The sequence below is a fragment of the Paenibacillus sp. J22FR5 genome (genome assembly GCF_059691975.1).
In genome coordinates this window covers 1-57,671 of the sequence record NZ_JCAUAN010000028.1, presented here as the reverse complement: position 1 = coordinate 57,671, position 57,671 = coordinate 1, and the positions used below count along the sequence as shown (strand labels likewise).

Sequence of the window (57,671 nt, the reverse complement as noted above, 5' to 3'; positions counted from 1 at the left end):
CCTGCAGGATCGAATTATGGCCTGGAGCCAACCAGCCTTCGCTGCCTCTAAATGCATAGCTTCCCAGCAGCTTCGTACCCACATTGGTCTGCGGCGAGAAAGAACCATCCGTAAGTTGATGACCATTGAAATCTACATAGGGCCCCGTTATTGCATCCGATCTCCCTACCCGAACACTATAATCAGAAAAAAGAGAATCATAGGAAACGAATAAATAGTATTTCTTCAGTTCGGGCTGATACACGATATAGGGTGCTTCAACAGCGCCTGAAACGGTGTTTCGATCTCTGCGGGCCAACAGAACTGGCTTCTCACCTTGCAGCACCTTGCCCGTATGCTCGTCCAGCCTAACTAGATAAATACCGCCAAAAAATGATCCGTAGGCTAACCATGGCTTGCCATCTGCATCGAACCGTGGATTCGGATCAATGGCGTTAGCTTCGTCACCCGGCGCTGTCTTGATGACTGCTCCCCGATCGACCCAAGGCCCTGTGATACTCTCCGATGTAGCGAGCCCAATCATCGACTTATTACTCCCAAAAGTGGATGCCGCGTAATACAAATAGTAGGTGTTCCCCATTTTAAAGATGTCTGGCGCCCATAGGTTCGTTGCTTTGGTCCAAGCCTTGGCTTCAGCCGGAATACCATCCAGCGCATAGCCAAGCCAGTCCCAGCTAATGAGGTCCTTGGACTTCCTGACCATAATTCCCGGTCGTAACGGTTCACCACCAGCGCCAACCTTAATGTCGGTAGAGAACGTGTAATACGTGTCGCCATCTTTATAAATAGAGGGATCATGCGTGTTCATGGTGTGCCAATCCGATTCGGTATTCACACTGGCTGTGTCATACATCGAGTACTGGATAGGCTTCGCTGGAAAAATAAGCGGCGTCCCCGTCCTCAACCATCCTACCTGTATACAGATGATCGCTGCCGCCATTGCTGTAAACAGAAGACCTAGCACAATCATCAGCAGCAACTTCTTCCGCTGTGACCCTGCCATTACCCCTTCACACCGCCGACCGTAAGACCAGATACAAAGAATCGTTGGAAGAAAATGAATACAAGCAAGATCGGAACGATTGCCAGCACAGAGCCAGCAATGAGAATGTCGTAGTTATTCCCATAAGGTGTTACCAGACTGGATAATCCGATTGGCAGTGTCAGCTTCTCTCCTGTTTTAAGCACAATCAAAGGCCATACAAAGCTATTCCAGCTCGCCAACGCCTGTAAGATCGCCATCGCCCCGAAAGCAGGCGTCATTAATGGCACCATGATTTTGAAAAAGATGCCATACTCCGAGCAGCCGTCGATGCGTCCGGCATCCAGGAAATCCTTCGGCAGCCCTTCGGCATATTGCCTAAAGAAGAAAATCGGCAGCGGTGCGACAACGAATGGCAGAATCACGCCGCTATACGTATCAATCAAATGAAACGTGATCATTTGCTTATACAAGGGAAGCATAATAATCTCAACTGGCACCATCATGACCAACAGTACAAAGACAAAAATAATATTTCTCCCTACGAAACGGTACATCGCAATTCCATAGCCAACCATGGAGGACAGCAAGAGACAGAGGATCGTATAGACAATGGAGATAAGCACACTGTTCTTATACCAGAGCAAATACTTCTTGGCTGATGCCGAAAATAGAAAAGCATAATTATGCATGGATAGCAGCTCCGGTTGGAGCTTTACATTCAACCCGTATCGCAGCATCTCCTTCGAAGGCTTGAGCGAAGCCAAGGCGAGACTATAGAACGGGAAGAGCGCAATGGCTGCTAGGACTAGAAAAAGCACAAAGAGCAGGAAGGTAGGAAGCGGTCTTTTTCGTAGTGTGAGCATACTTAATCCTCCTTCCTAAATAAGCCAAAAAATCTCAGCTGAATCACATTAATCACCATCGTGATCGCTAATAGGGTAATCCCGATTGCCGAGCCGAAGCCTAAATTATTTTTCTCGATCCCTTCACGATAGAGAAGACCGATCATCGTTAAACCAATATCATTCGGTGAACGGTTACCATTCCAAAGGATGTAGCTTTCTGTAAACATCGAATATCCGCCGTAAATGGAAATGGTAATCACATAAATCGCCACTGGTTTCAGCAAAGGCAAGGTAATCCGCCAGAAGCGTTGCCAAGCATTGGCGCCATCAATCTCAGCTGATTCGTACACTTCATGCGGGATACTCTGCAGCGCGGACAAGAAGTAAATGATATTAACACCCGTAAAGCGCCATGTCGCCAATATAACCATAACAAACATCCCTGTGGCCGAATTCGCCAACCAGTTAATCGTCGGCATTCCTAAGACATGACGGAACGCGTTCATAACCGAATCATCCAAGCTTCCGAATACTAGCCTGAAGATGGTTCCCGCAACAACGACAGAGGTGAGTGATGGAATAAACAAGGCAGAACGGAAAAATGCGCTTGCCTTCGTTAGCTTCGAATTTAAGAAAACAGCAAGAATGAGCGGTAGCGGAATCAGTACCAGCAGCGTCCAGAACGTATAACGACTGCTATTTTTAAGCGCAGCAAAGAAGGTTTCACTCCTTAAATTCTTGTAATTAGCGAGCCCAATATAATGCGTTTGCCCTGGTAATACTTCTTGAAAGCTCATATTGATCGTTGTAAGCACTGGATAGGCAAAGAAAATTAGAAAAGATAAGATAAATGGCAAAACGAACACGTATGGGGCTATCCGAGAGGAATATAGAAATTTGTTCATACTGTTCGGTCGTCACTCCTTTCTTGAAGTACTGAAAGCTTTACCCGAGGGACATTGGGCCCTCGGGCACAGCCTGCAGCGGAACGCTTGGCGTTCGGCTTACTTAATATTTTTAACCGCATCAGCCAACACTTGTTTAGGATCCTTCATGTCATTAAGCGCTTGGAACATCGCTTTCGTCTTGATATAATCCGATACAGCCGGTGTTCTTTCTTTGACATTCGTTGGTGCGATTTCACTCTTCACACTAATCAATACGTCCCATAGATTTTTCCCGAAATAAGAAGTGAATTTGTTATCAGCTTTGAGTGCTGGATCAGTCCAAACATCGGAACGGATTGGATCGAAGCCAAGCTGAGACCAAATTTGGATATTGCCTTCTTTGGAAAGTTTCGCAAAGGAAAGGAATTTCTTCGCTACATCTTGGTTCTTGGATTGCTTCGTAATCACAGTACCTGTTCCGCCCATACCGGAAGAACGCATTTCACCTTGTTTAAATACCGGCATCTGTTTAATGATGATTTTGCCCTTCAGATCAGGCATGTAATCCGTGAAGCGCCCCATGTACCACATCGGCATCCAGACGGAAGCTGCGCCGCCTTTGTTCATGAAGCCATAATACTCTTCTGCATGGTGGAAGCCGCCAGGAGCTAGCACAGCTACTTTTTCTTTAACAAGCTTCTGTAAGAACGTAAGTACTTCTGTATTCGCTTGATCGCCCAGTGTTACATTGCCGCTCTTATCCAGAAAGTCGGAACCGTGCTGCACAACCATTGGCCAGTAGGACCATTGATCCGTCGTTTCTACGGTCGTCATCGGCTTGCCTGTTTTCTCAAGAACCTGTTTGCCTGCCTTTTCGTAGTCATCCCATGTCTTAATATCGTCGGCGTTCACGCCTGCTTTATCAAGAATATCTTTATTGTAGTAAATCACTTCCGCGCCGACGTGATAATCAATCCCATAATATTTGCCGTCCTTCGCATAATTGTCCAAACGGGACATGACAAGATTCGCCTTCTCCGGCTCTACGATATCATTCAAAGGGACCAGTTGTACGTCACCCTTTAAGAAGTTGCCGATTTTACTGATTTCGATATCCGCCATATCCGGCGCGCCTGTTCCAGATTGAAGGGCAACCAACAGTTTATTGTGATTGTCATCATAAGGGAACGTTGTTGCTTCTATTTGAACTGGCTGTTCAGGATGTGCTTTGTTCCAAGAAGTTGCCATACTTTCGAAGAATTTCTGATGCAGCTCATTGAAGGTCCAGAAGCTCAATTTCACGGGTGCAGCGCTTTTGGAGGCGCTATCACTTTTACTGGTAGTTGATGGGCTAGCCGATGTTTCACCAGCTGGTGTATTACTCGTTGAGCAAGCGGTCAATAGTACCATGGATGCTAGTATGATAGCCGATGACATTTGAAGTTTCTTCTTCATGTAAGGTATCCCCCTAAGGAAAATTGTTTTGAAAGCGTTTTAATAATTTGATTATATGACACGGATTTCCATATTGATATAATCAATTGGTCATAAAAATATAATTATTATATTTAACCTCTATTCCATGCCTTTTGAATCTCTAAACTAAATTTGGAAGCGCTTCATATCGTATTCTAACTTAGAATTTATATCTTTTATATAATTAATTGGTTATAAATTTCGTTATTTTTATAATAAACATATTTTTTATGATAAACATATTCCCTTTTCACCCATTACTCGTTACAATACAAGTGAAACTATAATGATGAATCGAGTGATGTGCGTTGAATAAGATTCCTCTCTACAAGCAAATTTATCAATCGATCAAGGGTAAAATTGAGTCAGGCGAGCTCCGCCCCAAAGATCGCGTTCCTTCTGAACAAGAGTTCATGGATGAATATTTGGTTAGTAAAATCACTGTAAAAAACGCGCTAGCTGCGCTTGTGGATGAAGGGCTCGTTACTCGCATTCAAGGTAAAGGGACATTCGTTGCCGCTATCCCCACCTTAACCATTCAAAGAAAAGTGTTGCCCCCCACATCAACAGCTAGCGGCTACATCGGACTCGTTATCCCTACAATGAAAACCAAGGTCATTCAAAAGCTTGTCGACTATATTGAGTTCTATATTAAAGCCGCAGGGTATCAGCTTATTCTTCACATCACACGAGAGTCCTCGCTTGAAGAATCGCGTTCTGTGCAAGAATTAACCAGTTCCCCGGGTATGCGCGGAATTATCGTTTTCCCGACGGAGGATGAAATTTATAATGAATCCTTGCTCCGCCTATCCTTAGACAAATTCCCGTTTGTCTTCATCGACCGGTTTTTACGAAACATCGATACGTACCGCATTATCTCCGATAATTGGGGCGGTGCTTATGAAACCGTGTCACGCTTGCTGCAAGAAGGGCATCAACACATCGCGCTTATCTCACCAGCGAATACGAATACAACGATTGAAGATCGTACCCACGGCTTTGAGAAAGCCTTTATTGATGGCAATATTCCCATTGATAAAAGCTTGTGGTGCCACGTTCCTATTGAAATTCTTAGAACCGGAGATACGTACGCACACCTAGTCCAATTCCTTCATCAGCATCCGAATTTAACAGCAGTTTTTGCTTTAACGGCCGAGATGGCCAGGCTTACGTATCAAGCGATTCATCAGGAGCAAGGATTGAATGCACAAGTCCGTCTTGTATCCTTCGATGATCCTGAAATCCCGAATCTACCCCATATTTTGCAGGACGAGGAGCGCATGGCGCGATCTGCCGTTGAGTTATTACTTGAACAATTTAACGGAAAGTACACGCCACAGCGGGTCGAGATTCCTGTTAAATGGATCAGCGGTTAGCAGCGCAATAGCCTACAATGCCAGCAACAGCAGTTTCTGGGGAGAGTCGAACCCAGCTTCGGCAGCAATCGAAAAAAAGGGGGCATAATGCCCCCTTTTCGCCTTTCCATCCCCGCTTCCCCTACATCAAGTTCCAAATCTGCTTACCCACCAACAGCACACATACCGTGATAAAAAGCGGCCGCACATACGCCGAACCCTTACGAATCGCCATGCGCGAGCCGAGAAATGCTCCGCATACCATAGCCAATCCCATCGGGATCCCGATCCAATAATCAATAGAGCCCAGTGCCATGAACGTAATTAAACTCGCAATGTTGCTGCCAAAATTGAGTATTTTGGCATTTCCAGCCGCTTTGACGAAGTCGAAGCCTACCATCAGAAAAACGAAGATAAGGAATGATCCTGTTCCAGGCCCGAAGAACCCGTCATAGAAACCTAAGACGAAAGCTGCGGATCCCATCAGAAAAGCTGTCTTCGCCGAGTACTGACTGAAGGTCGAGATTTCTCCCCAATTTTTGCGGAATATCGTGTAAATCGTAATTAAAATCAGCATAACCACGACCAGTGGTTTTAGAAAATCCGAAGGAATTTGACGCAGCACGAATACTCCGCATACCGCTCCGGCCAAGGATAGCACGAACAATCCTCGTACGGCTTTTAGATCAACATTACCTGTCCGCATAAACGAAATCGTGCTTGTCAGCGAAGACATGGTCCCCGCTAATTTATTCGTACCTAACGCCAGCGCCGGCGGTAATCCTGCCGCAAGTAGAACAGGCACCGAAATAAGCCCGCCTCCCCCAACAACCGAATCCACATACGCGGCCAAAAATCCACCAACAATAACGAAGATTATCATTTCCCAACTCAAGTGCAACATGATGTAAGTTAACTCCTCTTGTGTGTTAATAAGTATGGCTTGTCCAACACCTATTCTCGCACGATGCACCCGTTCAAGCAAGAATTTACCTATGGTAAAATTAGAGATGATTAACCTCAACGATCCCTATATCTTAATTGTCAGGATATCTCTACTGATTAGATCCTTGAGCGTCGGATTGTTTTTGATTATTTTCTTAACTTTCGCTATGGTTCGAGGTCCTTTGGGTGTGCCACCGTTTCTATTCAACAATATCCATCTGAGGCAAGCCAACGCTTCGAAACCGTCAAGTTCTTCCTGTTTCATGTCATTTCCCAATAGATACGCGGTACAAAACACATTGGCATATCGATCCGATATGTATATTTTCATTAGAATAAGCGCCCAAGCAAAATCATATCTGGGATCCCCTAATTGTCCATTCGTCCAATCGATTACCGTGAAACGCTCATTTGCCTCTACAAGGTTCGCTAGGTGGAAATCGCCATGAATAAATCGTTCTTGTTTAATTTGAGCCCTACTAACCAGTGGGAGTAATGCTTGATAAATATCTTGATGTTCTTTGGCCTGAGGAAAAAAGTAATCGATGAAATCATATTGTGGAATTTGTAGATTTCCTATATCTTCAACATCGGTTTGATGAATTTCTGATAATACATTCGCAATATCGATCAATTTCTTCTCATTTAATTTCGTAACCTGCGTTCCATTAAAAGTTGTTAACAAAACACCATCTGCGTTTGAATTTAGCCCCCAGCCCACTGGTTTAGAGACCGATAATCCACGTTCAGAAAGGGCATTCAATAAATGAAATTGAAACCGCACATCAGGTTTCGAGCTCTTACTCCAAACTTTTTTGAATGCATGTGTTTATGATCGCGCACCGTACCTATCACATCGCCCGCATCGCTGACAACAAAACCATTCATCCCCCATTCGCCCTTCACAATCTCGTTCACATCGGGATTCAGATTGCAGAGCGTGCCGTTGACAGCATTGTAAGCTGTCATCATCGATTGGGCCCCACCCTCTGTGAAGGCTGCCTCAAAAGCTTTCAGGTAATATTTCCGCATATTGCACGGATCTATGCTAACCGAACATTCGCCCATATCGTAAGTCCATTAATCGCAGGATTCCTCTGGAAATAGACCCTTGCTTCATCGCCGATTGCTGAGCCAATCTCACGAAGCAAATCCGGATTCCATGTACACGCAAGGCCGATATTTTGCGGGAATACCGTCACTTCGCCTAACCAAGCGATTCCATGTGCCCCTTCCGTCCCATGCTTATATGGCTTTACACCATGGCGGGGAATTTCTGTCTGATACTGGCACATTAGGTTTATTTTTTCTTCTAAAGTGAAACGTGAAACCAAATCAATAACACGCTCTTCGAGCGGTAATGCTGTGTTTAGGAACAGAAAATTCGTATTTACGTTCATAGCTAGCGCGCTCCTTTGTTTTGCGATCGCTTACATTCATTCTACTTTTATTGAAAAAGAGCCCGTGTGAGACACGGACCCTTTCACTGATTTATGCCATACGTCTATTCGTTCCAGAGCTTCACTCTGTCTTTCACCATCTGTGTGAACTGTTCACCCATTTTCTTCACGCCGACTTTCTCCAGGTCTGCCATGAAAGCATCCCATACTTTATCGAAGTCTTCCGGCTTCGCCAGAATCGCTTCTGGAACCCGTTTTTTCATGATATCTTCGGATTTTTGGAAGGTGACTTGAAGATCGGAGCCTGTTGGCATCGAAATTCCCCAAGCAGCGCCGTACTTTTTAACTGGGAATTCTCCATCTTTTGGCCACAGATCTTTATAAGTTGTAGCATTATAAGCTTTCAATGTTTCAAGGTCTGCTTTTGTATAGTTCTTTTGGATTTGTTCAGGGAAACTAGTCGTATAGTAGTTACCGGTAGGATCTTTAATTCCATCACCATAGCGTGCGGATAGGAAGTAGTTTCCGATTCCGTTTTCTTTCTTATAGCCGCTCGGGTTGTTGGTTTTCTTGTCCTGCGCTTCAGGTGTAAGTACACGCTTGCCATTTTCCACCTTGTAGTCGACGCCTTCAATGCCCCAGTTAACCAATACTTGGCCTTCATCCGACGCCAGCCAATCCAGAAACTTGATCGCACGAACGGGATCTTTCGCTTTCGTTGTAATACCGATTCCCCAGCCTGCTAAATAACCTGTATCCTGGAAGGAGTGATCTTGTATATTCTCATTCATGGTTACTGGGAAATGCGCATAGGTTTGATCCAACTTGCCGTCTTTCTTTAAGACGTTTTCACCGTCGCCGTAATCCCAATTTTGGTCAATCAGACCAAGCACTCGGCCGCTGGCTATTTTCGCTTTATATTGATCGTATTTTTGCACAAAGCTTTCCGGATCGAGCAGTCCGATACTGTTCATATGATTCAGCCATTTGAAATACTCTTTTTCTTCAGGACGCAGGAAATGGTACTTGGCATCATACGTATTTTGATCGATATTGAATTCCCCGTCATCTGTAGCTCCTGTTGTGGTGACCGCCGGGTTCGTCACAGAGATCAGAATACGCCAATCGTCTGCTAGCAAAGACAGTCCGACTGTTGGTTTTCCATCCATGGTTGGATGCTTTTCTTTGTATGCTTTTAAAGCGTTCTCATAATCCTGCACGGTCTTGATTTTCGGATAACCAAGCTCTTTGAGAACCTGATGCTGAAGTTCAAATCCACCTCCAGCATCAAAATACTTATTGTTCACTCCTGCGGATGGAAGCACATAAATAGCGTGATTATCATTGCTGTAACGGAGCCTTTTAAAATAATCGCCATACACTTTTTTGATGTTCGGACCGTATTTGTCGATTAGAGGCGCAAGATCCACCATAGCACCGGCATCGATCAGCTTTTGCACATCACCCTTCCCACTAATCAGGTCAGGGTATTCACCGCTGGAAGCCATTAGAGCAATTTTTTGATCTGCAGCGCCTACCGGGAATTCTTCTTTAAGCGTTACTCCGGTTTTTTCTTTAATTTTCTTGCCAACTCCGGATTGCATATCGTCCCAGTCTGCATTCGTATCAGCGCTAAACATTGTTAACGTGATAGGTGTTGTATCATTGGAACTCGCTTCTTTTGTACCGTTTGGCACTGCCGATGCAGAAGGTTGTGTCGTGTCTTTGGAGCAGCCCGTTGCTGTAACGATCGCTGCAGTAAGCAGGACTGCTGTTATTGTTGCTGTCTTTTTTTTCATGTGGTGATACCCTCCCTTTATCTCGTACATGCTATGCAAAAACAGGAAAAGCTGCAATTACCAAATTTGGTTAACTCTTCACAGCACCAAGCGTAATCCCTTTGACGAAATATTTTTGCAAAAACGGATAAACTAGCAAAATCGGTACGGTGACAACCATTGTAATCGCCATTTTGACGGATTCAGGTGATACTTTCGCTACATTTTGCACAAGATTGGGATCGTGCGCTTCGTTGCCGCTTTGCGTACTCTGCAGCACTTTCATTAATTCATATTGCAGCGTGGTCAATTGTACATTCGAGCTGTTATATAAAAAAGTATCAAACCAAGAGTTCCAATGCCCAACTGCAATAAACAAGGCAACGGTTGCCAATACTGGCTGGCAAAGCGGCAATACAATCTTCCAGTAAATTGTGAAATCATTAGCTCCATCAATCTTTGCCGATTCTTGCAAGGCATAAGGCAACCCGTCCATGAAAGAACGAATAATGAATACGTTCCAAACGCCAAGCATTCCTGGAATAATATAGACCCAGAACGTATTGATCATATGAAGATCGCGTATCAGAAAGTAACCAGGAATCAATCCTCCCGAAAAATATAAAGTAAGCGCGAACAACATGGCAATCGGTTTACGTGCTTGGAAATCTCTGCGGGCCAAGACAAACGCAACCATTGAAGCGCTAATGACTCCTAGAATAGAGCCAATTACTGTACGCAGAATCGAATTTTGGAAACCTTTGATCAGCCCGGGAAAGCGGAAGATAGACTCATAGTTTTGCAATGTGAAAACGCGAGGCCAAATGTGAATGCCGCCCCTTACCGTATCGACAGAATCATTGAAAGAAATGGCTAATGCGTTCAAAAAAGGATATAAAGTACATATCGCAGCGAAAATCATAACGATGTAGAGAACCAGGTCAAAAGCAATATCTGGAAAGCTTCTCTTGAGTTGTACCTGCATGCTCCCACCTCCTAAAAGTTTTTCGTAAGGAAAACTTGCATCGTAAGCATACGCTCTAGATAATGGTCTCTTTGGTGACTTTCTTATAGATGGTATTCGCAGTTATAACAAGAATAATGCTGACTACTGAGCTAAAAATTCCAACTGCCGTACCAAATGAATACCGGCCTAATTGAATTCCATATTTAAGCGCGTACAATTCAAGAACTTCCGAATAGTCAGTAACGAGCGAGTTTTGCAGTTGAAACTGCTTTTCAAAGCCGATGCTGATCAAACTGCCGATTGACAAAATGAATACGACCATGAACGTTGTCCGAATACCTGGCAGCGTGATGTGCCAAATTCGACGAAATCGGCCTGCTCCATCCACCGTAGCTGCTTCATACTGCTCCTGATCGATGCCCGCCATGGCAGCCAAGAAAATAATGGAGTTCCAACCTGTTTCCTTCCACATATCAGAAATCGTCACAATTCCCCAAAACCAACTGCCCTTGGCCATAAACTGCACAGGTTGATCGATAATATGCAGCTTTAGCAGGAGCTCATTAACGGCGCCTCCATCAATAGAAAGCATTTTAGTCACCAAGCTGGCTACAACTACCCAGGATACGAAGTGAGGCAAATAAGAAATCGTCTGAATGGATCTTTTGAACAACTGCCCCTTAAGCTCATTCATCAGAATTGCAAATACAACTGGAATTGTAAAACTAACGATAAGCCCCATGATACTCATAGCAAGCGTATTCCGCAATGCGAGGTAAAACCTTTCATCAGCGAACAATTCTTTGAAGTTATCGAGCCCCACCCACTGCTGCTGCAGTATGGATTTACCGGGTTTGAATTTTTGAAAAGCCATAAGCCAGCCCCACACAGGGACATAATTAAAGATGATCACATAGATGACAAAAGGGATCGACATCATATAAAGATAGCGCTGCTGAACCATCGTTTTCCAAAACTTCGAAGACTTCTTCCGCTCCGTAAGGGGGATGGTTTTCTCCGTAGATAGCGTTTTCATTGTATCCCTCCGTTTGTCTTATATCTCTATCATACTGGATGATTCCCATTCAAAAAACCACCCAAATTCAGCTTCAAATCATGTCAAAATAGCGCTTTCAAGATATCCGGGCGCATAAAGGTGAAATAAAAAGAGAGTGCCTTCTTATCCAGCTCTCATGCTAGATAACAGGCAATCTCTTCAATTCTTTTTCCCCTTATACGAGGAAGGCGATTCGCCTACATATTTTTTGAATTTGCTGTGGAAATAGTCTGCATTAGCGTATCCTACGCGCTGAGCAACTTGGTGCACCTTAAGCCCTTCACCCAGAAGCTCAATCGCTTTCTGGATGCGGATTTGATCCAGATAGGTATGAAAGTGTGCGCCGGTATAGTTCTTGAAGATTTTACCTAAGTACCCGCTCGTATAATTGAACAACTCTGCCAGCGTATCCAACTTTAAATTCTCAGCATAATGCCGCTCGACGAAATCCATAATCTGCTTTAACAACGGTTCATTACTTGAAACGCTAATCTGGTTCGTCAAATCACACAACTGATGACGGATGCGATTTTGGATCGCTGCCAAGTTCGGCTGCTCATAAATTTGCGCAATAATGGACATGGCATTCTGCACGATAGTATACGCTTTATCGTTCAGTCCAGCCAGCTTGTTCAATACCATGGAGATCAGCTGTGCATAGTTCGTTTTCAAGCCATGCTCGCTGCTATCATAGGCGATGAGCTCCGTTCCCGCAAGTTGGAGCCAGTGCTCCAAACTTTCTTTATTCCCCATATCCATTGCGTAGTAGATCTTCTCGGCTAAGGAGACAATGTCTAAAGTGGCCGGATGCTCGCTTGCACGAATGACATCATGCTGAGCAATAAGCTCATCGCCATAGAGGAAATGCTTCGTAAGCAGGTTCGCTGCTTCTCCGAAGGAAGTGCTAACTTCTTGAATCTGCTTGACAACACGACCTATGGCACCATAGAAGATATGATCAGGCAGAGCTGCCTTCATCTCACGGTAAACACGACTCCTTGTTCCTTCATCCACAATGGTCTCCGTTAGGAGAACACCGATATAGGGGTTCGCTGCAAAGACAATACCTCTTCGCTTATTGGTCTCAAACAAGTCAATTAAACACTGCTGGATCATGGCGTAGATGCGCGAATCAGTCCTTTGCGACTGGGCAAGCTGGAGCAGTATGACTTGATATCCCCCCACTGATGCGCCAATTATAGTTTCAACATCATGTGATATGGACAGCTGATCTCCATCCGCGGCAAGTAGGGCCTGTATGCATTCCTCTCTCCGCTGTGCCTCACTCTTTACACCTAATTGAGATAACTTCTCTTGCTTCTGAAGATACTTATTAATGCGTATTAATTCAGCCACAATCTCGTCTTCGTCTACAGGCTTGAGCACATAGCCATCCACCTGTCCGACAATCGCTCTTTTCGCGTATTCGAAATCCGCATATCCGCTGAGGATAAGAAAACGGCACAAAGTATCTGTTTTGCGAATTTCCTCAATAACCTGCAGTCCATCCATTACCGGCATGCGAATGTCAATGATAATTAAATGCGGCGCCAACTCAGCGTACTTGCTCATCGCTTCCCGGCCGTTCATCGCATCACCTACAACCTGGAAGCCATAACGCTCCCAATCGATCAATGTCTGCAAACCCGCGCGAATCATAGGCTCATCGTCAACAATTAACACTCTGTACATGTGCTCACCCCTGAATCGGTATCGAAAAGTAAATGCGTGTCCCCATGCCCTCATTGGAAATAATCGTCAAACCATAGGTGTCGCCATACATTAATTTAAGCCTTTGGTGTACGTTACGCAAACCAATGCGATGCTCTTGTTTATCCTCAATGTCGCTCATCGACTCCTTAATTTCCCTCAGTCTAGACTCGCTGAAACCAACTCCATTATCGCTCACTTCAATACGCAAATAATGATCTTCTATCGTTGCATGAACCTTCAAAATCCCGTTATCCTCCATATACTCCAGCCCATGAATGACCGCGTTTTCAACAAGTGGCTGTACGATCAGAGGCGTAATCATGATGTCGCTAGCCCCCTGATCCAAATGGATTTCATACATCAACCGATCCCCAAAACGGAACTGCTGGATATCTAAATAACAACGAATCATGTCAAGCTCATCCTTGAGTGGAATCAGACTCCCCATGATTTCGAGCTTTTTGCGCATCAGCTTGCCCAGCGTTCGGACGATGCCGGCAATTTCAGCTTCGCCTTTCAGGTGGGCTTTCATACGAATCGATTCCAGTGCGTTAAACAGAAAATGCGGATTGATTTGACTCGCCATCATCTTTAACTTAATCTCTTTTTGCCGCAGTTCTAACTGATTGTTCATTCGGTTAGACTCATGAACCTCATTCATTAACTCCCGAATGCTTCGGACCATGTTATTGAACTGCCTAGCGAGCATGCCAACCTCATCGTGACCATCAATTTCTGAAGTAACATGCAGATCTCCTAGCGCCACTTTATTGATCTGTTTGTTCAACTGAAGCATTCTGGATGTTAGCATATTGGAGAAGAAATAAATGAGGACAAAGGCTACAAATAAACTCGCTAACGTAATGTACAACCCCATATAGCTGATCTTGTTGGCTTTGCCAACGATACTCTCTACTGTGAATACGGATACAATTCGTAACCCCTTATCACTTAACGTCGGTATGAGGTCGTTGATGAGAACTTTAGAATCTCTTTCTTTGAACCTCGTCTGGTACGTACCTTCCGGCTTATTCAGAAACTCTTTGGCGAAATCCAATTCGCTTACGTTTTTGCCGACCCATTCCGTATTCTTGGCAGCAACGATATTTCCAATGCCATCCAAAATCATCGTATCAAATAACTCTTGACTAACGATCGCATTCATTTCGTCAGGATTAACTTCAATCACCAGCACACCACTGGTTCGGTAGTTCGGGAAATAAATCCTTTTTACCAAACTAAGCATTTTTCGATTATTTTTCGTTTCATCCTCGATGAAATACCAGCTGATCTTCTCTGTTTTTTTGCTCATTGCTTCCTTGTACCAAAAAGACTCCAGAATCGAGGGAGAAGGCTGTATGAAATTCCAGTTGTTTAACGTTGTTGGATTTGTTGTGTAGAACCGGATATTGTAGACTTCTTTATACAGCTTCACAAAATCGGTAAAATCCTGAAACTCTTTATAAGCGCTTACAACTTCATAAATGGATTGATATTGCGTGTTGACTACACGCTCCAATCGAGGATCAATCATCATCTTGTTCGAAATCTCAATCGGAATCCGGAGAATGTCAGATGCACGTTTGTTAATTTTTTCCACGTTATTGGAGGTCTGTCCAATCGCATCATTGAGCACTGATTGCCGAAATGCGTTCGTCAGGAACACACCCACGATCAGTACGGGAATGACCACGACCAAAATGAACGCGAGAATAATCTTATTTTTAATGCGAATATTGTTCGTCTTCTTCATGAAGTTTTGGAGCATCGTCATCACCACTCGGCGTGAGAATTTTGTCGTACTTTTTATTATAATATAGTTTCATGATAACGGACTACAGGAGAGATTAGCCAGATTATCATGTCAAAATTGAAATTTCTATACGTTGATTTTGTCCATCTTTTTGTTTAAAAACTTCATAGTAAGAGCGCCTCCTTGATGGTATTGGGTTTCGAACCCGTGCACAAACCCATCATACGGAGGCGCTCCTTTTTTGACAAAGACCAAATCTTAGTCCATTAATTGAACTTTTTTATAAAATTCTTTTGGTCCTTTGTAAACATATAGCCACGTCGTTCATAGAACCTGTGAGCATGTACTCGACTTGGGTGGGAGAGCAATTTAATCCCAGAAAATCCATTGTTCTTTCCCCACTGCTCAAGACGTTCAATCAACATGCTACCTAAACCTTGGTTTCTATACTTTTCTTTAACGACAAATCCTAGGACATTTACTAAAGAGTCAGAAAAAAGCAATTCATATGGACTTCCATGTATATATCCTATTACCTCGTTGTTTTGTTCACAAACAAAGATGATATCTTTTGTTTTCTTTGTAATGATTTCAATTTTCTCTTTTACTTTTTCTTCAGAAAATAAATATAGATTCGAGTTAAAGTCTTGGTTTAACAAATAAATATCATGATAATCAGTTACCCTAATTTCCCTAACATTGTTCTCTTTCATTTATGAACACCTCAATTCGCTATATCATCACGATCACCTGAAATAAATGTTAGACGTCTTTTCATATTTTGGCAAGAACCTACGCTTACACTATCCTGCCCTTTCGTTGAGAAAAAGCAGCCGAGAAGGTAGATTATTATCTTTTAATCTCTCAAGGACCATTAGAATATCTGGTGCATTCTTTTTGTCCTTTTGATAAGTCGATATATCAATTCAAACTGATTTTGCACATTAGGATTGGAACGAAGCACAAGTCCACCGCCATTAAAGTAAAGTTATATTATACCAAATTAACGCGGTTAATTAATAAATAATATAGAAAAGTAGCCTGTTGAAGTTTCTCAACAGGCTGACCGTGATATGTCATATTACGGTTATTTTGATTTCCTTAACATCCGCTACACGTGTACAGTATGTTCGGGCTGGACGATCCATTATGTATCATCGAACCGTTATTCCCAATTCCCTGCCCGTCACTTCATTGAAGATCAAAAAGGAGCCGTCCTCGCGGCAGCTCCCCACTTTCGTTTTTCGTTAGTGAATATGTTTTTCGTTTACTTGCTCTGCATAGCAAGCCAATCCATCAGAGATACTTCCTTCCCCTCCACCACGACCGGCTTCCCGTCATAATCCAGGTGACAGTCATCGTTCAGGGCATATATCCAGGAGAAATGCCCTATATAGTTAAACGGCTCTCCCTTTTCATTCGCAAACAAGCCATGGATGTCCACAACCTTATCAAAGAACGAGAAATGCACATTCTTCGCACCGGCCTTAATCAAGCGCTTATAAGTCGGTATTACAGTTTCCTCCGGTTTCACAATCAAATCATCCTTGGAATGGGTAAACCAAATCGGCACATGCTTAATCGCCTCGATATCCGCATTACTGATGACGTCATTGAACAGCGCTTCGCAAACAGGATATGCAGCAGCGAAGAAATCCGGATAGTCCAGCACCATACGCATGGTCATAAATCCCCCATTGGAGCAGCCACCGATATAGATACGGTTAGTGTCGATTGCCGCATCATTCCTGAAAATGAACTCATCAATCAGAGCCTTCAAGGCCTCCCCATACTTGGACTTACCTGTCCTACCGTACTGTCCGCTGCCGTCGTTCATCCAGAAGGTCGGTGTCTGCGGTACCAACATGTAAGCTCCGCCAAACTTGGCTTGGATTGCATCGCTGGCCATGTTCACCACCTTATTGCCCGTATAAGCGATGGTCGGATCCTGTCCGCCCTCTCCAGCTCCGTGCAACCAGATGATGAGTGGCCGCCTGCCGTTTCCAGTCTGCGGCACGAAGTAGCCATACTTTAGCGGCTCCTCTTCATAGGAGGAAATGCCGTGCAGGAACTTCTCCGCCTGTTTCATGGTTTTGCCTGCACACAGGTCGAATACCAATCCCGTCAGCCTCTCTTCCTCCGCCGGAATTTCCGCAATCTGGTTAATCCGATAATCGCTGAAGATAAACTCGTTGAAGTCGTTCGGACAGGCAATTGCAGCGGATAAGGAATCGAGCGGTCCATACTTCATTTCCAGGGTCACGAATTCCCCTTCCTCTCTCCGTACGCCATGGCTACAGGAAGGATAAGCGGCTTCCACCACGCAGTAGCCCTTGCTTAACTCCTTTTCCGTCTTCTCTAACCAGTTCCTCGAAAGCTTCAGGATCTCACCCTTCTTGTCCTTCCGCTCCACATATACACTAAAGCATTCCGGCTTCACCTCTTCTGCCTTCACGTTCACCGATATGGGCAGCACCAGTTTTGTAACGTAAGGACCATGATCCGTTATCTCGATAATGGCGTAGTAACTTCTTCCCATAGCAAAATCCTCCTTTTTCTCAGATGAAATATTTGACTCCCGCCAGAAATTGTCTTGCGTGGAAACATAGCGGGTCCGGGATTCCAATTCCGGCCCCCATCAAGGAATGAGAGCGTATTCATCAAACAAAAAGCGCCCGCTATACAGGACCGGAGATCCGAAATCGTTCTAATCGACGACCTGGATTAGATAAGCCTCCTGCCGTTTCACCCCCTTGTTTTCATTCTACCGGAAACATATGGAGGCTCACATCCAATATGACGACCTTTTTATTTCGTTTTTGCGATCATTTTATGTAACTATAAATCCTTGAATCCCATTATTCAGCCCAGCGATAAAGTCTGCGTCTACCTCTTGCAATCTATATGAACTATCAGGGGCTTTCTTAACCTTCGATTTCCAGATAACTTCTGAACTATCCATAATAAGCCAGTCTCTATATTGTGAAAGTAACTCACCAGAATGCCTGCGATAGTTATCATAATAAGCTAAAGCTGAAGCAAAAATTCTTGCATGTTAAAGCTTTACTCCGTTTATTTGAATTCATCGCCAGTAAAAGCTACGAAGTAAAAAATGTAATAAGCGTTCACCCAATAGAGTGAACGCCTACTTTAATGCACGAAACTTCCGGGATTATTGTAAAGCCAAACTTAGGAAGCTTCCATGTTCTACATAAATAAAATGATTAATTTGTGACTCTGTTTTGGAGAATTACCGCTGAGATGCTGAGCGGCTGAGCCAATCTTGGAAATGTGTCGTAGTGATGCGCACGGGTCTATCGCCATTTGGAACGAGAGATTGATCATTTACCTCTACGGATCCGTAGTAGAGCGCGTTGGCGTCGGTAACCAACTGACGTTTGTCTTGAGTTTCGCTAAAGTATTGTCGAACGAATTCGTCCATACGAATCTGATCTGGACCAGCCACATCGACAATGCCATTCACTGGTGCCCCAAGTGCGAAATCGGCCACAGCGGCTGCAACATCATCCGAAACGATAGGCTGCATAAGGGCGGAAGGCAAACGAACGGTTTCCCCTTCTGTAGCCACATCGGCGATGCCGCCGACGAATTCGAAGAACTGCGTTGCGCGGACGATCGTATAAGGATTCTTGGAATTCTGGATTAGCTCTTCTTGAGCCATTTTCGCACGGAAATAACCACTTTGGAGAAGGCGTTCGGTACCAACGACCGACAACGCAACATGATGACTTACTCCAGCGGTTGCTTCAGCAGCAAGGAGATTACGAGTAGACGTCTCAAAGAATTCCTTAACAGCCTGGTCCTCCCACGAAGGCGAGTTTGTCACGTCGACGACAACCTGTGCGCCGCTAAGCGCTTCAGCCAGTCCCTCACCAGTGATTGTGTTGATACCTAAGGAAGGTGATGCTGCCACTACCTCATGGCCAAGCTGACGAAGGTTGTTTACAAGTTTTTTTCCAATAAACCCACTGCCACCAATAACTACAATTTTCATATTAATCCTCCTAATTGTTGTAGCCCATAAAGAGCTAATAATGTCTAAACACATTTTCTAGATAGGTTCAAAAGTGCTTATAAGTTGAACTATGCTTTGCTTCTGTAACTGATTAGCTTAAGCCGGCTTTGCTCAAACCATATGCGGCGTCAGCTGATCCCGGTTCCGCTTTGAATGCTATGCTAATACGATTCCAAGCATTAATCGCCATAACGGAGAAAGTCAGATCCGAAATTTCTTTCTCAGTAAACTGACCACGAACGCGTTCATACAGCTCATCGGGCACTCCATGCTCAGAAAGCTTGGTCAGAATTTCGGTCCATGCCAGCGCAGCGCGTTCACGCGGATCAAACAGCGTCGATTCCCGCCAGATCGAGATGTGGTATAGGCGAAGCTCACGCTCGCCATGAATCTTGGCTTCCTTCATATGCATGTCCAGGCAGAACGCGCATCCATTCATTTGTGATGCCCTGATGTGAACAAGATCGAGGATCTTCTTTTCAATTGAGCTTTTATTCTCAGCCATGCTGAAATCCACCATTTTTTTGAAAAGCTCTGGAGATTGCTCCATATAATTTACACGTTGCGTCATAATTGTGTACCTCCTAATTTTTTTGACACTGATAAGACAAATGGCGACTTCAATGTGTGACATAAAAACTATTTATTTTTTTTACCTCATTAAGCGCTTAAGTGCTAACTATGCCAATACAACGATTAGCAGTTTTAAATGCTACATTTATTCAATTCCAAGTATTAATCGCAATGCATATTTGAGTGTATCTCGCAAATAATTAGCAATCGTCCAGTTTGTGGTTATGCAGAATTCGTATTATTCCAAAGAAAAAACTTACTCATTCAATACTGATTTCACACAATCTTTTACCGTGTTCTCTTTTCAAGCGATAGAATGAGCTCCTTCAATAAATTCTTGGCTGGGGTAAGGGATTCCGGAACTGCCCCCATATTTACATGCTGACATGATTTCCGACTACACATCCCAATGGTGATTGTTTCTTTCTTAGTCGGTGGAAATTGGCCCAGTTTGAATTCCAGTGGTCCCTCCTTTAATTCGACGTAACCAATTGGCTCAACAATACCTACTAGGCAAACAGGACAATTGCTCAAGATGTCTTCATCCCTTTCTTTTCTGATCAAATTTGTTTGATAATAATAAGGCAATTGGTGATATGAATATGTGACATCGTTCAGAGTATTAATTTCCAAAATATTCAATAAACCCTATATTAGGTAAATAATTCAGCCTATAATAACCGTTCTAAGTAAACAAATAAAGATTGCCTGCTATCCGGCCTCTCTGGCCAGGTGGTTGGCAATCTTTTTCATGTTCTGGGCAATGGCAATCATTCATTTGCGACGCCCTGATCTGAACGAGATCAAGGATCTTCTCTTAGATGGCGCGACAGTTGTTTAAACTCAAGGTGACTATATCCTTTCTCATTTGTCGCGTTATTCAAGAATTCTCAGTTTAAATGCTGCAATTTATCCGGATTTACAATGAGGTAAACCCGTTGAATGGCCAACGTCTGGATATCCCAATCAAAACAAATGACCCCCGTTGAAATCCCATCTTCGGTTATCAATATACCAGGCTGATGATTGACCTCGACAAGCTGCGCTTTAGATGCAGGAAATCGACTTGACGAAAGAGCGTTCAAAATGGTGAGCACACGTTTCTTATTGTAAATAGGATTAATCGCGGCAGACACTTTTCCTCCGCCATCAGCAATGAAAATGACATCCTCAGTTAACATGTTCACCAGGGATTGAATGTTATGAAACGGCTTACCCTTTCCTTTTCCTCGTGAAGATGCGATGAAAGCATTTCATCTTTTTCATTGGATGCGTCTACTTTTTTCTTGACACGGCTGTAAATCTTGCGACAATTGATTTCTGTGTTGTTGAACATTTCTCCAATTTCACGATGTTCATATGCGAACACTTCTCTTAAAATAAACACCGCTCTCTCCAAGGGTGTCAGTTTATCCATAAGAATAAGAAATGCGTAAGACATTGTATCCTGACGCTCAACACTATCTAATGGACTATACTCGATCAGCTGCACGGTTGGTTCTGGAAGCCAATTGCCTACATAGCTTATTCTTTTTTTTCGTGCTGATTTTAACTCGTTTAAACAACGATTGATCATCATTTTACTTAAGTACGATTTAAAATTTTGAATGTTGTCGTTTAAAAATCCATGCATGCTAATAAACAAATCTTGAACCATATCCTCTGCATCCGATCTAGAACCAAGCATGCGGTAAGCAATTGCAAATAAATGCGGTTTGTAGGTCCTATACAATTCTTCAATGGTATTCGATGATGATTCAAAAAAAGGGAACAGCTACCGGACGTGGCAATCTGCTCCCTGTTGTGTATTAAAAGATGCATTTGTTTGGAGTTTGTTTGGTTCCATGGGTAGTGTGCTTTTGGAGTATAAGGATCAAAGGCAATTCATGGTTGAGCTGCCGCGGCGGCAAACTGCTTCCTGGATCGCTGAACTAACGTTCGCCGTTATCTGAATATCATTTCAGAGAAAATGTTATTTGAGTGTTTTGGTCATTATAAAATCTATTTGTTCTTCATCACCCATATAGAAAGAGTGGGCTCCTGTTTGAACAAAGTCCATTTTTTTATAAAAGGTAATTGCGCTCTCATTTTTTTCCCAAACCCCTAACCAGATCTTCTCTTTATTTCGTTCTATCGCTATTTCTATAGCTTTATTTATTAGATATTTACCAAGCCCCTGTTTATGAAGTTTTTCCCTTATATAAATCCTCTCGATTTCAAGCGAATCATTGCCCATTATTTCAGTTTGAGCATCATTGTTGTTTAGCTTTAAATACCCGGCAATTTCCTCATTAGAGTAAATAAAATAGAATTCCGAAGAGATATTTGATAATTCTTTTTCTAATTGTTTTAAGTTAAATGCTTTTTCCAAGTAGGCTTTCATATTTTCAGGTGAATTTTGATTCTTAAATGTCTCATTAAATGTTTCAACACTAATTTCTTGAAGGAATCCTAGATCTTCAAATGTGCACTTTTTTATATTTATAGTCATATTATTTGTCCTCCTTTTACTAAATCAATATTTTCTCTTGTTTCCCTTTTTTACAAACTCCCAGTCTTTTTCTACATTTTTTCTGACTCTTTGCAGCAGGTTAAAAATCGTTTCTACTTCACTTTCGGAGAATCCAGATAGTGCGACCATATTGGAATAATCGTTTTCCCTTTTTATAAAAGGGTAAACAGTCTTCCCTTTCTCTGTAGGAAATAGTTTTTTAATTTTTTGGTTATATGGATCATCATTCTTTTCAATAAATCCATTAATCTCCAGTTTCTTTATAGCACGAGCAGCTGTTGTTCGGTCTACCTTTATCATTTCAGCTAACTTTTCTTGAATAATTCCTGGATTTTCACATATTCGCACGAGGTACAAGTACTGTCCTTTTGTAAGGTCATATTTTTTAAATTCTATATTACTTATAGAATCCAATGCCCTAGCAATCATTCCAACCTCACGTAGAATTTCCTTCATAATTGCAACTCCACTACTATTGTATTTTTCAAACGTCGTAAAAAAATAGTACAACATTTTTATTGTATTTACAACAAAAATTCCTGCAGGCTTTCCCATACTAACCTCCGTTACTTAATGAACAAAAAGAGGAGCTACCGGCGAGGTAAGCTCCTTCACTATCGTTTTCCGTTAATTCAATGTTTTATCTGGAACTTGCATACTATGTTCTTCTAATAAGCCATTTGCGTCTTTGTATTTGATAGTCCAAACATCTGAATTTTCATCATAACTCACTTCTTTAATCACAAGCACGTTTACACTTGAAATATCCTTATTTAATAAGGCTTTTCGGATTACTGCATCTTGAGTAATGTCTGCTTTTTCAGGTTTTTGTATTTTAGTTATGGTGACCTTCGATGCTTTTACTTGACCAGGGTATGACGCAGCTATGGCACCTTCAAACCTTACATTAACGTATTGTCCAACCTCTACCTTTTGGGTCATATTTGAAACCCACATTGCATCGTAGAACTCTTTTGTTGTTTGATTTATTTCTCTACTTATCGGACTAACTACTAAGGCTCTTTGATTTTCGAGCTTGGTAATATAACCCACAAGTTCCGCTGAACTGGATTTATTAGTTTCCGCTAATGGAGATTGCTTAGGTTCGACTTTGTTGGTACAAGCATTAAGAAAAAGTGATGTTATTAATAGGAATAATAAACAAAGTCTTTTCAATTGATAACCTCCTTTGCGTCTTACATAAAAGACGTTGTTATCATTTTAAAGGTTGCAAAGTTTTTTCGCTATCCTGCATAGTTTGTTGAGCAAATCTGCCCTTTAGCTCAATAAAAACAAGGAGCAACTGCCGTGGCAGATCTGCTCCTTGTTTTGTTCAACTATAGCTCTCCGCTAGTGCAAAGGATTAATTAACTGGAAAATGTGTTTTTCATAACGTACCAGAAGTCTGTTTCTGCTGGGTAAAGCATGTTTCTCGATAGCCCTTCCCCGAACTCAGTTATTAATATTTTTTGTGACTAAATGCTTCTTTAGCTCTCCATAAGTACATACAATTGGTCGAAATAATGGGTTATACAACGTAAAATCTAAAATGTCACGATTGGAGTACCACTCGTCTTTATGCTTTTCATGAACGGAGAGTGAACATATGAAAATGTGCTCAAAAGAAAGAGCAAACCCGTAAAGAGAGCGAAAAGTAAAAGAACACGGAGAGGCGTTTTACACACCTGACCGCGTCCGTAAAATGCAATATGCCCAGAGACTAGCCACCTGCTGTTTCACGGATGAACCACGAAGGACCCTATGCTAGTTACCTTGTTACCATACCAATATCGGGATTTCGTTTCTCCCAACCCACTAAACCTGCCATCAAAATATGGTTGGCCATAACGTATAGAGAAGTGCATAGTAGCATTCCCTCGACCGGTAGCATCCTCCCAAACTCCCGCAAAATTGTTATTGTCATCAATTCTCCCTACTATTCCTCCGCCGCTCCATTTGTAGCTGCCTGTAACATTTGATCCATCTTGCCGTAAGGTTAGAACCCCGTTAAAATCCTTATGGACTATGCTGTCTGGTCCTGTTTGCGTCTCGGGAATCGTAATTTTCCATTCTCCCGTAACATTCATCGGATCTCGATCGGCATTCATCTGTACTGGGTATTGTGATTATTCCAGAGGGTCCATTTTGTATACTTGTGAGTGAACTTCAGAATATGATTTCGAATGGAGGAAAATACTAAGCTATAATTTAATTAGGGAGTGAGAGTTTTTATCATGGAAACGATTAAACCCATTAAAATTAGTTCAACTAAATCGAATACCACTGAAAAACTAACATCAGTAGAAATGGGTAAACTTTGGGCAACACATGTGGGAAACAGCATGTCACAATGTATATTACGTTATTACCTTCAAAACGTTGTCGATAAAGATATTAAAACTTTATTAGAGAATGCATTAAAATTAAGCGTAGAGTTCATGAAAACAACGGAAGATATTTTCAAGAAAGAAAATTTCCCGATTCCTAAAGGTTTTTCAGAAGAAGACGTTAACCTTGGTGCTCCTCGTTTATTTGAAGATGAATACTATGTTCATTACTTGAAATATGTAGCTAAAGCAGGAATGAGTATTTATAACGTAGCCGTACCGCTTGTTTATAGGAAGGATGTTAAAGATTTTTTTACTCATTGTATGGTTTCCACTATGGCATTGATGGAACAAATCAACGATATATTGATGAATAAAGGATTAATCATTAAACCTCCTATTATTCCAGTTCCAGATAAAGTGGAATTTATTCATCAAGATTTTTTAAATGGTTTTTTTGGACATGTACGACCTCTACATGCATTAGAAATTGCCCATTTGTATGATAATATTGAAAACAATGTAACAAGCAAAGCATTGATCATGGCATTTAGCCAAGTAGTAAAATCGGAAAAGGTTCGAAAATTGTTTATAGAAGGTAAGGATATCACGCATAAACACATCGAACAATATATGGAAAAGCTACATAACGAAGATTTACCTTCACCATCGTTTCTTGACCATTTGGTTACAACATCAACATTTTCTCCATTTTCGGATAAATTAATGTTGTTTCATAAGATTGACATGTTTTCAATGAAAATTAGAGCGTTTGGAAATTCTGCGGCTGTAAACGGAAGACATGATATGGGAATCCTCTATGCAAGGTCATTAATGAAAATCTCATCATTTGTTGAAGATGCAGCAAAAATTTCGATTCAGAACGGTTGGATGGAGCAACCACCCTATGCGGTTAATAGAGATAAGATAGCGTTTGAAAAATAATCATTCAATGTTTTTCACAAATGTGAATAAAAAAGATTTCCCGTTAAACAATATCCAAATAAAAATACGATGTCGGGAGGAATAACAATGGTAGGCATATTGGACGCAGCAATTATAACAATTAAATCTTTGACAGATGAAGAAAAACCCCACCCTCTTCATGTTGGGGAAGTGATGGCTTGTTGGATTTATTTGGCGGGTCTTGAAATAGCCAAAGCAACTGTTCAAGCGGGTATAAACACCACGTATGATGAGGATCTGAAAGCCATGCTTAAAGAAGATTTAGAACTCAATCATGGGCAACGAGAACGCCTCTATAATTTCATGCTTAACGAAGGAATTACATTACCTCCTGCTCATGAAGATATGCCTAACTCGGATCCTAACAGTATTCCGCTTGGTGTTAAATTGACGGACGATGTGCTTGCCAACGAATTATCTTTTAAAATCGTTAGTTTGATTCTCCGTGCCGCAGGTGCAAATGCAGAATCGATTCGAACAGACTTCGGTTTAATGTTTTTACAGTTCCAAGCGGAAAAAGTAATGTTGGGGGCAAAATTAAAACAATTAATGATGAAACGCGGGTGGATTAAAATACCACCGTTTTTCATTCCACCTGGTTCCCAACCATCAGGAAATGCTTAGATAATCTCGAATCATTAGTAATTGGCACAAAGTGGCTGCTTATATTAATCCTTAGATGAGTACACTAATTATGTTTCCAATTCCTCAGATAGGTGGGCTAATGTCATGACAACACACGACCAACAACAAGAAAATCACGCTAAAGACCAAAAAGATAACAAACCAAATCATGGTAAAAGCAGAAAAAAGAAGAAGTAGAAATAATGGAATTGATGATGTAAACAACATAATTCAGGTGGTTAACAAAAGCACAAAAAAGCCCGGGGATTCTTTCCCTTAGGGCTTTAGTTTTATTTATCTCTAAAATATCTTATACAAGAGAAACTACCATTTGCCCTTGATTTATGCGATCGCTAGTTAGAATTCTTGACCCTTGTTCCGTTGGTGATGGAGAAGGAACAATACCATTAACAGAGCCTTTCTAATTAAAAAATAAAGGAAAAGTAAATGTAACGAAAGCTGCCCAAAGCCCATAGACCGGCAAATACTTCGTAACGGCATCTTGAATGGTTGAAGGTCCGGTTTTGTTTTGTAGAAAACGCATATAGGAGAGCATAATCCAAATGAGATTGGCCCAGATCAGTATGTTTACGCCTAGAACAGCCAATCTGTTGGGCGTAATCCCATAAGAAGAAAGCCTGAACACGATGGCGGATAAAGCCACACTGTCAATGATAAGAGCAAGAACAATGAGAGCAAAATTGATATAATCTGAAATGTTCTTTTTCTCATCTGTGCCGCTTTCGGTAATGGAAAATATGGTAACGGCCAATACAATAAGGAGAATTCCGTTGAAAGATAAGAGGAAATCGCGGTCCAAGAATGGATTTTTCCCGACCACAATAACCGTTATTAGATAGACCAACAAGGTTACCAGGACAAGAGGACTAAAAATTTTGGCAATATAGGGTGCTATATTTTTAGCAAGTTTAAGGTTCCTAGATACGAGGTATGTAGCCACAAGAGCGAGCGCGGCAGCACCAAATAAAACGACATTTTTAAAATAGAATTCAGATATATCCATGCCGACAAATCTAAATAACTGCATCGTTAATCCTGTTAGCAGCATTCCGCTAATTGCCATGCAGGCGTAGAGTATGCCAAGTTCTCCATTAAATTTAAGATAGGCTAATCTTGTGCTTCCTCTGCCATAGTCATTTCCTGTAAATGCAAGCCCTACTACTACCCATAAGAATATGGGGAGGTGTATATAAGCCAGGATAATACTGTCTGTTTGCTCTAGTGGCAGCATATTCAGAAAAAACCCGGAGATTAGGAATGACGATGCTAGGGTGTAAAGCACCTTTTTGCGAGGGAAATTATTGCATAAAAAATAGATGGCAATGAAGGGAAGTATACCAAACACAAGATTAATAGGGGCTATAGCTTCCTTTTCGACAAAATGAAAAAGGATCCTTGTGCTAATCCCGGCTAGAATCGCTAAAATGCCCATGGTTAAGAAATCTTTCTGAAGTAAGGAAGCTTTTTCTGTATGTATTGTCTCCTTGAAATGCAATCTTTCATACCAAACGGCAAGAACCTGCGAATCAGGGTTTTGTTCCCAAGCATAGGAGAATGACTTTTTAAAAGCTTCGGGTTCTTTTCTAAACATTCTCTCCAGCTCTTGGGGATTTGCCATATTTTCAATAATCAGATTGTTAATGTCCATGGTTATACTTCCCCCTAATAATTGTCATATGAAGACCTACTTTCCACCACAATGTTTATTAACTAAACGTTATTATGCTTGAGTGTCTTCGTCACTTTTGTATTCTAAAATATCGCCAGGCTGACATTCTAAAGCCTTACAAACCGCCTCTAACGTTGATAATCGAATCGCTTTTGCCTTTCCATTTTTCAATATAGAAAGGTTAGCCATTGTTATTCCAACCCTTTCCGTAAGTGTTGTTACGCTCATTTTTCTTTTAGCCAACATCACATCAATATTGATTATAATCGCCATGTTATTCACCTCAGACCGTCAAATCATTTTCTGATTTTATATCAATCGCCTCTTTTAAAAGCTTTTGGAGAACTGCAGCAAAAATGGCAATCACCATGGAAGCAAAAATCATGACCATTCCGATTACTATGATACCTGGGGCATCGTCTTTCTCCGCCACGAGATAGCAGAGTGGCATGCCTACCACATACAAGCTACTGATTGTGATTGCACAGAATTTTATATTCTTTAAAACGCGTACAGATAATTCCGAGAAAGCTTTATTCTTGTCAATATAGCTTAAAAGTTTAAAAGTTTGATACAGTGCAATGTAAAAAGGTATCGCCGTTGCATACAAATCGATGAAAACAAGATATTTGATATACGTAAGATCTGGATACAATTCAGCTGCATAATTCGCTATCTCTGGCACCAAAAATATGCACAAAGCAAGAACTGGGATTCCAATAAGAATAACAGCTACCTTTAAAAAGAGTGTTGATCCTCGTTCCATAAAAAGTCCCTCACTTATCATTAAATTTAATTTGACTTTAACATATGATTTATCGTCTTACAATAAAAAATTACCACAATTAAATATATTGTTATTGTTATGTATATTTCTTCTTTAAACAAAAAAAGCATTCCTCATTTAAAAGAAATGCTCATAACTTTAATATAGGTTCTCGTTTGTTGAATTATCCCAATGGCTTCCTTGTATTTTCTCTATAATTTCACTAACACAATGTTCTATTTCCTTGTTTGAGCAATCAAGAGTTTTATCACAATACTTGATGTATAGAGGAACTCTTTCCTCGTAAACCCTTAAGGCTATCTGTATCAACGTAATCCATTCCTAGAGTGGGCATCGGTATATTTATGTTCTTTATACGCAGAAACCTCTCCACGACTCACTCCTTCAGCGACAAATAATGCTTGATTGGAAAGTTCAAATTAGATAAAACACGAAAAAAGAGAATGAATCCGTTAGAGATATCGTTATGAATACATCACTATTTTCAAACAAAGTATTTTATTTGAAATACTACCTTGACAGTCACAGTAGTGTGTCGTATTATAAAAACACGGAGGTGATTAAATGAGCGAGAACAAAATTACATCCGACCTGCTGCGCGGACATACCGATACGATGATTTTACGGCTCTTATCCGAAGCTGACCGCTACGGGTACGAAATTGTCAAACTGATCGCCGAGCGCTCGGGCGGCGAATATGAATTAAAGGAAGCCACGATGTACTCCAGCGTCCGGCGGCTTGAGACAGACGGCGATATCGAGTGGTATTGGGGTGACGAATCTCAGGGCGGACGACGCAAGTATTTTAGGATTACCGAAAAGGGCAACGGTACTTACGCCCGCAACAAAAGCAATTGGGAGTATTCAAAGCGCGTACTAGAAAATTTATTATAAGGAGATGGATGTTATGAATCAGAAATTGACGAACTATTTGAACGGCGTTTTTACGCCATACGATGGGGTTAAAAGCGTCACCGAATTACAGGCGGACCTGCACTCCGATTTGCAGGAGCGATATCGTGAACTCAAAGCAGAGGGCAAAGACGATGAAACTGCGTTTCATCTGACCATTCAGAGCATCGGTGACATCGAACAAACGATACTGGAAGTCGCCAACCTCTCCCGCTCGCTCGAGCGGCAGTTGCTGACTAACTTTAGCGCAAGCAACCTGACCCAAAGCGACTTTGCAGGCGTTACTGCGCATAAAGGTCAATTTAATGCTAGCGCGTTACGCGGTTCCGACTTTGCGGGCGCAGACTTGACCGGAAGTTCGTTTAAGAGCAGTGATTTACGTGAAGCCAATTTTGACGGCGCAAATCTGACTGACTGTACCCTATCCACCGTTGACCTTACGAATGTAAGTTTCAATCGATCAATCCTTGTACGCACTGACTTCAGCATTTCTGGGCTGGAGGGAGCAAAATTCGCAGGTGTAAAACTGACCGACGTCACGCTAAACAAGATCGACCTTAGAAAAACAATCTTTGAGGGTTGTATCTTTGACGGCGTGGACTTCAAATATTCCGACCTGAGCGGGCTGCGTCTTGACGGGCAAACCTTTATCGGCGTTAAATTTGACAAGTCGGTATTAAACGATGTTTCCTTTAGGGGCGCAACGCTCAAGAATGTGTCTTTTCAGGCGTTTTTTTCACTGACCAATAAGTATTACCGTGCCTTCAAAACCATCTGCTTTGACGACGCAGTCATGGATAAACTGACTTATGCTGCGCTTAAAGGCATGGGGGCCGATTTGTCCAAGGTTACAGTCCGATAAGGAGGGAAAAATATGCAAACTACATCAATTAAAGTGACAGGATTGCAAAAGTCCTACAAGCAGCATCAAGTCCTAAAGGGCGTTGATTTCGAGGTAGAAAAGGGCAGTATTTTCGCCCTGCTCGGCTCCAACGGGGCCGGCAAGACAACGGTTGTCAAAATCCTCACCACCCTGCTCAAACAAGATAGCGGAACTGCCACCGTAAACGGATTCGATGTTGCGTCCAAACCCGAGAATGTGCGGCAGGCAATCAGCCTGACTGGGCAATTTGCCGCGGTGGACGAAATTTTGACCGGACGGGAAAATCTGATCATGATTGCCAAGCTGCGATATCTCAAAAATCCGCGTCAGGTTGCGGATGACTTGCTTAATCGCTTTGGCTTGACAGACGCCGCCGATCGCAGGGCATCTACTTATTCGGGTGGTATGCGCCGTAGGCTCGATATCGCCTTGAGCCTTGTGGGAAAACCGCAGATCATTTTCCTCGACGAGCCGACCACTGGGCTTGACCCTGAGGCACGCATCGAGGTTTGGAAGATTGTCAAGGAGCTTGCCGACGGCGGCACGACGGTACTCCTGACCACGCAGTATTTGGAAGAAGCTGAGCAGCTTGCCGACCGAATTGCCATTTTGCACGAGGGTAGAATTATTGCCAATGGCACGCTTTCGGATCTAAAAAAACTATTCCCATCCGCGAAGGTGGAGTATGTTGAAAAACAACCGACATTAGAGGAGATATTCCTCGCAATCGTCGGCAAAAAGGAGGCAAAGTAAATGGAGACAGCAAAGAATCATTTCTTCACCGATATTAGCGTTATGCTTGGACGTTCTATGCGCCATATTTTCCGCAGTATGGACACCATCATCACGGTCTGCATCACTCCAATTGCGATGATGCTGCTGTTCGTCTATGTGTTAGGCGGTGCCATTCAAACCGGAACGGATAACTATGTGAATTACCTGTTGCCAGGCATACTGCTTATGGCGATCGCAAGCGGAATAGCCTATACGGCATACCGCCTGTTTATGGATAAGCAGCGGGGCATATTCGAGCGGTTTCACACCATGCCGATTTCACGTTCCGCCTTACTTTGGGGGCATGTGCTGACCTCTCTGGTGTCCAACGCCATATCGTTGATCGTCATCATTCTCGTAGCGTTGATTATGGGTTTTCGTTCGTCCGCGGGAATACTGCCATGGCTTGCCGTAGCCGGCATACTCGCGTTGTTTACACTGGCCTTAACTTGGGTCGCGGCGATTTCCGGACTGTCCGCAAAAACGATTGAAGGTGCGAGCGCGTTTTCCTATCCACTTATCTTCCTGCCGTTTATTAGTTCGGCGTTTGTGCCGACTGAGTCGATGCCGTCGGTCGTTCGCGCCTTTGCCGAAAACCAGCCTGTGACCTCGATCGTGAACGCCATCCGTGCGCTGCTGGCAGATCAGCCGGTGGGCAATGATATATGGATCGCTCTTGCATGGTGCGTCGGAATTTTGTTCGTAGCATATTTCTTTGCAATGAGGGTGTATAAAAAGCGGGTGTAAAATATAAGGGCGCAACTTTCATACGACAGGAGCTATCCACTCTTAAGATAGTGCATTCAGCTGCGCATACCATGCGCGTTCACCTGATCGTATCTCGCTTAACTGCCTTCTCATGTTCTCATTGAACTCTGGTTCGCCGTTAGCTCAATGCCAACATCCAGCAATATTACTTCAGGTTGTTTGTATCCTGATAAACCTTAATAAGTGGCACTATTGTCTCATACGCTTGAAAAACATCAAGCACAATCAAATCGAACTCTTCTTGAATCTCTAAGTTTTCCTTCCAAAAATCTATATTAACCTTTAGTATCGAACACAATAGATCTCCCCTGTAATAATCACCAGAGTTCAACGGGTTATCAACTAGCTGCCACCTCATTCATTTTGGCACTTCCACAGAGAAGGCTTCCCTTTATAATCGTTTCTCTTACAATTAAATGAACAGAATTCGCGACGGAAACCTAACACACGATTAAAAATTATTTTGCCACCACATAAAATAAGTTGCCGTCCGGATCTCTGAACGTAAAATGTAATTGTCCTCCGGACTTAAGAAGCTGCGCGAGCTGAATACCTCCCTTGTTCAATCCGAGATAAGACCTATAGATGTCGAAAGGATTTCTTCGATGAAAAGCATCGACTAACGCGTCAAAATGTAACTTGAGCCACGCATCCTGGGTCAGATCGTCGGCATCCCATCGGTTTCCAGCTACATGCATGCTGTATTAACTTGTTTTCTCATACTAAGTGTTTTTGAATCGCATTATTCTTGGTGTAATCATTTTTCATTTCATAAGAAAGCATTTCCCAAGCATTGGAATAGTCTTTATTTTCTATTTCCTTAAAATGTGCCACGAGTAAATCATGAACTGCATTCTCATCGTTCTTTGTTATACTTTCTGCGTTCGCAATGGGGATTGGTGTAAGAATGGTTAGTTTGAAGATGTGGTGCTTTCGACATTCGAATACTTAGATGTTTCCGATTTGCATCCACCTAAAATTAGAATTCATCTATTCAACCCTTCACTGCAGAACTAACCGTCAAAGCCCTCTCCACTTGTTCAGTGAAAATCAGGTATAACACGACCATCGGCAAGCTCGCAATCGTCATAACTGCACCCATTCCTCCCCAGTCGGTCGCATGAAGCCCTTGGAAATATACGAGTCCAATCGGCAAGGTCATTAATTGTTCGTTTGTAATCAAGATCGATGCCAAAAAGAACTCATTCCACGTCCCCATAAACTGAAGAATAACAATAGTTGCGACGGCCGGAGTGAGGATCGGCAGAATGATACGAAAGAATGCAAGATAAATCGAGGCGCCATCCATACATGCTGATTCTTCCAGCTCTTGCGGAATCCCTCGCAGGAAGCCGTAAAATACCATTGAGGCAAAGGGTAGCCCGAACGCCACGTAGGGGATCAATAAAGCGCCGTACGTATTCGTTAAGTGAAAATCTTTCACGATAATAGCCAAGGGAATGATGATGACTTGAATTGGAATAAACATGCCGATAATCATGTAAATCCTTACCGATTCACGAAATTTCCAGCGAAGTCTGCCAATTGCGTAAGCAAACATAACGGCGAAAATGACAACACCGATCGTCGTAATTGTTGACACAATCACACTATTGGCAATATAGGTGGGGACATTGAATCTGCTCCATGCATTTACGTAATTCTCGATTCTGAAGTTCGTCGGTATTCCAAATGGATTGGTTACGAAAATTTCATCGTTATTTTTCAACGAATAAAAGACCATCCAAATTAACGGATATACGGAAATCACGAAGTAAATCCATAAAAAGGACTGCAGGACGATTCCTACGATTTTGTTCATTCCATGACTCTCCTTTATCCCTGTTCCAATCCAGTTTCTCTGCTATCAAAGGCTTTGTTGATAATAATAGTGACGATTAGGCTAATCACAATCAACAATACCGAAATGGCACAAGCATACCCATATTGATTGCCCGAAAAAGCGTTCCGGATGATCATGAATGTAATCGTATAGGTTGTCGTGCCTGGGCCGCCATTCGTCATAATCGCCATCTGCACATAAGCACCAATCCCTGCTGTAATGGCAATGATTGTGCAAAACTTGAACGTTTCCTTCATCAGTGGGAGCGTGATGTACCAATGCGCCTTCCATTTACCGGCTCCGTCGATTCTAGCTGCTTCCGCATAATGCTCAGGAACGGATTTCACGCCGGCATAGAGCAAAGCAAACTGAAAACCCATATACTGCCAAGCGTTGACGAATGCAATCGCAACAATCGAGAAGCTCGGTGAGTTCAACCAATCTTGACGGTAGTCCATCCCTATTGCTTCAAATAATTTATTGATGATGCCATTCACCGGGTCATACATGGAAAGCCAAAGTTGACACACGACGGTGACTGAAAGGACAACTGGAATAAAATAGGCTGTTTTCAGAACTTTTCGCCCTTTCACCGTCGGGTCAGCGCAAATAAGCGCCAACATCGTACCTAGACCAATTTGGAAAATGACCAGAACAATGGCGAATAACATGCCATTACGGAGTGAAGTGGTTAATAAATAATCTTGCGTAAGAGCGATATAATTTCTGACGCCAATAAAGGTTGCGGCGCTAAGCCCATCCCATTCAAAGAAGCTACGGTAAAATACTTGAAGAATGGGATAAAACACAATAACGCTATATAGAATAATTGCCGGTGTTAAAAAAATGATAATGGCCTGTTTGTTTCCTAGGTACTGTTTCATTTCCATGCTCCCTTTCTTTAAAAATACTCACACCGACTTACAAGCCGATGTGAGTCATAAGGTACTCAAGGTATTATTTCTTCAGCGTTTTATTGAGGTTCGTTACAAATTGATCCGCTGTAAATCCAGCTACAATTAAGTTTTGCGAGTTGTCGTCAATACTTAGATTAACGTTCGTATCATTCTGCACGGTCGCGAAGCTTGTAATATTCGGGATCACTTCTTTGCCAAGACGCGTCAACATCGCAGGCACTTGCGCAGTGATTGCCTTATCTACCTTGACGGAGACGATCGGTGTGCCAACTTGTGTATATTTGTACTCTGCATATTTACGTGCCATGAACGCAGCTACTTTAGTCGCAATTTCTTTATTTTTCGTTTTTGCAGAAACGGCGAAACCTCCAGGACCCCCTGCTCCGTTCATTGCAAACTTTGCTTTTTCATAGGTCGCTTCATCTTTCGCTGGGAAGTTCATGAAATCTACGTTGTCTCCCAGATTTTTTTGCGAGCTCGGAATTTCCCATTGGCCATTAACAAACATGGCTGCCTTGCCTTGGTAAAATAATGAGGAAGCTTGATCGTAATTCGTTTGGGTCGCATTTTTCGCGAATAATCCCGCGGCTTGAAGCTCCTCTACTTGCTTAGCGGCCAGCTTCAGCGCTGCCGGCGCCTCCATTGCACCATTCAGAGCGCCATAGCCTTTCGATTCCTCGCGAGTCATAAAGCCTTGCAACAGCGCATTGCCAATCCATTTTTCTTTGGAGAATATCGCGAGCGGAATGATTCCCTTTGCATTGAACTTCTTAGCGGCATCCTTTAATTGATCAATCGTTTTGATAGGTGCCTGTATGCCTGCTTCCGCAAATAGTTTCTTATTATAATATAAAATGATAAATTCAGTGCCGGCATACGGATAACCATATACGTGACCGTCTGGTGCAACCAATTTTGCTTCGTTACCTTTGTTCAAATCTTTCTTGAACTGTGCCGTTTCTGGCGCATCATCTAAAGTCAAAATATTATTTGATTTGCTGCCGATCTGCATGATATCCCAAGAAGTATCGATGATATCAGGCAAGTCTCCTGTCGCCATTTGCGTTTTGAGCTTTTGACCATTATCTTGCAGCCCAGGAACCAAAGTAATTTCAACGTTTGGCATTTCTTTTTTCAGCTCGGCGACCGCATAATCATACGGTTTAGACGTGTCATCATCGAAGTGATTGGTATAAATACTAAGCTTAACAACTTGGCTTGCAGGTGTTGTTGCCGCGGTCGCTGCGGGTGCAGTAGTTGACGTTGCAGCTGCTGACGCGGAAGGAGATGGTTTTGAGCTTTCTGCAGTCTTCGATTCCACACCACACGCTGTAAGTGAAAGTGTTATGATCATTGCAAGTGAGATGCTACTTAGTTCCTTCAAGTTCTTCACTTATAACCCTCCCTTTATAAATCCCAATTTATGAAGCGCTTTCATGGATAATTCTAGGGTAAAATCATATTTTCAGTAAGGTACGATTACGTCTTATTACGTACATTTACGCCGTTTTCCGGGGTACATTTTTCATTTGGAGGTCCATTATGTAAGAATTACATATCGTCAATGGTATCAAATAGGCTTTTAGTAAAACCTAATTGGTGATGCATGGTCCATTTAGACGACGAAGAAAAAGCAGACCAAGTGTGTTGGCCTGCATTATCTGTCTGACATAATTAAGCTTTATTCAAGAAACGATTCACTTCTCCAGCAAATTCGTGCGGGTATTGGAACAGGAAGCCATGATTTGCATCTGGATAGATGATCAACTCCGCGTTAGGAATGTGACCCGCGAGTAAATAGGAGTTCACGGTCGGAACCATAATGTCGTTGTTGCCATTAGCGACGAGAGTCGGTTGCGTGATTCCCGCAAGGCGTGCTAATTTACCCATGTTGGGAATACCCTTGCTTAAACTTCATAAAGAGCGCCTCCTTGATGGTGTTGGGTTTCAAACCCGTGGACAAACCCATCATACCGAGGCACTCCTTTTTTGATAAAGACCATTTCTTAGGTCCTACAGGAAGGTTCAATGGAAAAAGAGCAGTTGTCAGCGCGTTCAACTAACGTTCTGCGTTAGTTCAATGGTGAGACCATTACTTTGGAAGTTCATTAATGACTCCATCCAAAGGAAATCCCATTTCGATAAATTCTCCTGTATTAGCATTGATATCAACTACAACACCATCAATCATAACAGACCATTGCCTATTCCCTATAATTTTGTTCCAAAACTTATCATTCCTAAGTAAACAATATTCAGCCTGTATCTCCGTATCAAAATCACTGTTCATTTTTTCGTTGACTACTTTTACATATTCTTTTGCTTTGATAATAGCATTATTTTCTGAAAGGATGGGTTTTTGAAATTGATAAATTACAAATAATATGCTTACAGCTATCAGCAATAATAAAGAAATCTTTTTCATAACTTATTTTCACCTCTTTCTTATTAACGAAAATTGAAGCATTCAGTTGCTTTAAATTGCCCAAATAGCTTAATGACAAAAGGAGCAGCTGCCACGGCAATCTGCTCCCAGGTTTGTTTGAACAAACGTTCGTCGTTAGTTTAGCTTTCAACAAAATATTGAGGTTGAAATTACATTGGGATAGTTCTCTAGAATAGTTGAAAGCATACGTAGATGTCCAAATGGTTTGAATGGTAAATTCCCATCAATATGTTGTCCAAGTATGACTTTTCCACCCAAAGTTTGAAATTCATCTAAAGTTATTGTTTCGGAGCATAGACGAATAACTTCTTTACGAGTTAAGAGCATTAATGCTTTAGTCTCCATACTGGGTACTGGTTCGTCGTCTGATGATGCCAGGAAAATAGGAGTTATGCTTTGTATTGAATTCTGATGTCCCACAATCAATGGACGTGGTTCAATGGTTGCATTTTGAAATTTATCAATTGGTTCCAACTCTATATCAATGTCAAACCTAGTATTGGGACAATAAAAAGTCATTGAAGGTGTTAAAGGAGTTATTCGCATCTGAGACTCTTCAAGAACTTCACGTTGGGCACATTCCCAAGCCGTTTCAGCTCCCTCTCTGTGACCGCCAAGTCTAACAATAGCAAGTCCCGATTGATCCACAGTCGGTCCCATCATAAATGCCATTCTTTTATTGGTTAGTACAAACGCTCCAGCTTTCTGAACAACCTGATCATTCACCCTGCCACGCCCCTCTTTTCATTTCACAGCCCTGTGCTCCATTCTACCATAATTTGGGTTTTTATTGTCCCGTAATACTGCCCGTTACTTCAATGGAATCAAAAAAGAGCTACTTTAAAGCAGCTCCTGGAGTAATATCGTTCACCGTTAATTCAACGTTTCTTTACAAATTCAAAGCGATTAAATGAATGGTGCTTTCATTTCGGTATAAGCCACTCTACCTTCTGGATATATGGATGCAAGATGCTTCTTAAGTTTGGCATATTCTATTCTAATACTTTCTCTGGATGACTTTTGAGGTAATGGAACCCATGAAATTTTTAGGAATCCTTTGACAGGTCCTCTTTAACGGCGATTAGTGATGCCACAAATGAAGCATACATGCTTTATTCCTTTTACGTACTTAACGTTGTCATAGTAGATGCATTTCATTATCTCGTTCGCCTCCGAGGCTACTATGCCCGGTGGTTAATTGTGTACATTCATGTCTCCTAATTATGGCAAAGACAAAATGCGCGTTTGAATATTGAAACTTAATAAGGATTTAAAGTAGAAAAGAGCCGTACGACAAAATTCGCACGACTCCGTTCAAACTTATTTGTTATCGTATCCACCTTGCCAATTACCGCCGTGATGCTGAGCCGAATGAGGCATTCCCTGCCATCCGCTATGTTGACCATGTTGCATCCCAGGATGATACGTAGGAGTTAGATGGGGATGATGAACTGGATGAATAATTACATGATGGAAGTGGTGATGGTGGTGATGTTGTGGATGGGGATGAGGATATGGATGGGGATGATGTGGATGTGATTGTGGATGGTGTTGTTGTGGTTGATGATGGCTTTGATTATAACTCATTGGGCAATCTCCTCCAAATTTTGATACACCAACCTATGTAGAAATGCATTAATTAGATGCTTGACTTTTATTATTTGGGCTTAATAAAACTGCTATTTTGGGATATACGGGTTGAGGGAAATCGCGAAGCAAATATCCACTTCTGAAAGTGGTTAAGGTGATGATTTTATCTCTATTTTCCAAGGAGGCGTTAATCGAATTTAAGTAATAAATTTACTTTCGTGTAGATATACGAAAGCGGATCTTCATTACTTCCTTTACCCGTTATTTGAAAGGGAGATTCCGCTGTAAAGTAATTGATACTCCGAAAGCTAGAACAATTGTAAGCAACATTTTCGTTTTCATTATCTTCACCATAATTAATGTTCAGAAATTTTCACCTTCGTAGTATTCTTACCTAAATTGAAATGGAATATATCCCTTTACTCAAAAAGAAAAAGGAGCTGTATACAACGAGCTCCTTCGCTATAGTAATGCGACGAAAAGGCAGGAAAAGAGCAGCAATTGTTGTGGCCCATGCCAGCCCTCAATAGTTGTTGATACACTTCGCCGTTTGAGAACAGCTCGTGGTGGGTGCCTGTTTCCGAGAGAGCGCCTTGATCCATTACAAAGATAATGTCAGCATTCTCGATTGTTGAGAGACGGTGGGCAATCATTATGGTCGTCAACCCTTTCCTTCTCTCTTCAAGCGGCAAGCAGATATCGTTTCGTCTCCAAATCAAGCGCCGAGGTCGCTTCGTCGAACACCAATATATCGAAATTCAAATAATACAAAAAGAATGTCAGTCGGGTAGAAGTTGAAAGAGCAATTCGACTAAAGGAAACAATTTATTATTTTGAATTCCATCATAACTGATTACTTTAACATCCTCTGGAGTACGTAAGGAGATGAAACCATTTTCAATACAATAGATCATGATGCGGATATTGTAACGAAAATAAAAATACCAATCGCCGTTAGAGACGATTGGTCATAATCCTAAACATCTATTCCATCCTGCCATGTTAACAAAAAACTATTTACCTCTTCAAACGAAGGCAAAGCAGGAATAGCGCCATGCCGAGTCGTTGTTAGTGCCTCCGTCGCATTGGCGAAAGACAAGATTTTCATCTTTTGTTCATTAGAAACATCACTTATCTTCAAATTCTCTTTGCTTAACTGAAATAGCACAGCCCCAATAAAAGAATCTCCTGCCCCGGTCGTATCAACCGCCTGAATCCGATGTCCTGTAAACGGAATGCGTTCGGTTTTCGTATACCATACTGCGCCATCAGCACCCCGCGTATAAATAACATGCTCTACATCTCCAACGAATAAGGAGGAGATCGCTTCTTCTACGTCATCAATTCCCGTAATAAACGATAACTCTTCATCACTAATCTTGATCAGATGACTCAAAGGAATAAAGTATTGTATCGTTTTTCTGCATTCTTCTTTATCATTCCATAACGGAAGTCGCACATTCGGATCAAAGCTGACAATTCCTCCGTTTTGTTTAACAGTCTGTATGGCCTTTAAGTGCGCATATTTCACCGGAGCTTCGATTAAATCAACGGAACAGAAATGCAGAATGTCCCCCTCAGTAAACCATTGCTCTCCGATATCTTCTTGTGCGAGCAGCATATCAGCGCTCGGATTTCTGTAGAAAGAAAAATCCCTGTTTCCGTCAGCTTTCAAACTAACGAAGGCCAACGCCGTATTCGCTTCAGCGGTTCTAAACACGTATCGAGTCTCAACCCCGATTGATTCCATCGTTTCGATTAGAGAGTCGCCGAACGCATCAAGTCCAAGCTTTCCGATAAATGCGCTCTTTGCGCCGAGCTTAGCAACCGTACAGGCCACATTGGCCGGAGCACCGCCCGCCGCTTTCTGAAAGCCACTTACATGTTTCAGTTCAATGCCGGTTTCCAGCGGAATAAAATCAATGAGTGCTTCTCCTATCGTATAAACAGTTCCCATCTGGCGCTCCTCCTTAAAGAATATCCCATTTGCGAAATGAAACGACACGGCACTTTCCGCGAGCATAAATATGAATGCCATTCGACTCTGGTCCTGGATAAATGCGTCCGGTCATGACCTTCTCCCCATCCTGGATAAAGACTTCCACTGAAGAACGATCTGCAAAGATTCGGAGCATCAACTGATTATCTCTAAGATCAACCTTGGTTATTCGCTCACCTTTGGGACCAATCCCAGACCGTTCACGGTTAAACCGTAGCAAGCTATCTTCGAGCCTGTATGAAATGAGCGTGTGTTCCTCTTCGTACGCCCGAAGCATCAAACCAAACTCTTCCGCTTCCGCCGCATCAAATACGACTTCCAGCTCGTAGCTGTCACCATAGCAATCCAAATTCCGTTTCCCGTTAAGTTCAAAGTCCAGCAACTCATAAAGCTTTGAACGATATGCTTTTATTTCCTCCACCGGTACATATATGATTTTATCATTGACGATTCTCATCTCTCGCGGCAGTGTCATCGCTCCTGCCCAATTGTGTCCTTGCTGCGTTGGAATTTCCGTCTCCCAGGTATCCATCCAGGCAACTATGATGCGTCGCCCCTTATTGTCAACACATGTTTGAGGTGCATAAAAGTCAAAGCCATAATCCATCGGTTCATAATTGTTGTAATCAAAAATTCCATTTTCTGTATCTAAACGACCCAACATGGAAACCGTTGAATGTAAATTATGATAATCGTATCCTTGAGAAGGCATGCGCTGCGGTGACATCACCAGAACATCCCGGTCACTCAATTGGAACAAATCCGGACATTCCCAATTATCTCCCATACTCCCGTCGCTTCTCGCTATATCATTAACGAAAGTCCAATGCTGTAAATCTTCGGATCGGTATAACAAAATGACACCGTTTCCGCTTCCGTCATTTGAACCGAGCACTACGTAGTACTTTCCGTCCCGTTCAAACACCTTCGGATCCCGGAAATCCTTCTGGCTAGCTCCGGTTGGAATAAGAGAAGCAGGTATAACCGGATTCTGAGCGATTTTCTCAAAATTCACACCATCTTCGGACTGAGCAATGCTCTGCGTTTGAACGTAATCGATGTCCTTGTTCGGGCCAGTCATCATGTGCCCTGTATACATCAACACTAATTTCCCATCTTTTTCTACAGCGCTTCCCGAAAAACACCCATCCTTGTCATATTCCTGATCGGGAGCTAAAGCGACAGGCAGATAAGACCATTTAATCAAATCGTTGCTGATCGCATGGCCCCAGTGCATCGGGCCCCAATAAGGTTTATACGGGTAATGCTGGTAAAATAAGTGGAAATTTTCCTTATATTGAATAAACCCGTTTGGATCGTTCATCCAGCCATATTCACTCATTAGATGAAACTGGAGACGATAATCAGTACAAAGATGTTGCTTATTTTCTCGAATAAAATGATCGGCTCTTGCTGTTGTATAGTTGTTCACGAGGCACCCTTCCGAAGCATGAATTGTTTATAAAGTTAACATAATAAAATATCCGACTACTTTACTGCACCCTGCGTAATTCCTTGAATGATTAACCGTTGGACAAAGAGATAAATAATCAAAACGGGTAGAATAACCATTAATACCGCAGGCAAAAATTTCTCATAATCTGCCGAATAAGTTCCATTAAATACTTGAATAGCTAAAGGCAGAGTCAGGTTCTCTTTACCTGCATTTTGCAGAATGATGACCGGTAATAAAAAGTCATTCCAGATCCATAAAACATTGAGAATCCCGATAGTAGCGGAAGTCGGCGTTAATATCGGCCAAACAATCTTGAAAAACGTTTGCCGAGGATTACAGCCATCCATCAACGCCGCTTCTTCTAATTCAAGAGGTACGCTTTTTATAAATCCATGATAAATAAACACGGCAAGTGAGGCGCCAAAACCGATATACATGAACATTAATGTTAGCACAGGCGAGGATTGAATCCATCCTAGTTTTTGCCCGTAAATGGATACTAACGGAATCATGATCGCTTGAAATGGAATGATCATCGCCGACACCATCAAGAAAAAAAAGGTATTGTTAAATTTCGTGCGGTTTCTTACAAAATAATGAGCTGTCATCGATGAAAAAAGCGATATGAAAGCAACACTTACGAAAGTGATAAGCGATGTATTTATAAAACTGCCAAAGTAATTCATTTCGATAATGGCCGTTTTGAAGTTTGCAAAATTAAAGGACGTCGGAAAGGAAATCGGCGACCCAATGATTTGATCATTCGTTTTGAATGAGTTTAAGATTAGTAGTACAAATGGAAAAACGAATATGATCAATGCGGCTGCTAAAACCATGAATACAAGTGTCTGCCGAAGGAGATGGCGCGCTTTCATTAGGCTTCAACCTCCAGCTTCTTGCTAAAATAAACTTGAAGAATCGTTGCGCCCGCAACCATGAAAAAGAGCATAAATGCTTCTGCTTGACCGACACCGTAGTCGAAGCTTTTAAACGCTTTGTCGTAGACGTGCATTGAAGCCATGACCGAGCTTCCGAATGGGCCGCCTTTCGTTAATGACAAGTTCATATCATAGACCATAAAGGTCCGCTGCAAGGTAAGAAAAACGGTAACGATAAAGGACGGTACCATCAAGGGAAGTACCATGTGTGTAAGCTTCTTCCAACTACCTGTGCCGTCGATCGTAGCTGCCTCCAAAATATCCCGTGGGACGCTCATTAAACCGGCAACGAAAACAACCATCATATACCCTGCATATTGCCAAACACTGACAATGATAAGCGCCCAAAATACCTTATGCTCATCTCCTAACCAGGATTTGCTTAAGATAGACAATCCATATTTTTGGCCGATGTTCACAAAAAAACTGTTAAACATAAATTGCCAAATGAATCCAAGAACCAGGCCGCCAATCAAATTTGGCGTAAAAAATGCCGTACGGAAAAAGTTCTGCCCTTTAATTCCGGACGTCACCAAATACGCCAAGAAAAACGCTACAGCATTTACTAATACGACTGTACAGACAACATATTTAACTGTCAGCAGCATGGCGTCCCAAAACTTGCCATCCTTAAAAACCTCAACGTAATTACTAATTCCCGTAAACGGCATACTGGAAGAAATACCATCCCATTTGAAAAATGTCATATAAATTCCATAAAGGAAGGGAATCACGATAACAGCAAAGAACGCCAGTATTGTTGGTCCTGTAAAAAAGAGTTGATTACTGATTCTTCTAACCGGGCTCTTTTCAGAAATCATTCGCTCTGCCTCCACTTCTCTATCTATGTGTGATAATTTGAAAGTCGATGGACGAGTTGTGATCGTTTCATCCATCGACTTTCATTCTATATATTTAACTGATAACTATTTTCACTTCACTTTTTTCCAGTAGTCTTGAATTTCTGCGGCTAATGCAGCACGGTCAGCTTTACCAACGAGATACTTTTGCATCGAAGCGCCAAGCACTTTCCAATGATCGCCCGGTACATAGTTCCCAGCAAAAGGAATGGATTTGCCAGCATTATTATATGTTTTGATCGCTTTTGACAGAGAATCTTTAGGTTCAAGAGTAATATTTTTGAATGCAGGAATGACATTAGCTTTGTTCACCAGGAAGTCTTGGCCTGCTTGATCGTAAACGATCCAATTCAAGAATTTCTTAGCGGCATCTTGTTGCTCCGGTGTATTCACGGTTTTATCGATAAATACTTGCTTCGTTGCCCCAACCGCAATAGCGGAGTTCGCTTTATCACTTGCATTGTTACTTATAGGAACCGGTATGAAGCCGTATTCGCCTCCTGCTTTCACTTTATTCAAATCACCAATCATCCAGTTACCGTTGAACGTAATCGCCGCTTCACCTTTTGCTACAGCAGCGGAAGTTTGGTCATAACTGACAGAAAGAGGATCATTTTTCCCTTTGTTATATTTCTTCATGACATCGAAGGTGTCCATTAACCCTTTTAGCGCAGCATTGTCAGCCATTTTAACATTACCGGCTTTTAAGCTATCCAGGAATTTGTTAACATCGCCATCCGGTTGTGTAGCGTAATCAATGGCCAGGAAGTGGTTACCCAAGGACCAATCCATGCTTCCGATCGTTAATGCTGCTGTCCCGGAAGCTTCAATTTTCTTGAAAAGATCTTCCAGTGCCGAAGTGGTGTTGATCGTAGCCGGATTAAAAGAACCGCCCACTGCCTTATCGACAACCGCCTTATTATAGATAAGCCCATATCCTTCAACAGCAAATGGGAATGCCATGGTTTTTCCATCGATTTGGTTAGGTTGCGCCAGATCATTTACCCATTTTTCACCCGAAAGATCGGCAGATTTATCTTTAAACTTTGGAATGTCACCAGCATCTAACATCGTTAGCGTTGCTGGTGTGCCCGAAGCGTAAAGCAGCGAAGTTCTCTCAACAGGAGACTGTCCATCTGCCGTCGTTAACACTTCAACTGTAATATTGGGATTTGCCTTAGTAAACTCTTTCGCAGCTTCTCCAATTTGTTGTTGAATTTCAGCTTTCGAATTCATGAATGTGATTTTTACAGGCTTTACAGTTCCTGTTGCTGTTTCTTTAGCGGCTGGAGCCGTTGTAGCAGTGCCGGAGCTAGAGGTATTGCCTCCGCAAGCGGTAATCATCATTGCAAGTGTCAAGGTCATCGAAGTAACAAGAGCGATTTTTTTCATTTTGTGCTTCCCCTTTTCTAATAAAAAGAATGAATGATTTCGTTATTTTTGAATATTACCGTTTGAATCCACTTTGCGAATATGTTTCCACATCACCCCCAGAAATAATCAAAAAGGACATTTATTACGTTTTCTTAAACGAAAATATCAACATACAAATATGCTTTATCAAAGGAGAAGCGCTTACAAACACATTATACATGTCAAACGATTGACATGTCAATCGTTTGACATGTTCGTTTTTAAAAAAACTTTATCCATATCAGATAAAGTTTTTTTGCTTAAGTTGAACTCCGTTCTACCATCGTCACTGGAAGTTTATTTTCCATAGTAACTTTTTCTCCAGCCACCAGTTTGTCAATAAGATCAACTGCAAGTATGCCCATTTCTTCAAGAGGTTGTTTTATCGTAGTTAACCCTGGAGTCATAAGTGAAGCAAACTGAATGTCGTCGTAACCAATCAGCTTGATTTGTTCCGGAATTTTCATTCCGATTGACGAACATACTTTTATCGCGTTTATGGCAATCATATCACTAGTCGCAAAAAGACCATCCACATCCGGATGTTCATCAAGCAGATTCTGAACTACACGTTCGTAATGTACGTTCTCAAACACATCGGAACCGAGTTCTATGACAATCGGCTCCAAAGATTTACTGCTTAGTGTTTTCAAGAATCCCTCCGATCGAAGGTCACCGAGTAAATCAGGATTACGCCGTCCACAGATAAGGGCAATCTTTTTGCAGCCTTTTCTGATAAGCAATTCAGCGGCTAACACCCCACCGTGATAATTATCCGACGAAACGTAAGGAATCCCCGTTATAAACCTGTCAAACGTGACGATCGGTTGTTGAAGCTGTGTATATTCATGAACATCCAGTGTATGGCTTCCCATGATAATGCCTTCAACCCGATTACTTTTGAGCATATCGATATACTCTTTTTCTTTGAGTTGATCCATTCTCGAATTACATATAAGAATTTTGTAACCTAACGATGAAGCATGGTTTTCAATGTAATTGGCCAATTCCGCGAAAAATGGATGGGCGACCGTAGGAATAATCATTCCTAGCATCATCGATCTTTTCCCGATCAGGGACCGGGCAATTTCATTCGGTTGATACTGCATTTCTTTCATGACTCGGTATACTTTTTCCCGTGTTGCCTGACTGATATAACCACGATTGTTGAGGACCCGCGATACTGTTGTAACGGTGACCCCTGCTTTTTCCGCTACGTCCTTAATAGTCGCCATTGGTGTTATTCCTTTGCCAAATAAGATTAGTTCATAATTATATCAGTAAAAAGAAGACATATAAAGCTCCTTAGATCACTTTTTACATCTATACTCGTTACTTAAGAAAAACCTGATTAGCTGGTATAGTACAACAGGCCACCGAGTTTACACCGGCAGCCTGTTTGATCTTTGTTATGAAGCTATCGTTCTGCATTAGTTTAATGACTTCAAGGAATTTTCTAGAAATAAACATAGAACAGTACGCTATAGCCCCTCAGTGGGGCATCTCCACTAATTCCATAATCAAATCCCAGACTGCATCTACTGTTCGGCATCTGCCAATTTGAAGAGATTTAATACCGCCGATTCGTTAGCATATACCTGTTCTTCGGACGCTTTAAAAATGAGATTGTTATATTTTTGCACTTCGCTTTCCTCAATATCGATTGACGCATCCCTTTTCTTAGGGCACTGCAATATCAGCAACGCTATCGTTGCTGATATCGGATAATATAGTTCCAACTCATCACTCTGTTCTTCATTATCGTAATCCGCCTTTGTATTGATTACAGGTTGATCTCCAGTTATAAACGGGGTTGGTGTGTTGTTTTTCAGGATTAGGCAGGTAAAATTATTTTTAGCGAGAGACATATGATTACCCATATTCGTAGCCAAGATATGAGATGAAACGTTCCAAATTTTCTCCGTATCGAAACCAGGCGGAGGTGGTACAGGGATAGAATTCACGCTTCTGAGGACGGAATTCTTTATCATATTTGTCCGAAAATATTGAGTACAGATGAAGTAATTAAAATCTGCCTTCCCCTTCGCGTCTTGATAGAACGATGCATCACCATTTCTGAGCGACTCTAAATAAGGCATCCCCATATTTTCAATTCTGCTGTGAAGGTCTTCTTCCATATTATTGATGAGCACATCAATGCGCTCATTCACTTCTTCCGAGGCTTTCCCCTGCTGCTCTAGAGACCTTTTAATTTCAAAAATCCGATTGAACCGCATAATCCAATTTTTATTAATTTCTTGAATCTCTAAAGTCCCATAATTATCTATGAACAATTTCGTTATCAACTGAATATCAAATGAACTAAGTTCATTTAAGCGATAAAAGTTGCGGATATTTGCAACATCTCTAGCGCTGGCAGGGAAAATCTTATTGTCCCGTAAACAATATAGTTTATCATTTTCATCCTCCCAGGCAGTCAAATAATACCGCCAAACGTAATGTTGCCGTCTCTTTTTCGCTTCCACTTGACCACCCTTTTCGATTATATAACTTATCTTTTATATAGTGCTCTTCCATATTATCACATTTCATTGATGTAATCTGCCCGTTACTTCAATCGAAAAAGGCAGCTGATCGTTTACCAGCTGCCGTCGTGTCATGATTGAGCTATCGTTCGCCGTTAGTTTAGTTAGTTTAACGATATGGTGTCTGCTACCAGTAACCAATTTTAAAATCCTAGAACCAGTTCTGCCGATCGCGAAGCTTCGTAACATGCGCGATATGGTGAAGATTGTGCCACGCAAATATATCGATCGCGAGAAATTTGCACTCCGGCTGCTCCGCCCACCCCTCCACATCGAACGGCTTGACCATCGGCTCAATAAAAAAATCCTCAATATAAGCGGATTGTAATGGGAGAATATTCTCGTCACCCGACATCGGATGACAAGAACTTTATCTCTAAATGACCAATTTGCAACTTCCAACTACTGCCGCGCCAAGCTAATTTCATGAAAAAACTTTTACGCGGCGATGTTTGCTTTTGTTTTTACCCTAACTTATTTTAACAAGTCGAAACGAGGCATTAACAATTATTGCTCCATCAATAGTTGTAGGAAGTATATCAGCTGATGCGCCAACATTGCGAAGTCTAAGCGTTGCCCCCGCTGGGATAGTGAGAATTGAAGAACCGACTAAGGTATGAGCTTCATTTGGTCCAGACGCCTGGTCCCCAAATACCGTAGAGGCTTGCACAATGCCATTGACCACAACCGCATACGCTGCTGGATTGTTACCCGACTGCAACCCATTTGTAACCTCATAAATATTCAGGTAGTCACCTGCAGTAGTTACGGTAATTACAGCTGTGCCTGCTACATGTGCGACTCCTCCAGCTAAAGGTCCATTTGTACTGAAAATAACGTCTGACCCTGCAGTAACAGTTTGAGCGCCAGTATTAAATACATATCCATATGCTGGCGTTGGAGAGGGTCCTGTCGAACCAGTAGCTCCTGTTGCTCCTGTAGTTCCCGTTGCACCCGTTGCGCCTGTTGCACCTGTTGCTCCTGTTGCACCCGTTGCGCCTGTTTCACCCGTCGCACCTGTTGTACCCGTTGTACCTGTTGCACCTGTAGCTCCTGTTTCACCCGTCGCACCTGTTGCACCCGTTGTACCTGTTGCACCCGTCGCACCTGTTTCACCTGTAGCTCCTGTTTCACCCGTCGCACCTGTTGCACCTGTAGCTCCTGTTTCACCCGTCGCACCTGTTTCACCTGTTGCACCCGTTGCGCCTGTTTCACCCGTCGCACCTGTTTCACCCGTCGCACCTGTTTCACCCGTCGCACCTGTTGCACCTGTAGCTCCTGTTTCACCCGTCGCACCTGTTGCACCCGTTGCGCCTGTTTCACCCGTCGCACCTGTTTCACCCGTCGCACCTGTTTCACCCGTCGCACCTGTTTCACCCGTCGCACCTGTTGCACCTGTAGCTCCTGTTTCACCCGTCGCACCTGTTGCACCTGTAGCTCCTCTTTCACCCGTCGCACCTGTTGCACCTGTTGCACCTGTTGCACCTGTAGCTCCTGTAGCTCCTCTTTCACCCGTAGCGCCTGTTGCTCCTGTTGCTCCTGTTGGTCCAGTTGCTCCGATTGCACCTGCAGCTCCCGTAACTCCCGTAACTCCTGTGGATCCGGTAGGTCCCGCTGGTCCTGTTGCTCCCGTTACACCTGATGCTCCTGTAGGGCCTGTCGGGCCGCGTCTACCATGGTGACAATGATGGTCGTCATCATCATGAAATTCGATTTCAATTTTATTTCCGTTGTACAGTTTTATTTTCACATCCTTAACTTTTTTCCAATCGATTCTTTCCAAAAATGCCTGGAGTTCATCTTCTCTTTCATCCTCGTCTTCGTCTTTATCGAAAGATAACTCAGATTTATCCCCATTAAAATATTTAATTTCAATTTCTTTGATTTCTTGGATATCTAAAGATTCAATAGCATTCTCTACTCTTTTAAATTTTCCCATAAAATTTGGTTCCTCCTTTATACGTGTTCTAATTTCCAAATAGATATTAAGCTGTTTCTCCTCTCATACAGTTGTTTTTATTCATTTTCTACTATTTTTTATATACTATTGTATGACTACTATTAGATGTTGATTGGACGAACCAACATAACCGCCCTCCTGTAAATAAAAAAAAGCAAGCCCGAAGGCCTGCATATTCTCACTGTTTATATAATTATCAATACTTTTGAGGGTGGTTGCTCTTTCCGTAAAAATAATTATGAAACTATCCTGCCCGTTCGTATTATTGCTGAGGGTGATTTTCCTATATCTCGAATTTACAATTGTTGCCGATGATTGTTCCATCTCTGAGGCTCTTTCACGTTCCAGGGACGCTTTTCGCCACCGCACGCCTACCACTCTTTGCCTCTCGTCGGGATCACGCTCGTCATCAACGCCGTGGCCGGCCTAATCGTCAATGCGCTGTGGTTGCCTTTCATATTCCTTATTTTCCTAGTCGTGTACGACATTATCGGAGCTGGACTTCAGCTCGCGTTCATGTATGACTATCAGCGCATCCGTAGGTAGCCACACGGGTAAATTGTACTGTTCGGGAAATGTACGAGGCTGCCGATTGATGCCGGCAGCCTCGTACTGGTCTCTTATTGAACAAACGTTCGCCGTTAGAGTTTAATCAGCTCAAGTCAAATGTGGTTCAACCAACTTCAAGTATTTTCATTTGAAAATCCCTAAATTTTTTTTTGAGTTAAAATTCGTAAATTCAATCTTAGTAAAAGGCTCTGTAGAATGTAAAACAACAGGGTTTTGCACAGATATCCCGTTGTCCGACACATTTACTCTTTGTCCGAAAAGCTTGAACTTCATCATCCGTCCAATTATTTTTCCTCTTGTTATACATAACCCAATTTTCTTTACACTCTTTAAAATCGACGAATGTTTCCTTATCTAAATTAACGAAGGTTAAACCCTCTGATGTTACCTCACGGATCCTCAAAAATGTCTCACCTCACTAATACAACCTTAGTACTTTCAACTCTCGTTCTTATGATTAGCTTCTTTTGAAATACCCTGTTACGGGGAAATCAGGTCTTCCAAGTAACCATACTGTTTAGCAACTGGTGCACTTGTATTTGATTTCAAAAGATGAATCATATACTTTTAACAAATTATTAGCTGGAATAGCTGAGCCCTCAAACAGGAAAAACTCTAATCTTTACTGTTTGGGGGTATCTTTTTTATCTGGTAAACATTCAATTTCATATCGTTTGTGCAGTTGTGCAGTATTAACAAAGTGGGATTTTTATTTTGTTTTTTTTAACAATGTTATAAAAATGAACTTTTTATGTAACATAAAGTAACATAAAATAATGAACAGAGTAGAAAAGAAATATTCATCGATAGGGACTATTGATGTCAAAAAAATGAAGAAAAGAGGATGCATAGTGAATCCGAAAACGGTAACCGTAAAGAAACCTTTTTATCAAGGACTTTTTTTTCAGATTATGGTATCAATCATCGCAGGTATTTTAGTCGGTTATCTTTGGCCGACAATTGGTGTCGCGCTAAAGCCAGTCGGCGACGGTTTCATCAAGCTTATCAAAATGATTATTTCACCGCTTGTTTTTGGTGTTGTCGTCGTTGGTATCGCGAAGGTCGGCAACATCAAATCCGTTGGGAGGATAGGCGGAAAAACCCTCCTCTACTTCGAAGTCGTTACAACCTTTGCCCTAATCATAGGCATGGTAGTGGCGAACTTAATCAATCCCGGCGCGGGAATGCATATCGATCCTGCAACCTTGACAACGGAAGCAGTCAATAAAGTCACTAAGAGTTCTACACTTCCTAGCGGAGCGCAGTTTTTCCTGAATATCATCCCGGATAGTGCCGTCTCAGCGTTTGCGAATAATACAATGCTACAGGTACTGCTCGTTTCCTGCTTCTTCGGTTTTGCGCTTATCCAAGTAGGCGGACGAACGGCTGAGGTTCTTGTCGATCTTCTGGAGCATTTCAATAAAGTCGTGTTTCAAATTATGGGCTATATCATGAAGCTTACGGCTATAGCGACATTCGGTGCGATGGCGTTCGCTGTTAGTCAGTATGGGATTACCACACTCGTGTCGTTCGGTAAACTCTTTGTGGCCATGACGATCGCTTGTCTTGCTTTTCTCATTGTGTTAGCTATCATCACGCGGGTATACGTTGGCATCAGCCTTTGGAAGTTGATCCTCTACATCCGAGATGAGATCATTCTCGCGTTCGCAACAGGTTCGTCGGAAGCGGTAATGCCGCAGCTCATGAACAAATTTGAACATGCTGGCTGCAACCGAGCTGTTGTCGGACTGGTTATTCCGACCGGATATTCATTCAACCTGGACGGGGCGTCAATCTATTTATCAATCGCTCTGATATTTCTCGCCCAAGCGACCGGCGTCGAATTGAGTCTTGTCGAACAACTTATGATTCTGGGAGTCCTTTTGTTAACATCCAAAGGGATGGCTGGTATACCGGGTTCTGCATTTGTTGCACTGTCAGCGACCGCAGCGGCAACAGGTTCGATCTCTATGGCTGCCGTTGCTCTAATGCTTGCACCGGACCGATTCATGGGAAATTATCGTACAACAGTGAATATTATCGGCTACGCTGTTGCCACCTTCGTCATTGCGCGTTGGGAGGGTTTGCTTGACCATAATCGCGCGAAAAGCGCCCTCGATGGCAGTCTTGCATATACTTCGGTTGAAAATAACGTTTTAGCTGCGAATAAACAGCAAATGAATGCTTAAGATCAAATTACAAACGGAGTTGCCCCCTCAAGTAAAACCTTCTTGAGGGGACAATTCCGTTTTTGCATGTTCCATATGCGGTTTTAACCAAGGCTAAGATTATAGTTTTCCGTTAATGCAACCAACGCTTTATTCAATTGAATTAAGGGGTACAGCCAGGGTACACGTACGCTAAGGTATATTTATTGGGTCATTTGCCATACGCGCAAAACAGGCTGTCATACATTTCGGATTGGCTGCAGACCGGATGCATCAAGGCAAAGCTTATAGGGGTCACCTCTCGAAAAGGAAAAAAACGTACGCTAAGAATTCGTTGCATAAAAAAAAAGGGCTCCCCTTGTAGAGTAAGGGGAGCCCGTTTTCTTAATCGCAGCTGAGCGAAGTTCAACTAACGTCAAATGTGGTCCAACTAACTTCAAGTATTTTCATTTGAAGATCCCTAAATTCTTTTTTTGAATTAAAATTTGTAAATTCAATCTTAGTAAAAGGCTCTGTAGAATGTAAAACAACATGGTTTTGCACAGATATCCCGTTGTCCGACACATTTACTCTTTGTCCGAAGAGCTTGAACTTCATCATCCGTCCAATTATTTTTCCTCTTGTTATACATAACCCAATTTTCATTACACTCTTTAAAATCGACGAATGTTTCCTTATCTAAATTAACGTAGGTAAAACCCTCTGATGTTACCTCACGGATCCTCAAAAATGACTCACCCGACTTAAAATACAACATTAGTACTTTCAACTCTCGTTCTTGTGATTAGCTTCTTTTGAAATACCCTGTTACGGGGAAATCAGGTTTTCCAAGTACCAATACTGTTTGGCAACTGGTGCACTTGTATTTGATTTCAAAAGATGTGTCATGTACTTTTAACAAATAGCCATTCTCTGTGTTCTTATTCATAAAATCTAAAGTTGAGGTATAGTGTCCGTTACCACCAAACCCTTGTAGTTCAATTAGATTATCGCATATGCATTCCACTAAATATCCCCCATAAATCAAGGTTGCAAGTCAAGGAGACTGATCAAAGCAGCCTCCACTATCGTTTCCGTTAACATTCCTGTAGGTCTTAGTAGATTGAACTTGCAGAAAAAAGTACGCCTCGCTAGGATGAGTATGTACTGGGTTGCAGCCCTCAGAACTCACCTTAGGAGGCGTTATTATGAAGTCTAATCCAATTAATTCTCAAAATCAACGTGTAGAACGAATCTCCACTACCACTCTGGTCATAGGCATCGACATTGCCAAGGAGAAGCATGCTGCACAAGCCATTAATTTTCGAGGTATTGTCCTCACCAAGTGCCCTATTCTATTTTCGAATGACCTAGCCGGCTATGAGCATTTAGAACACAGTATTCGGAAATTGCAGAAGATGCACGGCATGAATGACTTCGTTGTGGGAATGGAGAGCACCGGTCACTACTGGTTCAATATTGCCAACTGGTTGGTGGATCAAGGAATTGATGTGGCTCTTGTCAATCCAATGACAACCAAACGCAATAAGGAAAACAGAGATAACTCACCTTCCAAAAACGACCCAAAGGATGCTCTGGTCATCGCCGATGCGGTGAGTCACGGGTTCTACACAGCCTTCGCTCCAAAGGATGAAGCATTCCGCCGTATACGGGTTATGGTTACAAACAGAGAGCACTGGGTTGTTAAATCAGGACGGATTAAGAATAGAATCCACCGCTGGCTCGATATCCGGTTTCCAGAATACAGACAAGCATTTGATGATATTTTTAGCGATCGTTCCTTGGCCTCTTTGCGCCGGTTCCCAGCCCCTTCTGACCTATTGCAGCTAACTCCGGAGCAAATGGTACAGATCTGGGGTGAGTATATGGCCAGACCTGGCGGGGTGCGAGGTAAGAACAAGGCGTTGGAACTTCAATCACTCGCTAGACATAGCGTGGGAGACACTACTGCCCTTGAAGAAGACAAATGGGAGCTAAGGCACCTCATCGAAGAGTATGAAAGGATCTGCCGAATTATTGAAGAAGCGGACGAGATGATTGAAAAGATACTGCCTGAAATTCCTTGTTCTGATCTCGTTCGATCTGTCGGTGCTTCCGTTCCTGCAACGGCTGCCATATTGGCATTTGGCGGGGACTTACGTAAGCTGTCTCACGGAAATCAATTACTACGCAAGGCAGGATTGAACTTAGCAGAACGAAGTTCTGGCAAGTATAAGGGGTAAATTAAGCTCACCAAGCGAGGCAACTCACTACTGCGCAAGCATCTCTACTTCACTGTGTTTCACCTGTTATCTTTCAATGAAGCGTTCCAAGCCATGCATGCGCACAATACCGAAGTGAAACGAATGACGAAAATGCAGTCCATGATGAAGCTGATTGGGAAACTGGCCCGGATGCTTGTAGCCATGGCAAGAGAAGGACAATCATTCTCCATGGATAAGGCCCAGCTACCATTAGCAGCATAGAAAGTAAATCCTAACCCTGACACGTAAATTGGCTCATTCGCAGGATCTCACAAAGAAAGCACGGAGTACCGAGATTTTTCCGCTTTAGGGCATAGACCCGTTCCGTTAACGTTGATCGGACTCCACACCTTGGAAAGATAGGACGAAGGAATGTGAGGGCAAAGACCCGTCGAGATTTGGGAGAGTGAATCCCCAAGGACCTTGTGGAGAGAAGCGCGCAGCATACCTTTTTTATGGAAGATGTTGTAAAAACTTCAGCACCTTCTGTTCCCGCATGCGCTCTAACGGAACTACCTGCCACACACTACCCAAACATCTGAACTCCTATTTAACATGCATATTGAAATCCTGCGAATGAGCGAGCATTCGTGAGAAAACCCTTATTCTCTGAGGGAGCGTAGAACGTATTAACTCAAATATTCTTTTCCCCTAAGCTAGATAAAGAAAAAAAGTCCTTTTTTAGCTCTATAATAACATCCTCAAGCTTTTGGAATTGTTTTGTATTAAACATAAATGCTCGTTCTGTTTCAATTTCAATCGCGAAAAAATCATATGTGAAATCGGATAAGATTGAGACTGATGTCATAAATTCATTAAATGACAGTGCATATTCAACTTTTTTATCTCCGTACGAAATAAAACTTTCAATTGAAATACCATCTATTTTATTAATACATTCATCAGCCTTTTTCCTTATTACATCGAGCATCTGTAGTCACCTCGAGTGTTATTAGCTAAAACTATACTAATTTACTTTACCATAAATGGGAAAATATTCACTAAACAAAACTGTCCTTCACTTTAACGAGGCGGCCTATTCATGCCCGCAGCCTCGTCCTAATTTCTTATTGAACAAACATTCTTTCGTTAGTTGAGAAAACGGAAGCCAGTATGCAGGCTGCCCTTCTGTGTGCTTATTAAGCGATCGTTCCTCTGTTTACATGGTCAGACTTCGCGGCAATTAGGGAACAACAATACTCTATGAATGAATTTCTCGAACACGTCAATTCCACATGTAACACAATTAAAAAAACCTCGTCATTACAATAAAAACTGCTGTCCATAGAATAGGCATTATCTTGAGTATAATAGCTAATCGTCGTCTGCTAGATTGAAGACTCACTGCTTTGATGGGACATAACACAAAAGCAATCGGAAAAATGCTGATCAGTATGAAGAACAATGAGTTCCATAAATGTATGCCTGTATCAAATAACATAAACGATAACATCCATGCGAATAGCCAAACAACAACAAGCAAGACATAAACCACTTGAGCCATGATAAACATTTCCTCCTAGCTAACACACACAAATCACACTTGAATTATAACATACAATTTATTCCACTAAGCTGCCAGTTACTTCAACGAGGCTGCCGATACATACCGGCAGCCTCGTCCTGCTTTCTTATTAAACAAACGTTCCTCGTTAGCTCAATGGGTTAGCCTGTTTTATTAGTGTTTCTTTCCAATGTACAGCCCGTTCGTATTCAAAAAGAAAAAGGAGCTGGATACAGGGAGCTCCGTTATATTACCACTTGCAAACCGAAATCTGCTAAAAGTATCTCACCATTAAACATAACAGCGGCTTCTTCCTTCAATAGCTGAGTATCACCAAAATGAGGCAAATGCGATAACAGCAACTTCTTTACATCTGCCTTCGAAGCTAGCATTCCTGCTTCATGCGAATTCATATGGCCATACTGAGCTGCATTGAAGTCTGCATAAAAAGAAGATTCAGTAATTAGTAGATCCGCGTCTTTAAGGTAAGGTACAAGCGTCTCATCGTATCGAGTATCAGCAGTATATACCAATACTTTCCCTTCAAATTCAATCCTTACTCCTAAGCAATAACCATCATGATTGGTTCGGAAGAAAGTTAACTTTAAGCCATCCTCAAATGTTACAGTAGCACTTTCGTTAACTCCTATTTCATGAGTGCCTTTCATAACAGGAATTGACCATTCTTTTTCAAATTCCTCCGAAGTTAGGAGTCTCAGCGGCGTATCCCGACGTTGTAGATCCATATCAATTAAACATGCATACTGAAGGCAACCTAAGTCTGCCATATGATCATAATGTCGGTGAGATAGAAATACAGATGTTAATTCTCTTAGTTCAATAAATTTCTGTAAAGCTGACAATACACCACTTCCACAATCGAGTAAAATTTTGTGATTGCCTATTTCTAATAGATAGCCTGAAGTCGCCTCACCAGCTTTTGGAAATGCGCCCCATCTGCCAATGACTCTTAATCTCATTTGGATACTTCCTCTCACTTTTCTATGTCTTATTATTACTTTACCATAATATAGAATTATAAGGATGGTTTTTGAAGTACTCTGCCCGTTACTTGAACAGGCTGCCCATAAGCAGAGGCCGCTGAAAAAGTCCAAATCATACAAACAGGGTACCTTACCTCAATTCTGAGGAAAGGTACCCTGTTTTCCTGTATAATTTAGTTAATTAATTTCAGGTGGTGTCTC

General features: G+C 42.1%; 55 protein-coding genes and 1 pseudogene (1 of these 56 running past the window's edge). 12 read left to right on the top strand and 44 right to left on the bottom strand.

Annotated elements, in window-relative coordinates:
* The 4 genes from AC58P7_RS26345 to AC58P7_RS26330 all read right to left on the bottom strand — a co-directional run.
* Positions 1–940 carry the 5' portion of an arabinan endo-1,5-alpha-L-arabinosidase gene (locus AC58P7_RS26345; RefSeq protein ID WP_497348324.1) on the bottom strand. 479 nt of this gene lie to the left of the window's left edge, so 940 of the gene's 1,419 nt are visible here — the first part of the coding sequence; the start codon lies at positions 938–940; its stop codon lies beyond the left edge, outside the window.
* A gap of 62 nt (positions 941–1,002) precedes the next feature.
* Positions 1,003–1,848 (bottom strand): carbohydrate ABC transporter permease, encoded by an 846-nt coding sequence (locus AC58P7_RS26340; RefSeq protein WP_497348280.1) that lies wholly within the window; start codon positions 1,846–1,848, stop codon positions 1,003–1,005.
* A gap of 2 nt (positions 1,849–1,850) precedes the next feature.
* Positions 1,851–2,735, bottom strand: a complete 885-nt coding sequence (locus AC58P7_RS26335; RefSeq protein WP_497348278.1) for a carbohydrate ABC transporter permease — start codon at positions 2,733–2,735, stop codon at positions 1,851–1,853.
* 99 nt (positions 2,736–2,834) lie between these two features.
* The gene (locus AC58P7_RS26330) at positions 2,835–4,172 is read right to left on the bottom strand and encodes an ABC transporter substrate-binding protein (RefSeq protein ID WP_497348276.1); all 1,338 of its coding nucleotides are present in this window, start codon (positions 4,170–4,172) and stop codon (positions 2,835–2,837) included.
* 329 nt (positions 4,173–4,501) lie between these two features.
* Between AC58P7_RS26330 and AC58P7_RS26325 the strand changes: the two genes are divergently transcribed.
* Complete coding sequence (locus AC58P7_RS26325; RefSeq protein WP_497348274.1) at positions 4,502–5,569, top strand: GntR family transcriptional regulator; 1,068 nt, start codon at positions 4,502–4,504, stop codon at positions 5,567–5,569.
* Positions 5,570–5,690: 121 nt separating this feature from the next.
* On the opposite strand, the gene AC58P7_RS26320 is transcribed toward AC58P7_RS26325, so the two are convergent.
* From AC58P7_RS26320 to AC58P7_RS26235, 18 genes and pseudogenes are all read right to left on the bottom strand, one after another.
* A complete protein-coding gene (locus tag AC58P7_RS26320; protein ID WP_497348273.1) occupies positions 5,691–6,452 on the bottom strand; it encodes a TSUP family transporter in 762 nt (253 codons plus the stop codon).
* Positions 6,453–6,578: 126 nt separating this feature from the next.
* Positions 6,579–7,277 (bottom strand): aminoglycoside phosphotransferase family protein, encoded by a 699-nt coding sequence (locus AC58P7_RS26315; protein ID WP_497348271.1) that lies wholly within the window; start codon positions 7,275–7,277, stop codon positions 6,579–6,581.
* A 17-nt stretch (positions 7,278–7,294) separates the two neighbouring features.
* A pseudogene (locus AC58P7_RS26310) lies at positions 7,295–7,893 on the bottom strand (glycoside hydrolase family 3 N-terminal domain-containing protein); the annotation flags it as partial.
* A 104-nt stretch (positions 7,894–7,997) separates the two neighbouring features.
* Positions 7,998–9,692, bottom strand: a complete 1,695-nt coding sequence (locus tag AC58P7_RS26305; RefSeq protein WP_497348269.1) for an ABC transporter substrate-binding protein — start codon at positions 9,690–9,692, stop codon at positions 7,998–8,000.
* Between the two features lie 70 nt (positions 9,693–9,762).
* The gene (locus AC58P7_RS26300) at positions 9,763–10,656 is read right to left on the bottom strand and encodes a carbohydrate ABC transporter permease (RefSeq protein WP_497348267.1); all 894 of its coding nucleotides are present in this window, start codon (positions 10,654–10,656) and stop codon (positions 9,763–9,765) included.
* A 55-nt stretch (positions 10,657–10,711) separates the two neighbouring features.
* Positions 10,712–11,674 carry an ABC transporter permease gene (locus AC58P7_RS26295; RefSeq protein ID WP_497348265.1) on the bottom strand — a complete coding sequence of 321 codons (963 nt, stop codon included), beginning with the start codon at positions 11,672–11,674 and terminating at the stop codon, positions 10,712–10,714.
* A 180-nt stretch (positions 11,675–11,854) separates the two neighbouring features.
* On the bottom strand, positions 11,855–13,387 hold the full coding sequence (locus tag AC58P7_RS26290; protein ID WP_497348263.1) for a response regulator: 1,533 nt from the start codon (positions 13,385–13,387) through the stop codon (positions 11,855–11,857).
* A 4-nt stretch (positions 13,388–13,391) separates the two neighbouring features.
* Positions 13,392–15,161: a cache domain-containing sensor histidine kinase gene (locus AC58P7_RS26285; protein ID WP_497348261.1), complete on the bottom strand. Its 1,770-nt coding sequence runs from the start codon at positions 15,159–15,161 to the stop codon at positions 13,392–13,394.
* Between the two features lie 266 nt (positions 15,162–15,427).
* Complete coding sequence (locus AC58P7_RS26280; RefSeq protein WP_497348259.1) at positions 15,428–15,874, bottom strand: GNAT family N-acetyltransferase; 447 nt, start codon at positions 15,872–15,874, stop codon at positions 15,428–15,430.
* 554 nt (positions 15,875–16,428) lie between these two features.
* On the bottom strand, positions 16,429–17,700 hold the full coding sequence (locus tag AC58P7_RS26275) for a prolyl oligopeptidase family serine peptidase (protein WP_497348257.1): 1,272 nt from the start codon (positions 17,698–17,700) through the stop codon (positions 16,429–16,431).
* Positions 17,701–18,411: 711 nt separating this feature from the next.
* A complete protein-coding gene (locus AC58P7_RS26270) occupies positions 18,412–19,176 on the bottom strand; it encodes an SDR family oxidoreductase (protein WP_497348255.1) in 765 nt (254 codons plus the stop codon).
* Between the two features lie 112 nt (positions 19,177–19,288).
* Positions 19,289–19,768 (bottom strand): carboxymuconolactone decarboxylase family protein, encoded by a 480-nt coding sequence (locus tag AC58P7_RS26265; protein ID WP_497348253.1) that lies wholly within the window; start codon positions 19,766–19,768, stop codon positions 19,289–19,291.
* 892 nt (positions 19,769–20,660) lie between these two features.
* Positions 20,661–20,951, bottom strand: a complete 291-nt coding sequence (locus tag AC58P7_RS26260; protein ID WP_497348251.1) for a hypothetical protein — start codon at positions 20,949–20,951, stop codon at positions 20,661–20,663.
* Positions 20,952–20,953: 2 nt separating this feature from the next.
* A complete protein-coding gene (locus tag AC58P7_RS26255) occupies positions 20,954–21,502 on the bottom strand; it encodes a sigma-70 family RNA polymerase sigma factor (protein WP_497348249.1) in 549 nt (182 codons plus the stop codon).
* Between the two features lie 240 nt (positions 21,503–21,742).
* Positions 21,743–22,261 carry a spermidine/spermine N(1)-acetyltransferase gene (gene paiA, locus AC58P7_RS26250; protein ID WP_497348247.1) on the bottom strand — a complete coding sequence of 173 codons (519 nt, stop codon included), beginning with the start codon at positions 22,259–22,261 and terminating at the stop codon, positions 21,743–21,745.
* 24 nt (positions 22,262–22,285) lie between these two features.
* Positions 22,286–22,738: a MarR family winged helix-turn-helix transcriptional regulator gene (locus tag AC58P7_RS26245; RefSeq protein ID WP_497348322.1), complete on the bottom strand. Its 453-nt coding sequence runs from the start codon at positions 22,736–22,738 to the stop codon at positions 22,286–22,288.
* A 171-nt stretch (positions 22,739–22,909) separates the two neighbouring features.
* Complete coding sequence (locus AC58P7_RS26240; RefSeq protein WP_497348245.1) at positions 22,910–23,458, bottom strand: DUF3221 domain-containing protein; 549 nt, start codon at positions 23,456–23,458, stop codon at positions 22,910–22,912.
* Between the two features lie 560 nt (positions 23,459–24,018).
* Positions 24,019–24,390, bottom strand: a complete 372-nt coding sequence (locus AC58P7_RS26235; protein ID WP_497348243.1) for a hypothetical protein — start codon at positions 24,388–24,390, stop codon at positions 24,019–24,021.
* Positions 24,391–24,516: 126 nt separating this feature from the next.
* On the opposite strand from AC58P7_RS26235, the gene AC58P7_RS26230 reads away from it, so the two are divergent.
* Both AC58P7_RS26230 and AC58P7_RS26225 read left to right on the top strand, forming a co-directional pair.
* The gene (locus tag AC58P7_RS26230) at positions 24,517–25,554 is read left to right on the top strand and encodes a DUF3231 family protein (RefSeq protein WP_497348241.1); all 1,038 of its coding nucleotides are present in this window, start codon (positions 24,517–24,519) and stop codon (positions 25,552–25,554) included.
* A gap of 87 nt (positions 25,555–25,641) precedes the next feature.
* Entirely contained in the window at positions 25,642–26,199 is a 558-nt protein-coding gene (locus AC58P7_RS26225) for a DUF3231 family protein (RefSeq protein ID WP_497348239.1), read from the top strand.
* A 421-nt stretch (positions 26,200–26,620) separates the two neighbouring features.
* On the opposite strand, the gene AC58P7_RS26220 is transcribed toward AC58P7_RS26225, so the two are convergent.
* The 3 genes from AC58P7_RS26220 to AC58P7_RS26210 all read right to left on the bottom strand — a co-directional run bounded on the left by AC58P7_RS26220 (position 26,621) and on the right by AC58P7_RS26210 (position 28,655).
* Positions 26,621–27,868 (bottom strand): DUF4153 domain-containing protein, encoded by a 1,248-nt coding sequence (locus AC58P7_RS26220; RefSeq protein WP_497348237.1) that lies wholly within the window; start codon positions 27,866–27,868, stop codon positions 26,621–26,623.
* A gap of 72 nt (positions 27,869–27,940) precedes the next feature.
* Positions 27,941–28,162 (bottom strand): helix-turn-helix domain-containing protein, encoded by a 222-nt coding sequence (locus AC58P7_RS26215; RefSeq protein ID WP_497348235.1) that lies wholly within the window; start codon positions 28,160–28,162, stop codon positions 27,941–27,943.
* A 10-nt stretch (positions 28,163–28,172) separates the two neighbouring features.
* Complete coding sequence (locus tag AC58P7_RS26210; RefSeq protein ID WP_497348233.1) at positions 28,173–28,655, bottom strand: DUF2975 domain-containing protein; 483 nt, start codon at positions 28,653–28,655, stop codon at positions 28,173–28,175.
* A 585-nt stretch (positions 28,656–29,240) separates the two neighbouring features.
* Between AC58P7_RS26210 and AC58P7_RS26205 the strand changes: the two genes are divergently transcribed.
* From AC58P7_RS26205 to AC58P7_RS26190, 4 genes are read left to right on the top strand one after another with little or no spacing between them, the layout of a single operon-like run.
* Entirely contained in the window at positions 29,241–29,570 is a 330-nt protein-coding gene (locus tag AC58P7_RS26205; RefSeq protein ID WP_497348231.1) for a PadR family transcriptional regulator, read from the top strand.
* A gap of 13 nt (positions 29,571–29,583) precedes the next feature.
* Positions 29,584–30,450, top strand: a complete 867-nt coding sequence (locus AC58P7_RS26200; RefSeq protein WP_497348229.1) for a pentapeptide repeat-containing protein — start codon at positions 29,584–29,586, stop codon at positions 30,448–30,450.
* A 12-nt stretch (positions 30,451–30,462) separates the two neighbouring features.
* Positions 30,463–31,224 carry an ABC transporter ATP-binding protein gene (locus tag AC58P7_RS26195; protein ID WP_497348227.1) on the top strand — a complete coding sequence of 254 codons (762 nt, stop codon included), beginning with the start codon at positions 30,463–30,465 and terminating at the stop codon, positions 31,222–31,224.
* Positions 31,225–31,992: an ABC transporter permease gene (locus AC58P7_RS26190; protein ID WP_497348225.1), complete on the top strand. Its 768-nt coding sequence runs from the start codon at positions 31,225–31,227 to the stop codon at positions 31,990–31,992.
* Positions 31,993–32,158: 166 nt separating this feature from the next.
* On the opposite strand, the gene AC58P7_RS26185 is transcribed toward AC58P7_RS26190, so the two are convergent.
* From AC58P7_RS26185 to AC58P7_RS26150, 8 genes are all read right to left on the bottom strand, one after another.
* Positions 32,159–32,371 (bottom strand): contact-dependent growth inhibition system immunity protein, encoded by a 213-nt coding sequence (locus AC58P7_RS26185; protein ID WP_497348223.1) that lies wholly within the window; start codon positions 32,369–32,371, stop codon positions 32,159–32,161.
* A gap of 100 nt (positions 32,372–32,471) precedes the next feature.
* Positions 32,472–32,711, bottom strand: coding sequence for a hypothetical protein (locus AC58P7_RS26180; RefSeq protein WP_497348221.1), 240 nt, complete (start codon positions 32,709–32,711; stop codon positions 32,472–32,474).
* 296 nt (positions 32,712–33,007) lie between these two features.
* Positions 33,008–33,835, bottom strand: a complete 828-nt coding sequence (locus tag AC58P7_RS26175) for a carbohydrate ABC transporter permease (RefSeq protein ID WP_497348219.1) — start codon at positions 33,833–33,835, stop codon at positions 33,008–33,010.
* A 14-nt stretch (positions 33,836–33,849) separates the two neighbouring features.
* Positions 33,850–34,740, bottom strand: coding sequence for a carbohydrate ABC transporter permease (locus tag AC58P7_RS26170; RefSeq protein ID WP_497348217.1), 891 nt, complete (start codon positions 34,738–34,740; stop codon positions 33,850–33,852).
* 73 nt (positions 34,741–34,813) lie between these two features.
* Positions 34,814–36,166, bottom strand: a complete 1,353-nt coding sequence (locus tag AC58P7_RS26165; protein WP_497348215.1) for an ABC transporter substrate-binding protein — start codon at positions 36,164–36,166, stop codon at positions 34,814–34,816.
* Positions 36,167–36,447: 281 nt separating this feature from the next.
* Entirely contained in the window at positions 36,448–36,663 is a 216-nt protein-coding gene (locus AC58P7_RS26160) for an alpha/beta fold hydrolase (RefSeq protein ID WP_497348213.1), read from the bottom strand.
* Positions 36,664–36,865: 202 nt separating this feature from the next.
* Positions 36,866–37,198 (bottom strand): hypothetical protein, encoded by a 333-nt coding sequence (locus AC58P7_RS26155; RefSeq protein WP_497348212.1) that lies wholly within the window; start codon positions 37,196–37,198, stop codon positions 36,866–36,868.
* Between the two features lie 147 nt (positions 37,199–37,345).
* The gene (locus AC58P7_RS26150; RefSeq protein WP_497348210.1) at positions 37,346–37,945 is read right to left on the bottom strand and encodes a hypothetical protein; all 600 of its coding nucleotides are present in this window, start codon (positions 37,943–37,945) and stop codon (positions 37,346–37,348) included.
* A gap of 770 nt (positions 37,946–38,715) precedes the next feature.
* Between AC58P7_RS26150 and AC58P7_RS26145 the strand changes: the two genes are divergently transcribed.
* Positions 38,716–38,847 (top strand): hypothetical protein, encoded by a 132-nt coding sequence (locus AC58P7_RS26145; RefSeq protein WP_497348208.1) that lies wholly within the window; start codon positions 38,716–38,718, stop codon positions 38,845–38,847.
* Between the two features lie 938 nt (positions 38,848–39,785).
* Here AC58P7_RS26145 and AC58P7_RS26140 read toward each other — a convergent pair.
* From AC58P7_RS26140 to AC58P7_RS26100, 9 genes are all read right to left on the bottom strand, one after another.
* Complete coding sequence (locus AC58P7_RS26140; protein WP_497348206.1) at positions 39,786–40,766, bottom strand: carbohydrate kinase family protein; 981 nt, start codon at positions 40,764–40,766, stop codon at positions 39,786–39,788.
* Positions 40,767–40,779: 13 nt separating this feature from the next.
* The gene (locus AC58P7_RS26135; RefSeq protein ID WP_497348204.1) at positions 40,780–42,240 is read right to left on the bottom strand and encodes a glycoside hydrolase family 32 protein; all 1,461 of its coding nucleotides are present in this window, start codon (positions 42,238–42,240) and stop codon (positions 40,780–40,782) included.
* Positions 42,241–42,296: 56 nt separating this feature from the next.
* Positions 42,297–43,139, bottom strand: coding sequence for a carbohydrate ABC transporter permease (locus AC58P7_RS26130; protein ID WP_436235220.1), 843 nt, complete (start codon positions 43,137–43,139; stop codon positions 42,297–42,299).
* Positions 43,139–44,023 carry a carbohydrate ABC transporter permease gene (locus AC58P7_RS26125; RefSeq protein WP_436235219.1) on the bottom strand — a complete coding sequence of 295 codons (885 nt, stop codon included), beginning with the start codon at positions 44,021–44,023 and terminating at the stop codon, positions 43,139–43,141. Before AC58P7_RS26125 ends, AC58P7_RS26130 begins: the two co-directional genes overlap by 1 nt.
* 111 nt (positions 44,024–44,134) lie before the next feature.
* Positions 44,135–45,454, bottom strand: coding sequence for an ABC transporter substrate-binding protein (locus tag AC58P7_RS26120; protein ID WP_436235218.1), 1,320 nt, complete (start codon positions 45,452–45,454; stop codon positions 44,135–44,137).
* A gap of 281 nt (positions 45,455–45,735) precedes the next feature.
* Positions 45,736–46,710: a LacI family DNA-binding transcriptional regulator gene (locus tag AC58P7_RS26115; protein ID WP_497348201.1), complete on the bottom strand. Its 975-nt coding sequence runs from the start codon at positions 46,708–46,710 to the stop codon at positions 45,736–45,738.
* Between the two features lie 303 nt (positions 46,711–47,013).
* Complete coding sequence (locus tag AC58P7_RS26110; protein WP_497348199.1) at positions 47,014–47,961, bottom strand: DUF4238 domain-containing protein; 948 nt, start codon at positions 47,959–47,961, stop codon at positions 47,014–47,016.
* A gap of 211 nt (positions 47,962–48,172) precedes the next feature.
* On the bottom strand, positions 48,173–48,376 hold the full coding sequence (locus AC58P7_RS26105) for a hypothetical protein (RefSeq protein WP_497348197.1): 204 nt from the start codon (positions 48,374–48,376) through the stop codon (positions 48,173–48,175).
* A gap of 114 nt (positions 48,377–48,490) precedes the next feature.
* Complete coding sequence (locus AC58P7_RS26100; RefSeq protein WP_497348195.1) at positions 48,491–49,960, bottom strand: collagen-like triple helix repeat-containing protein; 1,470 nt, start codon at positions 49,958–49,960, stop codon at positions 48,491–48,493.
* A 402-nt stretch (positions 49,961–50,362) separates the two neighbouring features.
* Here AC58P7_RS26100 and AC58P7_RS26095 point away from each other — a divergent pair, with 402 nt between their 5' ends.
* The 4 genes from AC58P7_RS26095 to AC58P7_RS26080 all read left to right on the top strand — a co-directional run bounded on the left by AC58P7_RS26095 (position 50,363) and on the right by AC58P7_RS26080 (position 55,184).
* Entirely contained in the window at positions 50,363–50,527 is a 165-nt protein-coding gene (locus tag AC58P7_RS26095; RefSeq protein ID WP_497348193.1) for a hypothetical protein, read from the top strand.
* 875 nt (positions 50,528–51,402) lie between these two features.
* Positions 51,403–52,740 carry a cation:dicarboxylate symporter family transporter gene (locus AC58P7_RS26090; protein WP_497348191.1) on the top strand — a complete coding sequence of 446 codons (1,338 nt, stop codon included), beginning with the start codon at positions 51,403–51,405 and terminating at the stop codon, positions 52,738–52,740.
* 1,166 nt (positions 52,741–53,906) lie between these two features.
* Positions 53,907–54,941 carry an IS110 family RNA-guided transposase gene (locus AC58P7_RS26085; protein ID WP_497348189.1) on the top strand — a complete coding sequence of 345 codons (1,035 nt, stop codon included), beginning with the start codon at positions 53,907–53,909 and terminating at the stop codon, positions 54,939–54,941.
* Between the two features lie 54 nt (positions 54,942–54,995).
* Entirely contained in the window at positions 54,996–55,184 is a 189-nt protein-coding gene (locus tag AC58P7_RS26080) for a hypothetical protein (protein WP_497348187.1), read from the top strand.
* Between the two features lie 412 nt (positions 55,185–55,596).
* Here AC58P7_RS26080 and AC58P7_RS26075 read toward each other — a convergent pair whose 3' ends face one another.
* Both AC58P7_RS26075 and AC58P7_RS26070 read right to left on the bottom strand, forming a co-directional pair.
* Positions 55,597–55,893: a hypothetical protein gene (locus AC58P7_RS26075; protein ID WP_497348185.1), complete on the bottom strand. Its 297-nt coding sequence runs from the start codon at positions 55,891–55,893 to the stop codon at positions 55,597–55,599.
* Between the two features lie 818 nt (positions 55,894–56,711).
* Entirely contained in the window at positions 56,712–57,446 is a 735-nt protein-coding gene (locus AC58P7_RS26070) for an MBL fold metallo-hydrolase (RefSeq protein ID WP_497348183.1), read from the bottom strand.
* Between the last annotated feature and the right edge of the window lie 225 nt (positions 57,447–57,671).

What these genes read in the sequence shown, in the direction of transcription:
- AC58P7_RS26185 (WP_497348223.1), bottom strand. Translation starts at nt 32,371, where the DNA reads ATGAGGTGGCAGCTAGTTGATAACCCGTTGAACTCTGGTGATTATTAC.
- AC58P7_RS26180 (WP_497348221.1), bottom strand. Translation starts at nt 32,711, where the DNA reads ATGCATGTAGCTGGAAACCGATGGGATGCCGACGATCTGACCCAGGAT.
- AC58P7_RS26195 (WP_497348227.1), top strand. Translation starts at nt 30,463, where the DNA reads ATGCAAACTACATCAATTAAAGTGACAGGATTGCAAAAGTCCTACAAG.
- AC58P7_RS26200 (WP_497348229.1), top strand. Translation starts at nt 29,584, where the DNA reads ATGAATCAGAAATTGACGAACTATTTGAACGGCGTTTTTACGCCATAC.
- AC58P7_RS26105 (WP_497348197.1), bottom strand. Translation starts at nt 48,376, where the DNA reads ATGTCGGGTGACGAGAATATTCTCCCATTACAATCCGCTTATATTGAG.
- AC58P7_RS26170 (WP_497348217.1), bottom strand. Translation starts at nt 34,740, where the DNA reads ATGAAACAGTACCTAGGAAACAAACAGGCCATTATCATTTTTTTAACA.
- AC58P7_RS26070 (WP_497348183.1), bottom strand. Translation starts at nt 57,446, where the DNA reads ATGAGATTAAGAGTCATTGGCAGATGGGGCGCATTTCCAAAAGCTGGT.
- AC58P7_RS26140 (WP_497348206.1), bottom strand. Translation starts at nt 40,766, where the DNA reads ATGGGAACTGTTTATACGATAGGAGAAGCACTCATTGATTTTATTCCG.
- AC58P7_RS26285 (WP_497348261.1), bottom strand. Translation starts at nt 15,161, where the DNA reads ATGAAGAAGACGAACAATATTCGCATTAAAAATAAGATTATTCTCGCG.
- AC58P7_RS26155 (WP_497348212.1), bottom strand. Translation starts at nt 37,198, where the DNA reads ATGAAAAAGATTTCTTTATTATTGCTGATAGCTGTAAGCATATTATTT.
- AC58P7_RS26220 (WP_497348237.1), bottom strand. Translation starts at nt 27,868, where the DNA reads ATGGACATTAACAATCTGATTATTGAAAATATGGCAAATCCCCAAGAG.
- AC58P7_RS26265 (WP_497348253.1), bottom strand. Translation starts at nt 19,768, where the DNA reads ATGACGCAACGTGTAAATTATATGGAGCAATCTCCAGAGCTTTTCAAA.
- AC58P7_RS26275 (WP_497348257.1), bottom strand. Translation starts at nt 17,700, where the DNA reads ATGGGAAGAAGTTACTACGCCATTATCGAGATAACGGATCATGGTCCT.
- AC58P7_RS26115 (WP_497348201.1), bottom strand. Translation starts at nt 46,710, where the DNA reads ATGGCGACTATTAAGGACGTAGCGGAAAAAGCAGGGGTCACCGTTACA.
- AC58P7_RS26335 (WP_497348278.1), bottom strand. Translation starts at nt 2,735, where the DNA reads ATGAACAAATTTCTATATTCCTCTCGGATAGCCCCATACGTGTTCGTT.
- AC58P7_RS26190 (WP_497348225.1), top strand. Translation starts at nt 31,225, where the DNA reads ATGGAGACAGCAAAGAATCATTTCTTCACCGATATTAGCGTTATGCTT.
- AC58P7_RS26230 (WP_497348241.1), top strand. Translation starts at nt 24,517, where the DNA reads ATGGAAACGATTAAACCCATTAAAATTAGTTCAACTAAATCGAATACC.
- AC58P7_RS26075 (WP_497348185.1), bottom strand. Translation starts at nt 55,893, where the DNA reads ATGCTCGATGTAATAAGGAAAAAGGCTGATGAATGTATTAATAAAATA.
- AC58P7_RS26120 (WP_436235218.1), bottom strand. Translation starts at nt 45,454, where the DNA reads ATGAAAAAAATCGCTCTTGTTACTTCGATGACCTTGACACTTGCAATG.
- AC58P7_RS26175 (WP_497348219.1), bottom strand. Translation starts at nt 33,835, where the DNA reads ATGAACAAAATCGTAGGAATCGTCCTGCAGTCCTTTTTATGGATTTAC.
- AC58P7_RS26295 (WP_497348265.1), bottom strand. Translation starts at nt 11,674, where the DNA reads ATGAAAACGCTATCTACGGAGAAAACCATCCCCCTTACGGAGCGGAAG.
- AC58P7_RS26225 (WP_497348239.1), top strand. Translation starts at nt 25,642, where the DNA reads ATGGTAGGCATATTGGACGCAGCAATTATAACAATTAAATCTTTGACA.
- AC58P7_RS26205 (WP_497348231.1), top strand. Translation starts at nt 29,241, where the DNA reads ATGAGCGAGAACAAAATTACATCCGACCTGCTGCGCGGACATACCGAT.
- AC58P7_RS26210 (WP_497348233.1), bottom strand. Translation starts at nt 28,655, where the DNA reads ATGGAACGAGGATCAACACTCTTTTTAAAGGTAGCTGTTATTCTTATT.
- AC58P7_RS26320 (WP_497348273.1), bottom strand. Translation starts at nt 6,452, where the DNA reads ATGTTGCACTTGAGTTGGGAAATGATAATCTTCGTTATTGTTGGTGGA.
- AC58P7_RS26125 (WP_436235219.1), bottom strand. Translation starts at nt 44,023, where the DNA reads ATGATTTCTGAAAAGAGCCCGGTTAGAAGAATCAGTAATCAACTCTTT.
- AC58P7_RS26280 (WP_497348259.1), bottom strand. Translation starts at nt 15,874, where the DNA reads ATGAAAGAGAACAATGTTAGGGAAATTAGGGTAACTGATTATCATGAT.
- AC58P7_RS26305 (WP_497348269.1), bottom strand. Translation starts at nt 9,692, where the DNA reads ATGAAAAAAAAGACAGCAACAATAACAGCAGTCCTGCTTACTGCAGCG.
- AC58P7_RS26100 (WP_497348195.1), bottom strand. Translation starts at nt 49,960, where the DNA reads ATGGGAAAATTTAAAAGAGTAGAGAATGCTATTGAATCTTTAGATATC.
- AC58P7_RS26085 (WP_497348189.1), top strand. Translation starts at nt 53,907, where the DNA reads ATGAAGTCTAATCCAATTAATTCTCAAAATCAACGTGTAGAACGAATC.
- paiA (WP_497348247.1), bottom strand. Translation starts at nt 22,261, where the DNA reads ATGACTATAAATATAAAAAAGTGCACATTTGAAGATCTAGGATTCCTT.
- AC58P7_RS26330 (WP_497348276.1), bottom strand. Translation starts at nt 4,172, where the DNA reads ATGAAGAAGAAACTTCAAATGTCATCGGCTATCATACTAGCATCCATG.
- AC58P7_RS26270 (WP_497348255.1), bottom strand. Translation starts at nt 19,176, where the DNA reads ATGAAAATTGTAGTTATTGGTGGCAGTGGGTTTATTGGAAAAAAACTT.
- AC58P7_RS26290 (WP_497348263.1), bottom strand. Translation starts at nt 13,387, where the DNA reads ATGTACAGAGTGTTAATTGTTGACGATGAGCCTATGATTCGCGCGGGT.
- AC58P7_RS26260 (WP_497348251.1), bottom strand. Translation starts at nt 20,951, where the DNA reads ATGTTAACTGAGGATGTCATTTTCATTGCTGATGGCGGAGGAAAAGTG.
- AC58P7_RS26215 (WP_497348235.1), bottom strand. Translation starts at nt 28,162, where the DNA reads ATGGCGATTATAATCAATATTGATGTGATGTTGGCTAAAAGAAAAATG.
- AC58P7_RS26130 (WP_436235220.1), bottom strand. Translation starts at nt 43,139, where the DNA reads ATGAAAGCGCGCCATCTCCTTCGGCAGACACTTGTATTCATGGTTTTA.
- AC58P7_RS26245 (WP_497348322.1), bottom strand. Translation starts at nt 22,738, where the DNA reads ATGAAGGAAATTCTACGTGAGGTTGGAATGATTGCTAGGGCATTGGAT.
- AC58P7_RS26235 (WP_497348243.1), bottom strand. Translation starts at nt 24,390, where the DNA reads ATGAATGCCGATCGAGATCCGATGAATGTTACGGGAGAATGGAAAATT.
- AC58P7_RS26160 (WP_497348213.1), bottom strand. Translation starts at nt 36,663, where the DNA reads ATGGGTAAATTAGCACGCCTTGCGGGAATCACGCAACCGACTCTCGTC.
- AC58P7_RS26340 (WP_497348280.1), bottom strand. Translation starts at nt 1,848, where the DNA reads ATGCTCACACTACGAAAAAGACCGCTTCCTACCTTCCTGCTCTTTGTG.
- AC58P7_RS26300 (WP_497348267.1), bottom strand. Translation starts at nt 10,656, where the DNA reads ATGCAGGTACAACTCAAGAGAAGCTTTCCAGATATTGCTTTTGACCTG.